This is a genomic window from Tamlana sp. s12, from assembly GCF_016767215.1.
GTDB lineage: Bacteria > Bacteroidota > Bacteroidia > Flavobacteriales > Flavobacteriaceae > Pseudotamlana > Pseudotamlana agarivorans.
The window spans coordinates 3,550,001-3,607,671 of sequence record NZ_CP068547.1; the positions used below are offsets into that span (position 1 = coordinate 3,550,001).

The 57,671-nt window shown below is 35.9% G+C and carries 46 protein-coding genes and 1 rRNA gene (2 of these 47 running past the window's edge); 22 read left to right on the forward strand and 25 right to left on the reverse strand.

Annotated elements, in window-relative coordinates; translation table 11 throughout:
* Positions 1-760: ribosomal RNA gene (locus JJL45_RS15340) — 16S ribosomal RNA — on the reverse strand (it extends 761 nt beyond the left edge of the window).
* 853 nt (positions 761-1,613) lie between these two features.
* Positions 1,614-3,608: a putative porin gene (locus JJL45_RS15345; RefSeq protein WP_068604950.1), complete on the reverse strand. Its 1,995-nt coding sequence runs from the start codon at positions 3,606-3,608 to the stop codon at positions 1,614-1,616.
* Positions 3,609-4,037: 429 nt separating this feature from the next.
* Here JJL45_RS15345 and JJL45_RS15350 point away from each other — a divergent pair, with 429 nt between their 5' ends.
* Genes JJL45_RS15350 through JJL45_RS15360 form a run of 3 tightly spaced genes read left to right on the forward strand, consistent with a single transcriptional unit; the run spans position 4,038 to position 8,196 of the window.
* Complete coding sequence (locus JJL45_RS15350; protein WP_068604786.1) at positions 4,038-4,637, forward strand: ribonuclease HII; 600 nt, start codon at positions 4,038-4,040, stop codon at positions 4,635-4,637.
* 52 nt (positions 4,638-4,689) lie between these two features.
* Positions 4,690-7,119: a ribonuclease HII gene (locus JJL45_RS15355; RefSeq protein WP_068604788.1), complete on the forward strand. Its 2,430-nt coding sequence runs from the start codon at positions 4,690-4,692 to the stop codon at positions 7,117-7,119.
* Positions 7,120-7,146: 27 nt separating this feature from the next.
* Positions 7,147-8,196, forward strand: coding sequence for a nucleoid-associated protein (locus tag JJL45_RS15360; protein ID WP_068604789.1), 1,050 nt, complete (start codon positions 7,147-7,149; stop codon positions 8,194-8,196).
* Positions 8,197-8,285: 89 nt separating this feature from the next.
* Here JJL45_RS15360 and JJL45_RS15365 read toward each other — a convergent pair whose 3' ends face one another.
* Positions 8,286-8,702: a LapA family protein gene (locus JJL45_RS15365; protein ID WP_068604791.1), complete on the reverse strand. Its 417-nt coding sequence runs from the start codon at positions 8,700-8,702 to the stop codon at positions 8,286-8,288.
* 23 nt (positions 8,703-8,725) lie between these two features.
* Positions 8,726-9,493: an OmpA family protein gene (locus tag JJL45_RS15370; RefSeq protein ID WP_068604793.1), complete on the reverse strand. Its 768-nt coding sequence runs from the start codon at positions 9,491-9,493 to the stop codon at positions 8,726-8,728.
* A gap of 211 nt (positions 9,494-9,704) precedes the next feature.
* Between JJL45_RS15370 and JJL45_RS15375 the strand changes: the two genes are divergently transcribed.
* Together JJL45_RS15375 and JJL45_RS15380 are read left to right on the forward strand one after the other, a co-directional pair.
* A complete protein-coding gene (locus JJL45_RS15375; RefSeq protein ID WP_068604795.1) occupies positions 9,705-10,289 on the forward strand; it encodes an acetate uptake transporter in 585 nt (194 codons plus the stop codon).
* Positions 10,290-10,373: 84 nt separating this feature from the next.
* Positions 10,374-11,327, forward strand: coding sequence for a bile acid:sodium symporter family protein (locus JJL45_RS15380; RefSeq protein WP_068604797.1), 954 nt, complete (start codon positions 10,374-10,376; stop codon positions 11,325-11,327).
* A gap of 94 nt (positions 11,328-11,421) precedes the next feature.
* On the opposite strand, the gene lipB is transcribed toward JJL45_RS15380, so the two are convergent.
* Positions 11,422-12,126 carry a lipoyl(octanoyl) transferase LipB gene (gene lipB, locus JJL45_RS15385; RefSeq protein WP_068604798.1) on the reverse strand — a complete coding sequence of 235 codons (705 nt, stop codon included), beginning with the start codon at positions 12,124-12,126 and terminating at the stop codon, positions 11,422-11,424.
* Between the two features lie 243 nt (positions 12,127-12,369).
* Between lipB and JJL45_RS15390 the strand changes: the two genes are divergently transcribed.
* Positions 12,370-13,071 carry a hypothetical protein gene (locus tag JJL45_RS15390; protein ID WP_068604800.1) on the forward strand — a complete coding sequence of 234 codons (702 nt, stop codon included), beginning with the start codon at positions 12,370-12,372 and terminating at the stop codon, positions 13,069-13,071.
* A 67-nt stretch (positions 13,072-13,138) separates the two neighbouring features.
* Here JJL45_RS15390 and JJL45_RS15395 read toward each other — a convergent pair whose 3' ends face one another.
* A complete protein-coding gene (locus tag JJL45_RS15395) occupies positions 13,139-13,303 on the reverse strand; it encodes a YqaE/Pmp3 family membrane protein (protein ID WP_082935990.1) in 165 nt (54 codons plus the stop codon).
* A 270-nt stretch (positions 13,304-13,573) separates the two neighbouring features.
* On the opposite strand from JJL45_RS15395, the gene lysS reads away from it, so the two are divergent.
* Positions 13,574-15,265: a lysine--tRNA ligase gene (lysS, locus tag JJL45_RS15400; protein WP_068604802.1), complete on the forward strand. Its 1,692-nt coding sequence runs from the start codon at positions 13,574-13,576 to the stop codon at positions 15,263-15,265.
* Positions 15,266-15,622: 357 nt separating this feature from the next.
* On the opposite strand, the gene JJL45_RS15405 is transcribed toward lysS, so the two are convergent.
* The 8 genes from JJL45_RS15405 to JJL45_RS15440 form a co-directional block, all read right to left on the reverse strand.
* Complete coding sequence (locus tag JJL45_RS15405) at positions 15,623-17,287, reverse strand: alpha-amylase family glycosyl hydrolase (RefSeq protein ID WP_068604804.1); 1,665 nt, start codon at positions 17,285-17,287, stop codon at positions 15,623-15,625.
* 3 nt (positions 17,288-17,290) lie between these two features.
* Complete coding sequence (locus JJL45_RS15410) at positions 17,291-19,177, reverse strand: alpha-amylase family protein (RefSeq protein ID WP_068604806.1); 1,887 nt, start codon at positions 19,175-19,177, stop codon at positions 17,291-17,293.
* Positions 19,178-19,531: 354 nt separating this feature from the next.
* Entirely contained in the window at positions 19,532-21,376 is a 1,845-nt protein-coding gene (locus JJL45_RS15415) for a glycoside hydrolase family 13 protein (RefSeq protein WP_242521396.1), read from the reverse strand.
* Positions 21,377-21,410: 34 nt separating this feature from the next.
* Complete coding sequence (locus JJL45_RS15420; RefSeq protein WP_068604810.1) at positions 21,411-23,522, reverse strand: glycoside hydrolase family 97 protein; 2,112 nt, start codon at positions 23,520-23,522, stop codon at positions 21,411-21,413.
* A 19-nt stretch (positions 23,523-23,541) separates the two neighbouring features.
* Positions 23,542-25,854, reverse strand: coding sequence for a glycoside hydrolase family 65 protein (locus tag JJL45_RS15425; protein ID WP_068604812.1), 2,313 nt, complete (start codon positions 25,852-25,854; stop codon positions 23,542-23,544).
* Between the two features lie 77 nt (positions 25,855-25,931).
* Complete coding sequence (gene pgmB, locus JJL45_RS15430) at positions 25,932-26,588, reverse strand: beta-phosphoglucomutase (RefSeq protein WP_068604814.1); 657 nt, start codon at positions 26,586-26,588, stop codon at positions 25,932-25,934.
* Complete coding sequence (locus JJL45_RS15435; RefSeq protein ID WP_068604816.1) at positions 26,588-27,967, reverse strand: MFS transporter; 1,380 nt, start codon at positions 27,965-27,967, stop codon at positions 26,588-26,590. The genes pgmB and JJL45_RS15435 overlap by 1 nt, the downstream gene beginning before the upstream one ends.
* A 133-nt stretch (positions 27,968-28,100) precedes the next feature.
* A complete protein-coding gene (locus JJL45_RS15440; RefSeq protein WP_068604818.1) occupies positions 28,101-29,141 on the reverse strand; it encodes a LacI family DNA-binding transcriptional regulator in 1,041 nt (346 codons plus the stop codon).
* A gap of 239 nt (positions 29,142-29,380) precedes the next feature.
* On the opposite strand from JJL45_RS15440, the gene JJL45_RS15445 reads away from it, so the two are divergent.
* From JJL45_RS15445 to JJL45_RS15470, 6 genes are all read left to right on the forward strand, one after another.
* Positions 29,381-32,302 carry a SusC/RagA family TonB-linked outer membrane protein gene (locus tag JJL45_RS15445; RefSeq protein ID WP_068604820.1) on the forward strand — a complete coding sequence of 974 codons (2,922 nt, stop codon included), beginning with the start codon at positions 29,381-29,383 and terminating at the stop codon, positions 32,300-32,302.
* 10 nt (positions 32,303-32,312) lie between these two features.
* Positions 32,313-33,890 carry a RagB/SusD family nutrient uptake outer membrane protein gene (locus JJL45_RS15450; protein ID WP_068604826.1) on the forward strand — a complete coding sequence of 526 codons (1,578 nt, stop codon included), beginning with the start codon at positions 32,313-32,315 and terminating at the stop codon, positions 33,888-33,890.
* A gap of 17 nt (positions 33,891-33,907) precedes the next feature.
* Positions 33,908-35,224, forward strand: coding sequence for a SusE domain-containing protein (locus JJL45_RS15455; protein ID WP_082935991.1), 1,317 nt, complete (start codon positions 33,908-33,910; stop codon positions 35,222-35,224).
* A gap of 59 nt (positions 35,225-35,283) precedes the next feature.
* Positions 35,284-38,139 (forward strand): alpha-amylase family glycosyl hydrolase, encoded by a 2,856-nt coding sequence (locus JJL45_RS15460; RefSeq protein WP_068604828.1) that lies wholly within the window; start codon positions 35,284-35,286, stop codon positions 38,137-38,139.
* A 250-nt stretch (positions 38,140-38,389) separates the two neighbouring features.
* A complete protein-coding gene (locus JJL45_RS15465) occupies positions 38,390-39,505 on the forward strand; it encodes a DUF2914 domain-containing protein (protein WP_068604832.1) in 1,116 nt (371 codons plus the stop codon).
* A gap of 150 nt (positions 39,506-39,655) precedes the next feature.
* Positions 39,656-40,126, forward strand: coding sequence for a Spy/CpxP family protein refolding chaperone (locus JJL45_RS15470; RefSeq protein ID WP_068604833.1), 471 nt, complete (start codon positions 39,656-39,658; stop codon positions 40,124-40,126).
* 94 nt (positions 40,127-40,220) lie between these two features.
* On the opposite strand, the gene JJL45_RS15475 is transcribed toward JJL45_RS15470, so the two are convergent.
* From JJL45_RS15475 to JJL45_RS15500, 6 genes are all read right to left on the reverse strand, one after another.
* Positions 40,221-40,724, reverse strand: coding sequence for a hypothetical protein (locus tag JJL45_RS15475; protein ID WP_068604834.1), 504 nt, complete (start codon positions 40,722-40,724; stop codon positions 40,221-40,223).
* A 172-nt stretch (positions 40,725-40,896) separates the two neighbouring features.
* Positions 40,897-41,697 carry a GIN domain-containing protein gene (locus JJL45_RS15480; RefSeq protein WP_202664193.1) on the reverse strand — a complete coding sequence of 267 codons (801 nt, stop codon included), beginning with the start codon at positions 41,695-41,697 and terminating at the stop codon, positions 40,897-40,899.
* A gap of 184 nt (positions 41,698-41,881) precedes the next feature.
* Positions 41,882-43,168, reverse strand: a complete 1,287-nt coding sequence (hemL, locus tag JJL45_RS15485; protein ID WP_068604840.1) for a glutamate-1-semialdehyde 2,1-aminomutase — start codon at positions 43,166-43,168, stop codon at positions 41,882-41,884.
* A gap of 13 nt (positions 43,169-43,181) precedes the next feature.
* Positions 43,182-43,994 (reverse strand): glucosaminidase domain-containing protein, encoded by an 813-nt coding sequence (locus JJL45_RS15490; RefSeq protein WP_068604842.1) that lies wholly within the window; start codon positions 43,992-43,994, stop codon positions 43,182-43,184.
* 1 nt (position 43,995) lies between these two features.
* Positions 43,996-44,907 (reverse strand): 1-aminocyclopropane-1-carboxylate deaminase/D-cysteine desulfhydrase, encoded by a 912-nt coding sequence (locus JJL45_RS15495; RefSeq protein ID WP_068604844.1) that lies wholly within the window; start codon positions 44,905-44,907, stop codon positions 43,996-43,998.
* Positions 44,897-45,235, reverse strand: a complete 339-nt coding sequence (locus tag JJL45_RS15500) for a hypothetical protein (RefSeq protein WP_068604845.1) — start codon at positions 45,233-45,235, stop codon at positions 44,897-44,899. Before JJL45_RS15500 ends, JJL45_RS15495 begins: the two co-directional genes overlap by 11 nt.
* Positions 45,236-45,314: 79 nt before the next feature.
* Here JJL45_RS15500 and JJL45_RS15505 point away from each other — a divergent pair, with 79 nt between their 5' ends.
* Both JJL45_RS15505 and JJL45_RS15510 read left to right on the forward strand, forming a co-directional pair.
* Complete coding sequence (locus tag JJL45_RS15505; RefSeq protein WP_202664194.1) at positions 45,315-45,479, forward strand: DUF5522 domain-containing protein; 165 nt, start codon at positions 45,315-45,317, stop codon at positions 45,477-45,479.
* A gap of 88 nt (positions 45,480-45,567) precedes the next feature.
* On the forward strand, positions 45,568-46,140 hold the full coding sequence (locus JJL45_RS15510) for a DUF4136 domain-containing protein (protein ID WP_068604847.1): 573 nt from the start codon (positions 45,568-45,570) through the stop codon (positions 46,138-46,140).
* Positions 46,141-46,184: 44 nt separating this feature from the next.
* Here the strand turns inward: JJL45_RS15510 and JJL45_RS15515 are convergent, their stop codons facing one another.
* Positions 46,185-46,934, reverse strand: a complete 750-nt coding sequence (locus tag JJL45_RS15515) for an enoyl-CoA hydratase/isomerase family protein (RefSeq protein ID WP_068604850.1) — start codon at positions 46,932-46,934, stop codon at positions 46,185-46,187.
* A gap of 105 nt (positions 46,935-47,039) precedes the next feature.
* On the opposite strand from JJL45_RS15515, the gene JJL45_RS15520 reads away from it, so the two are divergent.
* On the forward strand, positions 47,040-47,351 hold the full coding sequence (locus JJL45_RS15520) for a rhodanese-like domain-containing protein (protein ID WP_068604852.1): 312 nt from the start codon (positions 47,040-47,042) through the stop codon (positions 47,349-47,351).
* On the opposite strand, the gene JJL45_RS15525 is transcribed toward JJL45_RS15520, so the two are convergent.
* The 3 genes from JJL45_RS15525 to alaS all read right to left on the reverse strand — a co-directional run bounded on the left by JJL45_RS15525 (position 47,340) and on the right by alaS (position 52,049).
* Complete coding sequence (locus JJL45_RS15525; protein ID WP_068604855.1) at positions 47,340-47,954, reverse strand: DUF4230 domain-containing protein; 615 nt, start codon at positions 47,952-47,954, stop codon at positions 47,340-47,342. The two genes, JJL45_RS15520 and JJL45_RS15525, sit on opposite strands and share 12 nt — an antisense overlap.
* Positions 47,955-48,333: 379 nt before the next feature.
* Positions 48,334-49,302 carry a GSCFA domain-containing protein gene (locus tag JJL45_RS15530; RefSeq protein ID WP_068604857.1) on the reverse strand — a complete coding sequence of 323 codons (969 nt, stop codon included), beginning with the start codon at positions 49,300-49,302 and terminating at the stop codon, positions 48,334-48,336.
* 134 nt (positions 49,303-49,436) lie between these two features.
* Entirely contained in the window at positions 49,437-52,049 is a 2,613-nt protein-coding gene (gene alaS / locus JJL45_RS15535; RefSeq protein WP_068604859.1) for an alanine--tRNA ligase, read from the reverse strand.
* Positions 52,050-52,271: 222 nt separating this feature from the next.
* Here alaS and JJL45_RS15540 point away from each other — a divergent pair, with 222 nt between their 5' ends.
* The 6 genes from JJL45_RS15540 (at position 52,272) to JJL45_RS15565 (ending at position 56,912) form a co-directional block, all read left to right on the forward strand.
* Entirely contained in the window at positions 52,272-53,243 is a 972-nt protein-coding gene (locus JJL45_RS15540) for a M23 family metallopeptidase (RefSeq protein WP_068604860.1), read from the forward strand.
* Entirely contained in the window at positions 53,243-53,572 is a 330-nt protein-coding gene (locus JJL45_RS15545) for a MerR family transcriptional regulator (protein ID WP_067151157.1), read from the forward strand. The genes JJL45_RS15540 and JJL45_RS15545 overlap by 1 nt, the downstream gene beginning before the upstream one ends.
* Positions 53,573-53,583: 11 nt before the next feature.
* Positions 53,584-54,171, forward strand: a complete 588-nt coding sequence (locus JJL45_RS15550; RefSeq protein WP_067151160.1) for a LemA family protein — start codon at positions 53,584-53,586, stop codon at positions 54,169-54,171.
* A 3-nt stretch (positions 54,172-54,174) separates the two neighbouring features.
* Positions 54,175-54,612 (forward strand): TPM domain-containing protein, encoded by a 438-nt coding sequence (locus tag JJL45_RS15555; RefSeq protein WP_067151163.1) that lies wholly within the window; start codon positions 54,175-54,177, stop codon positions 54,610-54,612.
* Between the two features lie 6 nt (positions 54,613-54,618).
* Complete coding sequence (locus JJL45_RS15560; RefSeq protein WP_082935992.1) at positions 54,619-55,461, forward strand: TPM domain-containing protein; 843 nt, start codon at positions 54,619-54,621, stop codon at positions 55,459-55,461.
* A gap of 239 nt (positions 55,462-55,700) precedes the next feature.
* The gene (locus JJL45_RS15565; protein ID WP_068604862.1) at positions 55,701-56,912 is read left to right on the forward strand and encodes an outer membrane beta-barrel protein; all 1,212 of its coding nucleotides are present in this window, start codon (positions 55,701-55,703) and stop codon (positions 56,910-56,912) included.
* A 140-nt stretch (positions 56,913-57,052) separates the two neighbouring features.
* Here JJL45_RS15565 and JJL45_RS15570 read toward each other — a convergent pair whose 3' ends face one another.
* A protein-coding gene (locus JJL45_RS15570; protein ID WP_068604863.1) for a family 16 glycosylhydrolase crosses the window boundary here: on the reverse strand, positions 57,053-57,671 show its 3' portion. It continues 1,736 nt past the right edge of the window; 619 of the gene's 2,355 nt are visible here — the last part of the coding sequence; the start codon falls outside the window, past its right edge — the gene reads right to left on this strand; the stop codon is at positions 57,053-57,055.

Genomic DNA, 57,671 nt, shown 5'->3' on the forward strand with positions numbered 1-57,671 from the left:
CGTCCATCAGTGTCAATACATTATTAGTGATCTGCCTTCGCAATTGGTATTCTATGTAATATCTATGCATTTCACCGCTACACTACATATTCTAACCACTTCATAATGATTCAAGATAACCAGTATCAAGGGCAATTTTACAGTTGAGCTGCAAACTTTCACCCCTGACTTAATCATCCACCTACGGACCCTTTAAACCCAATGATTCCGGATAACGCTTGGATCCTCCGTATTACCGCGGCTGCTGGCACGGAGTTAGCCGATCCTTATTCTTACAGTACCGTCAGAGCTCTACACGTAGAGCGGTTTCTTCCTGTATAAAAGCAGTTTACAACCCATAGGGCAGTCATCCTGCACGCGGCATGGCTGGATCAGAGTTGCCTCCATTGTCCAATATTCCTCACTGCTGCCTCCCGTAGGAGTCTGGTCCGTGTCTCAGTACCAGTGTGGGGGATCCCCCTCTCAGGGCCCCTACCTATCGTTGCCTTGGTGTGCCGTTACCACACCAACTAGCTAATAGGACGCATGCTCATCTTCTGCCGTAGCCTTTAATCATAAATACCATGCAGTAATATGATACTATACTGTGTTAATCCAAATTTCTCTGGGCTATCCAGTAGCAAAAGGTAGATTGCATACGCGTTACGCACCCGTGCGCCGGTCGTCATCTGGTTGCAAGCAACCAATGTTACCCCTCGACTTGCATGTGTTAGGCCTGCCGCTAGCGTTCATCCTGAGCCAGGATCAAACTCTTCATCGTTAAATTTTTATGTGCTACCTAAAAGGTAACAACTTTAACAACTAATTAGAATCTCTAGTACTCAAAATGGTCTATTCTCTTTATTGAATTAAATCGTTTCCAATTTAATTCTTACGCTGTCAATTCAATATGTTTATGAACTTATTTCTCTTTTCTTTAGCTCGTTTCCTTGCTAAGCGGGTGCAAATATAAAACCCTTTTTTTTAACTCACAATGTTTTTTGATATTTTTTTTAAAGTTTTTTTCGCTTTAAATCTTAATAACCAATATCACTTTATGAACTTTCAACCTCTAACAGACCTGCTGTTTTTAGCGGCTGCAAACATACAACCTTTTTAGAACCTAGCAACATTTTTTTTTGATTATTTTTTTAAAGTTTTTTTAACCTTATCTTAATACCAAAATCACTCAATGAACTTCCGCTTTATAGGCACATGCCTTTGTTAGCGGGGTGCAAATATACAAACCTTTCCTAATCCTAAACAAACTTTTTATCGCTTTTTTTTCAAGTTTTTTTGATGATGATTTTAACTTTCAGTAAACGTGTGAGTTATGCTTTAAGCCATAGGCAGTACGCTGAAGGCTTTAGACTGCACGTCCTAATCTTTATCGCAGTATTCATAGTGCTAAATACTGAACTACAATTTAAATAATAGCTTTAATAAAGATGATTATTGAGAGCTATTAACTATACGCCGCATGCATATAGCATAAAGCTTATTGCAAATAGCCAAAACGCTTCAGATGTAACACTGACTAAAAGAAAGCTGGATACTTGTTTTGGATATTCCTATTATATAGATACCATTAGATTACTGCGGTGCCTTCCGCCGAAAGGCTAATTAAAAAGAAACTAAAGGAAAAAGTTCCACACTAAACCAAAACGCACGGTGAAATCGCGGTATGGGTTATAAGGTGCCGAATAAAAGTTATTTCCGGTAAATGACGAATTGAAGTGTTCGGCTTTTAAGAATAGGCGGGTTTGACGAATTTTTACATTTACAAAGTAGTCGAATCTCGGAAAATTGCCAAATTCCCTTTCGTTTTGAACATAGAACTCTGCTAAAACTGGATTATAGGCATTCATATAATACTTTGTAAAGTAATTAAAGGTCAATCCTGTTTGTAAAAACATAGCCTTGTTAAACATATGACTAGAAAAATACAGGGTATTTCTTGTATTGAACTCTGGCACGTTTAAAACCGAATTCTCATCATCTACATTTTGGTATTCTATAGTATTGTTAAGTGCAAACTTCCCTACTTTAAACTCTTTTCCCACTCGAAGTCTTAAGTAGCCAATAGTTTTATCATTTTGAAATGGAGACACCTGACCTGAAGTTGGATTCTCTTTAAAATAAACATAATTGCTTATGGTAGAATAATCGACTGAGACATTAAGCCATTTATCTGAGTTTATCTTAAAAGCCAATTGTTGGGTTTCGACATTAGAAAAATCGTTTTCCCAATTGTACCCTAAATAATTACTTTGATATAACAGGGTATTAAAATTTGGCGCCTTAGCACTGTGGTTGATGGAAGCAACTGCCTCAATATCATTATTCAGTTTAAAAGAGGCTACACCTTTTAAATAATTACCGTCGAACTCCCCCGCAACATTCACACCTATATCGCCAACTAAATCAAATCCGCGATAATGTTTATGATACTTCCCTCCTATTGCCGTAGTACTTCCTTTTAATCTATTAATTATGGTTTCACCGTTAACTACCACCAATTGATCGTAACCATAATTATAATAAGTATTACTGGCATTAAACTGAAGATCTCCAATTAAGTTGTTATTATAATTTAACTGCAACTCATTATACAAGGTTTTTAGAGTAACTTTATCGGACAAATTCGTGGAATTGAAAGCGCTACCAAAGTACTCTGTATTTGCTGTGGTTTGTTGATATTCGTAATATTTGCTTTCGGCGGATATCACATGATTCACCCTTAACTCATTTTTGGCAATAGAATCGTTTTGGTTGATAATTTTGTAGTTATGGTCGAAATAATAACGCTTACCTACTACTATATTTTCGGCGTCTTCAAAACCCACTTCTAATATGGAACGGTCGGAATACTCGGGGTTACCACTTTCGAAATTAATAACACTGGCATCGTCTAACCCGCCATTTTCTTGATTCATTAGATCTTGCGTTACCCAATGCCCACGTGCATGGTAACGGTTATTTTTTGTCGCATAATTAAAGGTAAATCTGAAATTACCTGTACTGGTTAATAAATGCTGGTATTTCCCTAGCGAACGCAAACCTTTATAGGCGATAGAAAAATTAAAGCCAGGAGTCATGTTTGCAGTAAAAAACGAATCGACTAACTGCCCTTGCTCGAAAGCTGTTTTCATAAACAATTCTGTAAGCGGCGTAGGCACGCGGTAATAATTGATATCTTCAACTTCCATGTAGTTAAAGTGCCTTGCTCGCGCACCAAATAATGGCATTAACTGGGTGCTTTCAAAATTATAACTTAAGGTATTATAGGTTTGTCCAAGGTTTGAAAAAGGAATCAAACCGAAATTATCTTTTCTAAGGTAATTAAACTTATAATCTTTTTGAATACTTAAAGTGGTATCAACAAATGTGGTATCGTTTTCTCGAGATATGATTTGATATTGATCGATATCTCCTTTTTTCCTCACTTTTTTTTTATTCCCCAACTCTCCATTGGAGCTCACTGTACTAATAGAATCTCGACTCGGTGGCCCAAAAGGTTTCACTTGAGCCACAATAACGTTGGCAAACAAAAGAAATATCGAAACTAAAAATATGGTGGTAAATTGTCGGTTCCTTTTTTTAGTATGCACTCTTAACGTTACAATCATATTAAACTTATAGGTAAACGCCAACGACATCGATGCAGCGCTCAAACATTATTTTCTCGAAGCAAAAGTAATTATTTGAACGTAAAGAGCATGAAATTATTTTAAATATTGAGAAAGACCAAGAGTTGGAGGACTTAGGCTGAATGCTTATAGCTGAAGGAAGGAAGCTTCAGAGTTGCAAAGTCACAAAGTTTCAGAGATGGTATTAGGCTCTATGCTGAAGCAATATGCTAGACAGACCACTATAAAAAACATGGAACTATTGAGGGAAGGTTAATAATCAATAGGCTATAATAAATAATAAATGCTGTATAATGTAGACTGTACGCTATATGCTAGGCTAGCGACTATTGAAAACATATAGTTATAGAGGTAGGATTAATAATAAATAATCAATAGGCAATAATAAATATTCAATATTTTAGCCCCATGTTATTAAATAATCATTCCGGTTTAATTTTAGAATGTGGTACCGATGAAGCGGGGCGTGGCTGTTTAGCAGGACCTGTGACGGCTGCTGCGGTGATATTGCCTGAAAAATTCAATAATGCCATACTAAACGATTCGAAGCAAATTAGCGAAAAAAAACGCATGTTTTTAAAACCTATTATCGAAGAGCAAGCTTTGAATTTCGCCGTTTCACATGTGTTTCAAGAAAAAATAGACGATATCAATATTTTAAATGCCTCTATTCTTGCTATGCATGAATCGATTGCTCAACTAACAACAATTCCAGAATTTATTATTGTAGATGGCAACAAATTTAAAGACTATCCCAATATTCCACATGAAACCATTATTAAAGGTGACGGTAAATATTTAAGCATTGCTGCAGCATCCGTTTTAGCAAAAACTTATAGAGACCTTTATATGGATGCCATCCATGAAGAATACCCCATGTATAATTGGAAAAAAAATAAAGGTTACCCTACCAAAGAACATCGGGAAGCCATAAAAAAATACGGTGTTACTAAATACCACCGAAAATCGTTCAGATTATTACCAGAACAGTTAAAGTTAAAGATATAAGGTTTTAAAGGCACTAAAAAATATATTAGGTTTGTAGAAACATTTGCAACCCATGAGATTTTTTTGCATCCCCCTACTCCTTACCTTACTAATTAGCTGTAATAATGCTAATACTAAACGTTCTGAACTGCTTGATTTTGCTCCTAAAAACACAGCTATTATCATTAAAGCCCAAGAACTAAACAGGGCAAAAAGTGGTATTAGAAACAATGATTTTCTTAATAAAATTTCTAAAACGACTGCTTTTGCGGATTTAGAAAAGAAATTAGAAAATATTTCTTATTTAAAACCTCAGGGTGAAGCATTAATTTGTCTATCTAAAGATGATCATGACAGTTTACAATTTTCGGTTGTAACCAAGTACAATAAAACTTTATTTACTACAGATTCCATTCCTAATTATATTGAAGAGTCTCTTATTTATAAAAAGAAAACCATTATTAAATCGACCATTAATGATGCTACTTTTTATAGCGCCGTGATTGACAGCACCTTTTTCGCATCTTCATCGAAAGCACTTGTTGAAGCTGTTTTTGAAAACGCCCCTAAAGATGAAGCTCTAAAAAAAATATACCGTACAACGGCTAGCGACAAAACATTCTCACTTATAATTAAACCAGAAAACACTTTTCTTAAATCCTTATTTATACAAGACTCAATTCTTTTTAATGATTTTTCAGAATATTTAGCACTGGATGTAGACCTAAATCAGAATAACATTTTATTTAACGGTATTTCTAAAGCCAACGATTCGACTCAAAGTTTAATTAATATTTTCAAAGGAACCGTACCACAGGAAAATCAAATCCAGCATGTGGCACCATCAAATTGTGATGGTTTTCTAAGCATGACTTTTGATAATTTCAAAACTTTTGAAAAGAACATGGCTGCGTATAAACATCAAGACTCTATTACTACATCTGCTTTATTTAATGATGTTATTGAAATAGGCTCTATTTATGAAGACGACAAGCGTGCTATTGTTTTAAACTCTATCGATGTTATTGCCACCAATGATGCGCTTTTAGGAGAACAAACTATTACTGACCAGTATAGAGAAATAAACATTTACGATTTTAGTCAGCCAGAGTTATTCAAACAGATGTTTTCCCCACTAATCACTTTTAGCCAAGCGACGAAATATTGTGTTTTAGATCAGTTTTTTGTGTTTGCTAACGATACCGAGATGCTTCAAAACATCATATCGAATTATCAAAATAAAACCACGCTTGCCGAAAAAGACTTATACCAAAACAGCCATTACGCTATAAGTGATGCCGCTTCTATACTACAGTTTAATAATGGCACGACTTTAAAATCTATTTTAAACCGCAACTTTGAAAACAGCGAAAATTTTGATGTTTCGCAGTACAACGCATCTTTAGTTCAATTTATTTACGACAATAATTTTGCTCATGTTAATGGCGTTATTCAGAAAAACAAAACGAAGGTATCAGACCATTCTATTTCGGAAGAACTTAATATTAAGCTTGATGACCATTTACTAAATCAGCCTCAATTTGTAAAAAACCACATTACGAATCAACAGGAAATTGTTGTTCAAGATGTTAACAACAACTTGTATTTAATATCTAATGGCGGAAGAATACTTTGGAAAAAACAACTTCAAGGTCCTGTTTTAGGTCGTATCGAGCAAATTGATATGTACAAAAACGGCAGACTGCAACTTGCTTTCGCTACACCAAACAGAGTATATGTTTTAGACCGCAACGGAAAAGAAGTTAAACCGTTCGCTTTAAAATTTAACGATAAAATCACGCAACCTTTAGCTGTTTTCGATTATGATAACCGTAAAAACTACCGTTTATTAGTGACGCAAGGTAAAAACCTGATTATGTATGATGGAAAAGGATCGCATGTAAAAGGTTTTACTTATAAATCGACAAATAGCGACATTATTTGCAAACCAGAACACTTTAGAATTTCTGGCAAAGATTATATTGTTTTTAAAACAAAAACCAAGCTGCATATTTTAAACCGAACAGGAAAAACCCGCGTAAAAACACAAGAGTTCCATAGTTTTTCAGATGAACCTGTATTTTTATACAACGGCAATTTCACAAGTACTTCCACCGATGGTCATTTAGTTTCCACAGATCCCAAAGGAGGCATGTCTAAACAAAACTTAAATCTATCGGAAAATCACGGATTACAAACCACAAGCAAAACCCTTGTTGCTCAAAGTGAAAACAAACTTACCATCAAAGACAAAACTATAGAGTTAGATTTCGGACAATACACAAAGCCAAGTTTGTTTTACATAAACAATAAAATATATGTATCGACCACCGACATACAAGCTCATAAAGTATATCTTTTTGACAGCCAGTCGGAACTTTTACCAAATTTCCCTGTTTACGGAAATGGTCCGATAGCACTGGAGCAAATCGACAAAGACAACAAACTGGAATTTGTAACAAAAGGAGATGATAATTCCATCATTATGTATCAAATTAATTAATACTATTGCATTCCTAAAAACGCACTCATGATTTCTAGAAAAAACGCTTCAATTTCTCAATTTATAATTCATAAAGTTGGTAATAAATTCAACGATACTAAAAATGCTTTTTCCGAGAAAACGGTAGATTTCGATGAAGCTAGCTATGAACTCATGCTTCCTTTTTTGTTAAAACCATTTGGTAGCGTGGTGCAGAGTTACCGTTTTAATCATCATTCTAATATTTCATTAAATGAAATTAACAGCTATGCGGCACAATTATTTAATGATGAAGAAGCCTTTGTTGATATTTCAAAACATATTGTGACTCATTTATATGAACAATCAAATTCTTCACAAATAAAAACCGGAGATGTTTTAGTGGTGATGTTTGAAGGCATCGAATTTCAAGATATCACAACCAATGCTGTTGGTATATTTAAAATTGAAAGTAAAGTGAATTTCTTTCAAACTTATTTAGAAGATAATAGTTACGATGTATTGGTACAAAAAGGTATCAGTTCTAGAAAGGTTGATAAAGGTTGCTTGATTTTAAATCAAAGTGATGGTGAAGGCAATATCATACTAAGTGTAGACAATAATAGTTATGATGCTCAGTATTGGATTAACCACTTCCTGAATATTAAATACGCCGATGATGCGAACAACCACACCCAGCAATACATAGAGCTTTGTAAAGAGTTTTCAACAGAAATAATTCAAACCAGTTATGGTGCTCAGGAAAAAAATAGCTTTTTAGCCAAAACCATCGATTTTTTTAAAGAAAATGAAGTGGTTAATGTTGAACGTTTTAAAGAAGAGCTTTTTGAAGAAGACAAGCACAAACAACAGTTTGATGATTACAAAAAGGAGTTTGAAGGTGCCCAAAACCTCATCATTAGAAATCAGTTTGACGTCGCTGAAGCTGTTGTAACCAAAGAAAAGCGCAAAATTAAAACCGATATTAAGTTGGATACTAATATTCAAATAAAACTCGATATTGATGCGCCTGATGCTTCTGCTGAATATTTAGAACGCGGATACGACGAGGAGAAAAAAATGCACTACTACAAAGTATTTTTCAACGCGGAAGATTAATTGATACTCATAGTATAAATCAAAAAGCCATCTAAATAAAATTTAGATGGCTTTTCTCGGTTTAGTTGATAAAGTGTGTGTTATAATGGTTATACACCACCTTTTAACACCGTTTGCCAATTTTTAAGCTCTTCCCACTCACCGTGATCGGCTAGGTTAGCTTGAGCTGGCCAAGTTCTAGTCATACCTCTATGTGTTATAAAAGCAGGTCCTGCTTCTACGAGCATATTTTCAAGAAACTCAATAGTTGTATTTGAAAGTTGTTTATAACTGATAATACCTCTATCATTTAATAAACCTTCAATTTTTGGCCCAATGCCTTCAACTTTCGTTAAATCTTGTTTTATATAAGTTTCTTTTTCTTCTTTTGAACCGCATCCAAAAATCGATTTTAGAAGCCAGCCTAAAAGAAATCCTAATATAAAAGCTCCTAAAAGCCATAAAAACCATGGCCAAAACACATCAGATCCATCGCAAGCGGTCGTACTTATTTGTAATAATCTCATAATTTATTTTTTTTGGTTAATTGTTATTTGGTGATGTGTACTTCTACACGTCGGTTAAGTCTTTTATTTTCTGGAGAATCGTTAGGTTTAAGCGGCATGGTTTCACCTTTAGACTCTACGGTAATTTTATCTTCTGCAACGCCTAAACTCACTAAATGTGATTTATATTCGTTAGCACGTTTAAGTCCAAGATCTTCATTATACTCGGCAGCACCATCACTATCGGTATGCCCAACTAATTTGATATGGTCTCCAGAATCTTTTAAGAAAGTTGCCAATTCTTGGAAATAAGCTAAAACACTTTCGTTTGCTTCTTCTTCGGTAGAATCATATTTGTAAAACACCATGGTAGTACCGAAGTGCTCCATAACATCTTCATTTCGAGTCACCCATTTGTATTTAAGTTCATGAAGCATTTTCACTTTAGTTACTTCACAATCGCTTGCGGCTCGTGCATCTATTTCGATATCCTCTGCAGGTAATTCGGTGAATAAAGCTTTTACTTTATTTGCACGATCAAATCCTGCTTGCTCATCTTCTCCTGTAAAATAAGGTCCTACTAAAAGTAATTTTTTACCTGCTACTTGAGCATCTAAAATTTCTTGTTTTTTAGCTGGCCATTTTTCATTGGTAATTATAGCACCAGTGGCACAATCAAAAATTAACGGCCCATACTCGACAACCGGTTCGGGTTCCGCACAACACACTACGGTATCTTTATACCAACCCCAGCTAAACCAAGCCAAGAGTAGAAAAAGAATACATAGTAAGAAAGCTAATGTTTTTTTCATTTTAATGGTTTTTAGTATTTCGCATCAATGTACGAAAAAAACGATAAGATATAAACATATTCTTCCGCAAAACGATGAGTAACACCTACGATACGGTTCAAAGAAACACTTCAATATTAGTATCACTTTATTAAAATTATTATATCACCTAACAACGCTCATGTTTTTCAATGATATTATACTCTAATTTCGCAGCCTAAAAATATTTCTAATGGAAAACAAAACAACACAAATAATCGATACAACTGCAAATCCCGCACCTTTAGGGTTGTTAGCCTTTGGTATGACTACGGTGCTATTAAATCTACACAATATAGGACTGTTTAAACTAGACGCCATGATATTAGGTATGGGTATTTTTTATGGTGGCCTAGCCCAAGTTATTGCAGGAATTATGGAATGGAAAAAGGGAAATACCTTCGCAACTACCGCTTTTACTTCTTACGGGTTTTTCTGGTTAAGCTTTGCTGCTTTAGTGCTTTTACCTAAAACAGGTTTAACCACAGCTCCAGAAAATGACTCATTAGTTTCCTATTTAGTCATGTGGGGGATTTTTACTGGAGCCTTATTTATAGGTACTTTAAAAATTAGCAGAGCACTACAATTTGTATTTGCCTCTTTAACACTCTTATTATTTTTATTAGCAATAGGCGATTATACACATAACGTAACAATAGCCCTTATTGCCGGTTGTGTTGGTATAATATGTGGGTTTTCGGCCATCTATACAGGAATGGCGCAAGTGATAAATGAATTATATAAAAAGGTGATACTTCCTATTGGAGCGATAGACTAGATAATAAGTATTATTTTAGCCATACTAAAACCATTTTTTAATCTCTTTTAAAAATGGTTTTTTTATGACAAACCTTTGCACTAAATGAAAATTGATCGTTTTGTATTGGCTATAATAGCCACCATTATCACCGCGTATTTTTTTCCGCAATTAGGAAGTTCTTCAAGTCCTGTGCCTTTGGACTTGTTAGGCACTATAGGTGTTTCTTTAATTTTCTTTTTTTACGGATTAAAATTAAGTCCGGATAAGATTAAATCTGGGTTAAAAAACTGGAAGCTTCACTTAGTTGTACAGACTTCTACATTTTTACTATTTCCCTTAATCATTCTCGCGGCAAAACCATTTATTTATTCTGAAGAAGCTGAAAATTTATGGCTTTCGTTTCTGTTTTTAGGCGCTTTACCTTCTACCGTATCATCGTCGGTTGTTATGGTATCCATTGCTAAAGGCAATGTGCCTGCCGCTATTTTTAATGCTAGTATTTCAGGACTTATCGGTATTATGATTACACCGCTTTGGATGGAGCTTTTTATTCCTCCAAGTACGGCGGATTTCGATTTAACAGAAATTTACACCAAATTAATAATAACCATCATTGCCCCCGTTTTTTTAGGGATTCTTCTACAGCGTTTTGGAAGACATTTTGCAGCAAAATACAAGAGTCAATTAACCACATTCGATAAACTTGTTATTCTTTTAATTATTTACAAGAGCTTTGTGCACTCCTTTGAAGACAATATTTTTAGTAGTATAAGTTTAATCGATTTGTTAATCATTGCCGCGCTGCTAATTTTGCTTTTTTACACGATCTATTTCCTTATCGGATTTATTGCTAAAGCATTAAAATTTAACAGGGAAGATCAAATTACAGCGCAATTTTGTGGTACTAAAAAATCCTTGGTTCATGGAACGGTTTTCGCCGAAATATTATTTCCTGCAACATTCCCTATTGGTATGATTTTACTACCGCTTATGCTGTTTCATGCCTTTCAAATTTTTATAATTAGCATAATTGCTTCGCGGTTGGGGAGGAGATAAGGAGTTAATAAGAAGTTGAAGAAGATGAGGAGTTGAAGTAGTTAAGAAGATTAAGGGGATTAAGGGGATGCAGAGAAGTTGAAGGAGTTCGTAGTTAGACCGTTATTAGCTTGGCTTCAAAAAGGGTTTTGAAATGTTTTCGTAATTTTTCTTTTACTTCAGCTTCGTCTACTTTAGATTTTCCTAATTCTACATTTAAAGAGGTTACGGCTTTACCTCGTATTCCACAGGGAATAATATTATCGAAATAGCCTAAATCGGCATTGACGTTTAAAGCGAAGCCATGCATAGTAACCCAGCGACTGGCACGTACTCCCATGGCACAAATTTTACGCGCAAATGGTGTGCCTACATCTAGCCATACTCCTGTTTCACCAGGGCTACGTTCGGATTTTAAACCGTAATCGGCCAGCGTTAGAATAATCATTTCCTCTAACAATCGTAAGTACTTATGGATATCGGTAAAAAAGTTTTCTAAATCTAAAATGGGATAGCCTACAATTTGTCCGGGACCATGATAAGTAATATCGCCTCCTCTATTTATTTTATAAAAAGCAGCACCTTTTTCGGTAAGTTGCGCTTCACTTAAAAGTAAGTTAGACATGTCGCCGCTCTTTCCTAGAGTGTACACATGAGGATGTTCTACAAACAACAAATAATTGGGCGTAGCTAAGGCGGTATCTTCTCTTCTATTTTTAATTTTTAAATCGACAATCTCTTTAAAAATAGCTTCTTGATAATCCCAAGTTTCCTTGTAATCTTTAACACCTAATTCTTGAACTTTAACTTCTTTATTCACTAGCTTATTATGATTATTATTCTGAACCTTCTAAAAAACAACACTATAATTTAAACCTAAATAAGATAACTGTTTGACGATTCTAAAACACCTCTACGCAATGCGTGGTGCAAAGGTAATTATTAAAAACCAATAAAAGCAGATTGACGGGAATCAGGTGCTTTTGAAAGAAAATCTTTCAAACAACCATTAAACGAGGTAATTAAATGACTATCTTTAATTGCAATTATAATTTTAATTAAAATGAAAAGCACATTAAAAACATTAAGTTCTACCCTTTTATTTTTTTGGATACTGACTTCTTCAACCGTTATGAATGCGCAGAGTTGCAGTGATTATTATCCTACAACAAAAGGTACAAAGTATGAAATAGCACACTACGACAAAAAAAATAAAGTAGTTTCTACAGACGCTTATGAAATTATAGAAACCTCTGGAAATACAACGACTATCCACGTGACTATGACCGATGATAAAGGTGAAGAAACTATTAGTGGGAATTATGATATGATCTGTACTGAAGATGCCGTTGAAATTGATATGAATTCCATGATTAGCAAAAAGATGGCTGCTGAACTAGCGGGAAAAGATATCGATTTAGACATTAACGGCACAAAAATGGTTATTCCTAACAACCTAAGTGTTGGTAAAACCCTTCCTGACAATGTATTAGATATGGATATTAAAACTGGGGCCATGAACATGGCCTTTAAAGTAAAAACCTATAATCGTAAAGTGACTGGAAAAAAAAAAGTAACCGTAGCTGCAGGAACTTTTGATTGTTTTATAATAGAGCAAGAAACAGAAATACATATGCTCGTAACAAAAAACTCCAAATCGAAACAATGGATAGCCAAAGGAGTTGGACTTGTAAAACAAGAAACTTATAATAAAAATGGAAAAATTGAAAGCAAGGATGAACTCACTGCGTTCTCAAAATATTAGAACATACCATTTATTTTAATAAAAAAGTCTGAAATGTAATTGACATGTTTCAGACTTTTTTATGCCTTTAATTTGCGTACTTCGGATTGTTTAAAATAACCAAAGCAGCAATAACACCAGGTACCCAACCGCAAAGCCATAATAAAAATACGATTAATACCGAGCCACAACCTTTGCCTATAACGGCTAATGGCGGACATATAATTGACAATAAAACTCTCCAAAAACTCATGTGTTGTTATTCTTTTGATTGACGACTACCTTTATGACGCTTAAAACGTTTAAACGTTACATTAAATTTCCTAAAAACGACAGCGCTGCGTTAGGGATAGCAGCGGAAATCCTTTTTGTGAGGTACGAATAAAAAGATTGCAGCGTATAGCCCGACCTCCCGATTGGGATCGGGAGTGTAACGCCCTTAAAATTCATAAATCATAAAGTGTAAATCGGAAATCAAATGATTATATTTGTGCCTTAAAAATTTTCACATCATATTTAAAGTATGGCACAATTATCTGAACAAGAGCTTGTAAGAAGAGAGAAATTAGCAAAACTGCGTGAGTTAGGAATCAATCCTTATCCAGCAGATTTATATCCTGTAAATCATACTTCTAGAGAAGTTAAAAACGATTTTGAAGAAGGCAAACCTGTTACGATTGCAGGACGTTTAATGATGATAAAGGTGCAAGGAAAGGCTAGTTTTGCACAGTTACAAGATGCTGAAGGTAAAATACAGGTCTATTTTAACCGTGATGAAATTTGCCCTGGTGAAGACAAAGTTAAATACAACGAAGTTTTTAAAAAGCTTTTAGATTTTGGTGATTTTGTTGGTATTGAAGGCGAATTATTTAAAACTAAAGTAGGTGAAAAATCGGTTAGAGTAAAAGATTTCACTCTGTTGAGTAAGGCTTTAAAACCGCTTCCGCTTCCCAAAGAAAAGGATGGTGTTGTTTACGATGCTTTTACCGATCCAGAACAACGTTACAGACAACGTTATGCCGATTTAGTGGTAAATCCTCATGTTAAAGATGTCTTTATGAAACGGACCAAGTTGTTTAATGCGATGCGTTCTTTTTTTAATAACTCTGGTTATTTTGAAGTTGAAACACCGGTATTACAACCTATTCCTGGAGGTGCAGCTGCAAGACCATTTATAACACATCACAATGCTTTAGATGTGCCTTTATACATGCGAATTGCCAATGAATTGTATTTAAAAAGATTGATTGTTGGTGGTTTTGATGGTGTTTACGAATTTTCTAAGAACTTTAGAAATGAAGGTATGGACCGCACGCATAATCCAGAATTTACAGCTATGGAAATTTACGTAGCCTATAAGGATTACAACTGGATGATGGATTTCTGTGAGCGTTTATTAGAGTATTGCGCTATGGTTGTTAACGAGTCGACTACCGTAAAATTTGGTGAACATGAAATAAACTTCAAAGCCCCTTATGCGCGTGTCACTATGGCCGATTCTATTAAAGAATTTACTGGCTTTGACATTACAGGAAAAACAGAAGACGAAATTAGACAAGCCGCAAAAGACCTTGGTGTTGAAGTAGACGAGACTATGGGTAAAGGGAAATTAATTGATGAAATTTTTGGAGAGAAATGTGAGGGCAACTACATTCAACCAACTTTCATTACCGACTACCCTAAAGAAATGAGTCCGCTATGTAAAGAACACCGTGACAACCCTGAGTTAACCGAGCGTTTTGAACTCATGGTTTGTGGTAAAGAAATTGCAAATGCTTACTCGGAGTTAAACGACCCTATTGATCAGCGTGAGCGTTTTGAACACCAATTAAAACTTGCTGAAAAGGGTGATGATGAAGCTACCGAATTTATAGACCACGACTTTTTACGTGCTTTAGAATACGGTATGCCTCCTACTTCTGGAATGGGTATTGGTATGGACCGATTAATTATGTTTTTAACCAATAACCAATCGATTCAAGAAGTTTTATTCTTCCCACAAATGCGACCAGAGAAAAAAGCGGTTGCTTTAAGTGATGAAGGCAAAGCTGTTTTAGATCTTTTAAAGAAGGCTGAAAAATTAGCGTTAACAGATTTAAAAACACAGTCTGGTTTATCGAATAAAAAATGGGATAAAACCATTAAAGAATTAACAAAAAACAAATTGGCTAAAGTTGAAAATACCGATGATGGCTTATTTGTAGAACTACTTTAAGTTCTATAACCATATATAAAATAAAAAAGCCGGGAACCACCCCGGCTTTTTTGTTAACTAACTAACAACTAAACATAATTCTTAAACCAATATATTTTAAATTAAAAAGTCGTTTTAGGAGGAACTTTTTAATATTATTTTGTTTTAAACCAATTACTCTACAAAGAGAAGAAATATCTACGATGTGGTTAAGGAATTTAGAAATGTTTAACAGCATTGTTAGCTAACTTTATACTTTCATTAAGATAGCTAATGTAATTTGTTAATTTTTTTAATAATTATGTAATCAGATATGAGTTTCGACAAGCTCAACTTGCCACATAGCTTAACTATTTAGGCAACCTCACGGTGTCTAACTTAGTTTCCTCTTAAAGATTCTAGCAGAACCATATCAAACTCAGAATTTATATTAACTGTACCATTTATCACTTTTGACGTTGTTCCAGAGTAATAATCACGAATGATGTCACCTTCTAAAAACACCTCTGAAACTGTAATCGTTTTATGACCTTTATCTAGATTTAAACCGATCACAACCTTATCACTAAACCCTTCTTTGGCATACTTTCTAGAAAACACGTAAGGTGATTTAGAGATCATGTGATGCTTACCTGCTCCTACTGCTGGATGCTTTGCCCTAAATTGCCCAAGTTTTTGCCAATGCGCTAAAACAGCTTGTGTTTCTGAATTTGATTTGACAGCCTCCCAATTCATAAACGTTCGCAAATTAGCATCGCCTACTGTCCCTTCGGCATGTAAAACCCTAGCCGATTCGTCGCCGTAATATATTTGAGCCGCCCCTTGTGATAATAATAGTTTTGTAGCCGTTTCAAAGGATTTTTCTCGTTTAAGATCGAATGGCTGTCCGTCGTCATGGGACGTTAAGTAGTTTAATACGCTATATCCTTTTAAGTCGTTATGAAGTAATGTATCGTATTTAGAAAACATGGTCTCATAATCCAATTGCTGCGCATCCCACTTAAATTCAAAATTGATTAACTGATTGAAAGCCTTATCGAAATAATTTACTTTTTTATCACCAAAATCGAATGCTTTCGTGGCGCTTATTCCGTAGTTATAAACTTCGCCAACTAAATAAAAAACGTTAGCATCCAAAACTTTTTCAGGGTTATTGGTTTTAAAATCAGCGAAAGCGGCATCCAAAACTTTTCTGAATTCTTGCCAAACATAAGCTTCGGTATGTTTTACGGTATCTACACGGTAACCGTCAATACCAAATTCTGTAACATAATCGGCCAACCATTTCATGATATAAAATCGGGGTGCTCTGGGGTAACCTGTTTTTTCAAAAAAGGCATCCAATTCGGCAATTTCTTGCTCGTAGCGTCCTTCTGCTTTCCATTTTTCCACCAATTGCTTTGGAAGCTCTACATTTTCGTTGCTTTCTGTTCTTATATCTGGTAAGTTTTCAACCAGCGTACAAGTTACCGTACTTTCGAAATTATGATAATCGCAAGCAGGTCCTGTACGCACCCAATCGTCTGGCCAAACAGAATCATCTTCGGTTACTGGCCCTGTATGATTTATTACGGCATCTAAAACAATACGGATGCCGTTTTTATGCGCAACCTCAACAAGATGTTTTAAATCGGCTTTGGTTCCAAAATTAGGATCTAGGTTGGTCCAATCTTTAGTCCAATAGCCATGATAACCGTAAGTTACCCCAGTCCCTTCATCGGTGCCGCCATGAATTTGTTCTACAATGGGCGTCATCCAAATGGCATTCACCCCCAGTTTTGTAAAATAGCCTGCTTCAATTTTTTCGATAACACCTTTAATATCGCCACCTTCAAAACCACGTAAAACGCCTGTTTCTTTATTGCGGTTAAAATTCACATCGTTTGTATTATCACCATTATTAAACCTATCAGTAAGCATGAAATATATGGTTGCTGCATCCCAATCAAAAGGCACAGCCTCGGATTCCTTTAGCTTTTGTTGTTGATTTTGACATCCTACGAATAGCATTCCTAAAATAAAAAGTGATCCTAATTTAAGCATATCCTATTGTAATTTTAAGATAAAAGACTCTAAAGGTTTCAAAGTTATTTTTGCCACAGCTTCATTTTCTGAAACTTTCAACATGGTCTTATATTTATCATACAACAAATCTTCCAACAGATAATCTCTTGATTCCAACTGCCACGTTTTAATAAGTGCTTCTGGTAATTTCAAATTAATTTCGGCACCATAATCTGCATCAAAATTACTTATAATAATAAGTTTTTCATTAGCACTCCAACGTGCATAAGCCAATTGTTTTGACGTATAAAACTCGGTATGTGCTCTATTGTATTCGTGTAAATCTTGGTAGGAGCCCATTAAGGCTTCGCTAGAAATAGTCACGTTTAACAAACGCTTATAAAAATCGAGCAGATTCAATTCTTCAGCAGTAGATTGACCGCCATCAAATTGTTTATTATTCACCCAACGGTTTATGGTTGGTACACTACCGTAATCGAAAATTGAAGTTCTTGACGGATCTCCAAAACCTAAATCTTCTGCCCCTGGCTCCCCTAATTCTTGTCCGAAATAAATTAAAGTCGGTGATGTACTTATGGTTGCCGAAACCACCATGGCAGGTTTTGCCTTTTGAGCATTTCCTGCAAATTCAGGACTAGCAATACGCTGCTCGTCATGATTCTCCAAAAAGTGCAGCATGTGGTGTTCAATATCTTTTAAATCCTTTTGAATGGGAGGAATATTATCGGTTTTTCCATAACCTTGAATCACATGTTTAAGAGTATCGTACAATTGTACTTTATCGTATAAGTAATCCATTTTTCCTTTACGGATATAATCGCGGTACAAACTCGGGTTATAAACTTCGGCAAGCAAAAATGCGTCTGGGTTTTTCATTTTTATGGCAGAATTCATGTAGCTCCAAAACTCAACAGGAACCATTTCAGCCATATCATAACGGAAACCATCAACACCTTTTTCGGTCCAAAACAAGGCGATATCTTTAAACTTATCCCAAGAATTTGGTATGGTTTTACCTTTCCAAAACTCGAAATGCGCTTTGTAATCCTTCATATCAAAACCTTCGGGCAAAGGGTCAAAATCATGTTTTCCCTCGGGCGATACCCCATAATTAATTTTAACCGTTTCGTACCAATCGTTAGGATCTGGTTGCGATAAACGCGAACCGTTTCCTGTCCATTTCGATGGGACTTCTTCAAACTTACCATCCGACAACGGATGCTTCTCCCCGCCTAAAGGCAAATATCCATTTTGCCAATTAGGTACTTTAAAAGCCTCTCCCGGATTGTAATAAAAATTATTATTTACGTTATAAACGACTGTTTTATCGTCGGTTTCTCCGAAATCGGTAATCCCTTCTGGCCTGGAAATACTTTTATAATTTCGTGCTACGTGATTAGGAACGATATCAATAATCAATTTTAAACCGGCTTTATGCGTACGTTCTATTAAAGCTTCAAACTCTTGTAAACGCGCTGCTGGATTTTCAGCTAAATCTGGATTTACATTGTAATAATCTTTAACCGCATAAGGCGAGCCAGCGCGTCCTTTTACCACATCGGGGTCGTCGTTAGAAATGCCATATTTTGTATAATCGGTAATGACATCATGATGCGGAACGCCTGTATACCAAATGTGCGTTACCCCTAAACCCTTTATTTCTGCTAAAGCTTTATCCGTAAAATCGTTAAACTTACCAACACCATTTTCTTCAATGGTTCCCCAAGGTTTATTGGTCGTGTTTGTGTTACCGAACAAGCGGGTAAACACTTGATAAACGACTTCTTTTCTTGATTTTTTATCGTTCGCCATCAAGTTATTTTCAGACAATACTTCTTTCTGTTTAGTGCCACAACTTACTAATACTACTAAAACCGTTACAATGGATACTACGCGAAGCTTTAACATGTTGTTTTTATTTTATTTCTAACTTAAAATTTATTTTTTCTGAATATTATTTTTCCATCATTCTCGTAATAAGCCTTAGTGTTGTTCATTTTTTCCATTGATGAAAAAACGAACCAAAAAAATCTAGGCTTACGAATCTTTATCTAAATTTATCGCTCGACACCTAAATTTCAGAAACTCGCTTTGAAAATTATTGCTAGCTTCAAAAACTCGTTTAGCTCAAACAGTCTGAAATTTTACGGTGTTTTCACTTCAAATTTTACGATAAATTTTCGATATGCCATACCCTACTTAACTTCAAAACGTTATTGTTCTAATTATCATACCGAATTTATGGTATCCATCAGTAGGATATTATTTAGTTGTTAATAAAAGTGGTCCTTTTTTAGAAAGTCTCAATTTAGCACCCCACTTGACCGCTTCACCTGAAATGATATTTTTAAGTGTTTTTCCTTCCAAGTCCAACTCTTTAAAATGAGATAGATTTAAATCTATGGGACTTTCATTTTTATTCAAAATTAACACCACGGTTTCTGTGCCTTCGGTTCTGCTTAACACATAAACCCCATTTTCTGGAGCAAAATGAATGGTTTTCCCTTTATGAATGGCATCACTTTCCTTTCTGTAATTCAATATTTTTTGAACAAAACCCTGCATATCTGCTTGTTCGTTTGATAAGCCTTTTCCTGAAAAAGCATTAACAGCATCGCCTTCCCAGCCGCCAGGAAAATCGGTTCTAATTAAACCATGATCGTGAGGTTTTGCGGTGTTTTGCAATAATATTTCTGTACCGTAATACACTTGTACAATGCGTGGCATTAGGAATATATAACTCAAAGCCATTTTAGTATTTACTACATTTTCTTTTAACTGTGTAAACACGCGATCCATATCGTGATTGTCTGGAAACACTAAAATCGCTTCAGGGTTTGTATAGGCAAAATCCATCGCTAAGCCCTCGTACATTTTTACGAATCCTGTGCTCCAAGCTTCGTCTTCATTCAGAGCATTTACAATGCTTTCTTGCATCGGGAAATCCATCGTAGATGTTAAATGCGGCTCGTAACCTTCCTTATTTAGCGTACCGGTTTGCCAATAACGAACCAATAACGGATTGGTGCTCCACTCTTCGCCAACAATACTAAAATTAGGATATTCGCTCATAATGGTGCCTGCCCAATCACTCATAAACGCTTTGTCTGGATATGGGTAGGTATCTTGACGAATACCGCCCAAGCCTAAAGTTTCTATCCACCAAATGTTATTTTGAATGATGTATTTCGCCATAAACGGATTCTTTTGGTTTAAATCTGGCATAGACGTCACAAACCACCCTTCAGTCATGTCTTGCTTATCAATTTTTGAAGCATAAACATCCTGATTTGCTGTACGCCTGTGGTTTGAATTTTTCAGTTTGCCGTTAGTTTCAAAAGTTTTTTGCTGATTTACCCAGTCTTCAAAAGGCAAATCGGTCATCCACCAATGGTTACTTCCGCAGTGGTTTGCCACCATATCCATAATTAATTTTAAACCACGCTCGTTCATTTCTTGAGACAATTCGATGTATTCATCCAAAGTTCCAAAACGCGGATCAACCTCATAGAAATCGGTCATTGCATAACCATGATACGACGATGTTGGCATATCGTTAGTTAGCATAGGCGTTGGCCAAATGGCTGTAAATCCCAATCCGTGGATGTAATCTAAATTATTAATTATACCACGAATATCCCCACCATGTCTACCATAATCATCTTTACGGTTAAGCACTTTTTCTTGCATGCTTTTAACCACATCGTTGGATGTATCGCCATTCGCAAAACGATCGGGCGTAATTAAATAAATGGCATCCCTACTGTTAAATCCTATATACGTTTCCGCGGATTTGTCTCTGGCTTTCAATTCATATTTACAAACTGTTTTTTTACCTTTTTTAGGTTTAAAAACAATATCAAAACTTCCGGGTTCAGCTGAAGCTGAAATATTCAAATCGATGAATAAATAATTCGGACTTTTAGCTTGATGTACTTTAGTTATGCTTACGCCTTCATAATTAATTTCGGGAGTAAAAGTGCCTATTTTTGCTCCGTGAACCAACAATTGAAGTTCTGAATTTTGAAAACCTGTCCACCAATTTGATGGTTCAACGCGTAAGTTTTGGGCATTTAGTGAGAGACTCAAAACAAACGAAAGGAGCATGATTAGGCTTTGATAACAACGTTTAAATTCCATATTATAAAGCTTTTATACTTATCGCATAACCACCTCCTGGTACAGATAATTGCGACAATTTGGTTTTGTGAGTCACTTTCTTTTTAGAAATAACATAAGCTTGCGGATTGGTTTTATAGTGCGCATCTCTAGCATCGGCATAAATGGTGGCTTCATACTTTTTATCTTTATCTAAAAAGTCTAAACTTATTTTTGACGTTCTAGCGTCGTTTCCGTTTACATTACCAACAAACCAATTACTGCTCCCTTTTTCTTTACGAGCAACAGTAATATAATGCCCTGGTTCAGCTTCTAAATAAATGCTTTGATCCCAATCAATAGCCACGTCTTTTATAAATTGAAAGGCATCCATAAATTGCTCGTAATGCTCTGGCAAATCGGCCGCCATTTGTAACGGACTATACATGGTAACATACAAGGCCAACTGGTTCGCAATAGTACTGTTTACATGCGAATGGTTTTCTGGATTTAATTTAGAAATGTCCATTTCAAAAATTCCAGGTGTATAATCCATTGGTCCGCCAATTAAACGCGTAAATGGTAACACCGTCACATGATTTGGTTTTGAACCTCCAAAAGATTGATATTCGGTACCTCTAGCCGATTCGTTTCCTATTAAATTCGGGTAGGTTCTTGCGATTCCTGTTGGACGAACAGCTTCGTGCGCGTTCACCATAATTTTATAATCGGCCGCCTTTTCAATAGCGTATTGATAATGGTTTACAATCCATTGATTATAGTGGTTTTCGCCGCGCGGTAAAATATCGCCAACATAACCACTTTTTACAGATTTGTAACCGTGATCGTTCATAAACTGATATGCTGCATCCATGTGGCGTTCGTAATTTCTAACCGATGCCGAGGTTTCGTGATGCATCATCATGTCGACACCTTTAGATTTGGCGTAGGCATGAATTTCTTCAACATCAAAATCTGGATAAGGGGTTACAAAGTCGAATACATAATCTTTAGAATGGCCATACCAATCTTCCCAACCTACATTCCAACCTTCAACTAAAACCGCATCAAAGCCATGTTTTGAAGCAAAATCAATGTAGCGTTTTACTTTTGTGTTATTTGCTGAATGCGTTTTATTTGGTGTCACTTTTGTATAATCGGTTACCCCTAATTGTACCGCTGGTAAATCATCGGTATATTGCCAAGAGCCTTTTCCTGTAATCATTTCCCACCAAACACCAATGTATTTTACAGGCTTAATCCATGACGTATCTTCAATCGCACAAGGCTCGTTTAAGTTTAAAGTCATTTTAGAGGCTAAAATATCACGGGCATCATCGCTCACCATAATGGTTCGCCAAGGCGAGTTTGCAGGTGCTTGCATATAGCCTTTATCGCCATTTGCATCGGGCGTTAACCAAGACTCAAACACCATATTTTTATCATCTAAATTAAGATGCATGCAAGAATAATTAATAAGTGCTGCTTCGTGTAAGTTTAAATACAAACCATCATTCGTTTTCATAATTAACGAGGTTTGTACGCCTGTTGGCGAGAAAGAGGTTTGCGATAAATTCTCGGTTACAGCACCTTCAGAAAAACTACGGATTTCAGATAATTTAGATTCTGTATAATCATATTCTTGAGTATCGTAATCACCTGGAATCCAAAATGCGGTATGATCGCCAGCCATAGCAAACTGTGTACGCTCTTCTTTAATAATGAAATACACTAAGTTTTCTTGCGCTGGAAATTCATATCGAAAACCCAGTCCTTCATTAAACATTCTAAAACGAACCACCATAATACGCTCGGTCTCCTTTTGCGTTAAAGTAACTGCCAATTCGTTATAATGATTTCGAATTTGAGCTTCCTCGCCCCAAACCGGTTTCCAAGTTTCATCGAAAGCTGCAGTTTTTGTATCGCTTAAGCTGAAATTATTTAATAAAGACGTTTTATCATCCTTTAATTCAAGACCTAGTTTACTGGTTTTAATCACCAATTTGTTTTTGTAAAACAACTGATAGGTAGGTGTGCCATCTTTTTTAAGTTCAAAACTCATTTTTAATTGACCATTGGGAGATTTTAACTCCTGAGCTTGAATGGCTTGAATCATTATAAACAAAACGCCTAACAACCTAATTCCTCTTTTCATAATTCCTAATCTTAATAATTTAACTTACAGAAACTTCAGGAGTTTCAACTTTTAAGGTTACAGGTTTTCCGTGGCACAAAATATTTAAGTCCTCTCCCTTTTCTAAAGTGAATGTCGTACCCTTTTGAGTGACATTTACTTTGATGATATGATTTCTAAAATTCACTTTAAACGAATAGCCTTCCCATTGCTTTGGAATTTTAGGTTCGAAAGTGAGGCTGTTATTTTTAACACGCATACCTCCAAAGCCTTCAACAATACTCATCCAAGTACCGGCCATAGATGTGATGTGCAAGCCTTCTTCAACTTCTTTATTGTAATCGTCTAAATCTAAGCGGGAGGTACGTAAATAAAACTCGTAAGCTTGATCCATACGTCCTAGCTTTGCTGCCTGAATACTATGAACACAAGGTGACAAGGAACTTTCATGAACGGTAAAAGGCTCATAAAAATCGAAATGTCGCTCTAACTCATCTAGCGTGAAGTCTTCCTCAAAAAAGTAGAAGCCTTGTAAGGTATCGGCCTGCTTGATGTATGGCGATCTTAAAATGCGATCCCAAGACCACTTTTGATTGATTGGTCGAGAAGCTTGGTCTAAATCGGCCACTGTTATTAATTCTTTATCTAAAAAACCATCTTGTTGTAAATAAACTTGATGTTCTTCAGAATATGGAAAATACATGTTCTCGGCAACGGCCCTCCATTGGTCTAATTCAGCTTCGGTGATTTGAACCTTAGACTCGATTCTCTTATAATCTGATTTATAATCTTCAGAAACAATTTTAATATTTTCTAGAGCATAATCAATACACCATTTAGCGATATAATTGGTGTAAAAGTTATTATTGACATTGTTTTCGTATTCATTTGGCCCCGTTACGCCTAAAATCACGTATTTGTTATGCGCCGAAGAAAGCGTAGCGCGCTGTTGCCAAAAACGGGCAATTCCGATTAACACCTCTAATCCTTTCTCTGGGATATAACTGTAATCATCTGTATAACGATGGTAATTAAAAATAGCAAAAGCTATTGCCCCGTTACGGTGAATTTCTTCAAAAGTAATTTCCCACTCGTTATGACATTCTTCACCATTCATGGTTACCATTGGGTAAAGGGCAGCTCCATTTGTGAAACCTAATTTTTCGGCATTTTCAATAGCACGATCCAAATGATTGTAACGGTATTCCAACAGATTACGCGCTACTTTTTGGTCTTTCGTTGCCATATAGAACGGAATGCAATAAGCTTCGGTATCCCAATAGGTGCTACCACCGTATTTTTCACCTGTAAACCCTTTGGGCCCAATATTTAAGCGGGCATCTTTCCCTAGGTAGGTATGATTTAATTGCATGATATTAAAACGAATACCCTGCTGCGCTTTTACGTCACCAGCGATGGTAATATCGGCCATATCCCAAATTTTAGCCCATGATTCTTTCTGTTGCTTTAATAAATTTTCAAAGCCTAAATCTACAGAAAGTGTGAGCACATTTTTTGCTGCCTTTAACAGTTGTTTTTTATCATGATTTCTATCAACAACATAACCCCCAAATTTATGGATTGAAAAAGTTTCGTTGGCCTTTACTTTCGCACTGTACTCAAAGCCAATACGGGTATCTTGGTGTGAAACCTTATGATTTACTTCCAGAGGTTTTCCATTTAAAGCACATCGAGAATCCATAAAAGTACAGGTATGAAACTGCGTTTTTAGGGTATGTGCTTCAATAAAAGCTTGAGTTCCGTTTTGAGTTACAGCCGTAGTTTCCCAAAATTTATCATCCCAATTGGTATCTTCATTTGTTACTCCAGAATCAATGTAAGGTTCGAAAGTAATATCTACGTCAGCATTTAAAGGCGTGATGTCATAAGCGATGGCACCAACCTCATCCAAATCGACACTTAAAAATCGTTTGGTTTCTACTAAAACTTCGATATCATTTGGCATGGTGGCTTTAAAGGTTCTAGACAACCAGCCTTCTTTCATGTTTAATTCACGCTTAAATTCGCTTACTTTTTTACAAGTGAATAAATCTAATGTATTGGCGTTCACAAACACATTAATCCCAATCCAACTTGGGGCATTAAGCACCTTGGCAAAATATTCAGGATAACCGTTTTTCCACCAACCTACACGGGTTTTATCTGGATAATACACGCCTGCAATATAACTTCCTTGAAATGTTGGTCCGGAGTAATGTTCTTCAAAATTAGCACGTTGCCCCATGGCTCCATTACCAATACTAAATAAACTTTCTGACGATTTAACGCGTTCTACATCAAATCCTTCTTCAATAATCGACCAATGGTCTGGTTTTATATAATCTTGATTCATTTTTTTTCGATAACTATGAATTAGAAAGGTGTTTTAAACTGATTTAGCTATAACACACCTACTTTATTCTGTGTTTTTTATTGATTAATTAACTCCTTAATGAAGTCTTCTGAAATTTCACTGAAGTCGTTAAAAACATAATCGGCTTCATGTAATACCGCTCTGCTTCCTATGCCAATAGAAATCATATTAGCACGGTTTGCGGCTTGTACACCTGCAACAGAGTCTTCAAAAACAACACAATCTTTTGGGTCACATGTTATAGCTGAAGCCGCATTTAAAAACACCTCTGGATCTGGCTTAGCTTTACTCACATCATTACCATCAACAATCGCATCAAATTTTGAAATAAGTTTAACTTTTTCAAGGATGCGTCTAGCATTTTTACTGGCAGAACCTAAGGCAATACCTTGATTGTTTTGTTTTAAAAAGTCTAGAACTTTAGGCACATCGATTAAGATTTCAGAATCGTCCATCTTATCGATATAGCCTAAATATTCGTCATTTTTTAAGGTCATTAAGGCTTGAAATTTGTCTTCGGAAACCGTTGTGTTTCCCCAAGCCAATATTTTGTTTAGTGAGTCTACCCGACTCACGCCTTTAAGTTGTTCATTTTGAGTTTGGGTAAAATCGAATCCCATACTATGGGCAAGGTTTTTCCATGCCAAAAAGTGATATTTTGCAGTGTCTACAATAACACCGTCTAAATCGAAAATAAATCCTTTTCTTTTCATTACTGTTCTAATTCTGGTTGATACGAAATGGCATTTTTATCTGTAATAAATAAATTACAAAGTCCTGCAATAATTAAACTTAGCCCAGCCACTAGCATGGCATTAATAGCTTCTTCTCCTAACAAATTGGAAATAAAATTGATTCCTCCAATAGCTGCAATAATTTGCGGAATCACGATAAACATGTTAAAAATGCCCATTATCACGCCCATTTTATTCGGATCTACCGAACTGGAGAGCATGGCATATGGCATAGACAAAATGCTACCCCAGGCAATACCTACAAGAATAAATGAGTATTTCAAAAAACTTGGTGATGGCACATAATACATCGTTAAAAACCCAATACCACCTAGGATGAGTGAAAACATGTGTACATATTTTCGATTAATGCGTTTTTTAGAGGTGTAAAAAGCTAAAACTAATGCAAAAGCCATTGAAGATAAGCCATAAACGCCCATAGATGAACCTACAAGATTGGATGCTTTTTGAAAGGCTGTATTTTCGGCATCAAAAGCGGCGGCTTGTTCAGGAATTGAAATGTCGTAAGCCGATTCGATTGGAGCAGGTGTATGAAATACATGCTCTGTTAAAGCCGGATTTGCCAAACTCCACATAGTAAAAAAAGCAAACCAGCTGAAAAATTGAATAAGCCCCAATTTTTTCATAGTGGAAGGCATGTAACTAATATTGTTTAAAATGTCTGAAACAAATCTGTTTTTTTGAGCTTTTTCCTTTTCAAAAGCTTCCATATCCTCGGGAGGATATTCTGTAGTTGTAAAAACGGTATACAATATACTAAGCAGAAACACTACGGCTCCAATACCAAAGGCCACTTTAACCGACATAGGCACAACACCCATTGGGGCTGCATCACTAACGCCAAGCTGAGAGACCATCCAAGGTAAATTACTAGCTACCCAGGTTCCAATACCAATAATTAAGGTTTGTACTACAAAGCCATAAGACCGCTGAGAATCGGGTAATTTGTCGGCTACCAATGCCCGAAAAGGCTCCATGGACACATTGATAGAAGCATCTAGAATCCAAAGAAAACCAGCTGCTATCCAAAGTGTAGGTGAATGTGGCACGAGAATTAAAGCAAAGGAACTCAAAACGGCTCCTATAAGGAAATAAGGTCTTCGGCGGCCCCAACGTGTACTCCACGTGCGGTCGCTTAAATAACCAATGATGGGCTGAACCAGTAAACCGGTTAAAGGTGCTGCAATCCACAACAAAGGGATGGCGTCCTTATCGGCTCCAAGGGTTTGGAAAATTCGAGACATAAAGCCTCCTTGTAATGCAAATCCGAATTGTATTCCTAGAAAACCGAAACTCATGTTCCAAATTTCCCAGAAACTAAGGGTGCGCTTTTTCATTAATAGTATATTTAGTTGAATACTATTTGATAAGCGAAAAAAATACTTATCAAAACTTATTAGTGAGAAGTAAAAATATAAGTCTTGATATGCGGCAAATATACAAAAGTTTTTTATCCGACCATGTTAAAATTTATTTTGTTGACTCACGTTCAATCAATTCGGTCTCTATAACTACCGTTCTTACAGGGTCTTCGGAAGATTCACTTTCAATCTTTTCAATAATTAACGAGGCTGCAACTTCACCTATTTTATGTCCGTATTGGGTTACGGTACTTAAACTTGGGGTGGCATGTCTAGATAATACACCATCGGTAAAACCTATAACTTGAAGATCTTCTGGTATGCGTTTTCCTAAATTTCTAGCTACCTTCATAGCGGTAACCGCATACAGTTCATTGACAGCAAAAACGCCATCAATATTAGGATTCATTAAAAACAAGGCTTTGATTTCCTTTTCTAAAACATCGATATAATCTTCGGAAACTAATTTGTCGTCCACTTTTAAAATCAGATCGGCCTCCGTAGTAATTTCATGCTTATTTAAAGCCTCAATATAACCTTGAGTTCTTAACCTTCCGACACTTATATAGTCCATAGTGGTTATCAGAGCTATATGTTTACAGTTATTGGCAATCAGTTTATTCACGGCTTTTTTGGCAGCTTCAACATCATCGATAATCACTTTATCACAACGAATTTCGCTTACTACCCTATCGAACATCACAATGGGCATACCTTGGTTAATCGTCTCATTTAAATGGTGATAATCCTGTTTTAATAGGGTTTCTTTAGAGATGGACATGATAAAACCATCAATACTTCCGCTAGCTAGCATTTCCATATTAATCACTTCTTTATCAAAAGACTCATTAGACAACCCGACAATAACATTATAGCCTCTTTTGTTAGCAAGATGTTCTATGCCTTGAATCACTCTAGTAAAAAAATGATGTACAATTTCGGGAATGATTATTCCAATGGTTTTTGTCTTTCTATTTTTTAAACTTAAAGCAATATTGTTGGGTTTGTAGTTGTAATATTTGGCAAAAGCCTGAATTTTCTCTTTAGTTTCTTCACTAATTTCATGGCTTCCTCTTAAAGCTTTTGACACGGTACCTATAGACACATCCAATTCCTTGGCGATTTGCTTTAACGTTATTTTACGTTTCATGTTACAATTTTTATAGTAGTAAAGATATTAGTTTAAACACAATAAAAGCAACTTTGACACATTCTTAATTTTTAAGCCTAAAATTACAATAATCCAAAAAACTTACTAACACGCAAACGTTTTCGTTAAGAATTTCGTAAACAATAATTCTTTTTTAACATTCTGTTTACATAATTTTAACCTCGAGAAGTAAAAATATAAGCAACCAACTTAACTAAATACACACTTAAATTAATCGTATGAAGACACTTATTAATAGTTTAATACTCACACTGTTTTTTGCTCCCGCATTCGTATGGGCGCAAAATACCGTTAGCGGAATGGTAACGGAGGACGGGACAGATATCCCCATAGCTGGTGTAAACATTATTGTTAAAGGCACCACCACGGGTACAGTAACCGATTTTGATGGAAATTTCTCTGTTTCGGTTAATACAGGAGAAACTCTTATTTTTTCCTTCATTGGATATCAAACCCAAGAATTAAAATACACAGGACAACCTACCTTAAACATTTCACTAACAGAAGACGCCTCACTCCTTGACGAAGTTGTAGTTATTGGTTATGGAGCTGTTAAAAAAGAAGATGTTACTGGCGCTGCCGATTTAGTAACAACAAAAGACTTTAACCAAGGCCCTATTGTTAATGCGCCTCAACTAATTCAAGGTAAAGTTGCAGGGGTATCGGTAACCTCTAGTAGTGGAGCTCCTGGTGACGGACAAGAAATTCGAATTCGTGGAAACAGTTCCCTGTCTCTCAGTAACAACCCTTTAATTGTATTGGATGGTATTCCTTTAGATCAAGGAGGTATTGGCGGTTCTAGAAATCCGTTAAACATGGTGAATCCTAATGATATTGAAAGCATGACCGTTTTAAAAGATGCCTCTGCAACTTCAATTTATGGTTCGCGTGCTGCCAATGGGGTGATTATCGTAACCACTAAAAAAGGAAAATCATCAGATTTTAAATTCAACTTTAACACCTTAACTTCTATAGGAACTCCTATTGAGAAAGTAGATGTTTTAAATGCAGAAGAGTTTAGACAAGTCGTTCCAACCCTTCCTAGAGCAGACGCAACAACTTTAGGTCTTTTAAAAAATTACGACACCGATTGGCAAGATGAAATTTACGGCAATGCGTTTGGGCAAGACCACTCGTTTAGCGCTTTAGGCGCTGCATGGGGCGTTCCAATGAGAGCTTCAGTATCGTATACCGATTATGGAGGTATTTTAAAACGTGATAGTTTCAAAAGAACGACAGGTTCTATTAGCTTGACACCAAAACTATTTGACGATCATTTAAAGATAGAATTAAACGCGAGAGGTAATTATACCGAAAACTTTTTTGCAAATAGAGATGCTATCAGTTCTGCTAATTCCTATGCGCCTACCGAACCCGTTTACGATGCCAATTCTCCTTACGCCGGGTATTCTTCTTGGACTGAAGCCAGCGGACTTAAACCTAGCTTAGCAGGCACAAACCCGGTTGCTTTATTATACTTAAAAGATGACGAATCGGAAGTAAGACGTCTTATCATGAATGCTAAATTAGATTATCAATTGCATTTTTTCGAGGACCTTACAGCAACGGTAAACGTAGGTCTTGACAAATCTAACAGTCATGGCCGCACAAATACTTCAGAATTTATGCCAACCACAGATCCTACTTGGGACGGGGCGAATACTAAATTCGAAAACGAAACAACAAACCAACTTTTTGATGCGTATCTTACCTACAACAACACCTTTAACGAGGTTCATGATTTAACAGCCGTTGCCGGGTATTCTTATCAATCTTTTGAGTACGACAACTATAGCTACGATAGTATAGATGAAGCGAACAACGTAACCTATGAGTTTATCGATAAATCAAAAAACGTATTGCTTTCTTATTTCGGACGATTAAATTACGATTATGACGGGCGCTATTTAGTAACAGCAACTTTAAGAGCTGATGCTTCATCAAAACTAAATCCAGAAGACCGTTGGGGTTATTTTCCATCGGTAGCCTTAGCTTGGAATATTCATAACGAATCCTTTTTAGAAGATTCAAAACTAAATGAATTAAAATTAAGAGTTGGGTATGGCGAAGTTGGTAATGTTAACGGATTAGGAGATTACTTATTTTTAACCCGATATTCTGGAAGTCAATCTAGTGCAAACTACCAATTTGGCAATAGTTTTTATCAAACTTACAGACCAGATCCTATAAACCCAGATTTACGATGGGAGGTTGGTAACACACTAAATGTTGGTTTAGATTATAGTTTCTTAAATCGAAGAATTTCAGGTTCTATAAACGCTTACTTAAAAGAAACCAAAGACTTAATTGCCTCGGCAACCATAGATCCATTTACCAATTTTGGAAGCAGAATTGAAAAAAATATTGGGGATATGGAAAACAAAGGGATTGAATTCGCGATAAACCTTGTCCCTGTAAGAACAGAAGATTTTGAATGGTCTATTAACTATAATATTGCTGTTAATGACAACGAAATTACCAATCTGCCTTTCGACCAGCAAACTGGTGATATAAGTGGAGGAACTGGAAACCAAGTTCAAATTCATACCGAAGGAGAAGCGCCTTATAGTTATTTTGTATTTGAACAAGTGTACGATGCTAGTGGAAAGCCTATTGAAGGCGCCTATGTTGATCGTAATGGCGACAATCAAATTAATGATGAGGACAAGTACATTTACAAAAACCCTTATGCAAATATTTTAATGGGATTAAACACCAATTTGAATTATAAAAAATGGGATCTATCTGTAATTACTAGAGCTAACTTAGGGAATTATGCTTACAATAATATTGCATCGGCTAATTCATATTCCAATAATATCATTCCTACAACAAACAACTATCTAACTAATATTCATTCAAGTTATTTAGATAATGGCTTTGTATTTCCTACCGAAGAAAATTTTAGAAGCGATCATTTTGTAGAAGATGCTTCTTTCTTCAAAATTGACAATATCACTCTAGGATATACTATTGATGAAGCTATTAAAAACAGTAGTTTCAGACTATATGGTTCAGTTCAAAACTTGCTAACAGTAACAGACTACGACGGTTTAGACCCTGAAATTAATGGTGGTATAGATAACAATTTCTACCCAAGACCAAGAACATTCGTATTAGGACTTAACGTTAGCTTTTAAACATTGACTTATGAAAAATATTATAAAAAAATTCATTCCTATTTTAACGATCTCGATTGTACTGGTATCATGCCATGCTGATTTAGATCAAGACCCAATAGATCCAGATAGCTTTACAGAACAAGATGTATTTGCTAATACTACTGAAGCCAAAGGTGCTTTAGCTAAATTATATGCGAGTTTAGCCTTAACGGGCCAAAACGGAGGCGATGATGGCTCTCCAGACATTAGCGACATAAACCAAGGGTTTTCACAATACACTCGTATGCTGTTTAACCTTAACGAAATTACAACAGATCATGCTGTTGTAGGTTGGGGAGATCCAGGATTACCAGATTTACATGGAATGTATTGGACTGCAAATAACGATTTTACTGGCGCTATGTACTTACGTTTAGCCCAAGAAGTTTCATTTTGTAATTCTTTTATCACGAACGCTTCAGCCTTACAAGATGCCGAAGCTCAAACTTTTATCGCCGAAGCTAGATTTTTAAGAGCTTTTGCGTATTACAACTTAATTGATTTCTTTGGCGATGTACCATTATTAACTCAAATTTCAACCGAACTACCAACTCAAAGTAGTAGAACCGAAATTTTTGATTTTGTAGAATCTGAATTATTAGATATTCAAAATCTACTACCTGAAAGTCAAGCCAACGAATATGGTCGCGTAGATCGCGTTGCGGCATGGGCCTTATTATCAAGATTATATTTAAATGCTGAAGTTTGGACTGGAACATCTCGATTCGACGAATGTATTACATTTTCTAATGAAGTGATAAACTCATCATACAGCTTAAACACAAATGATGCTAATGGAAATGGCACGGCGTATGATGAATTATTCTTAGCCGACAACCATTCTAACGGTGCTCAAAACGAATTCATTTTTACAATTAATTTTGATGGTATTTCTTCTACAACCTACGGCGGAACAACATTTTTAATACACGCTGCAGTAGGTGGTTCTATGGATCCTGCAGCCTATGGTATTAATGGTGGTTGGGGTGGAAACCGTATCACATCGGCATTAGTTCAAAAATTCCAAACAAACGATAAACGCGCTATGTGGTATACCGATGGGCAGTCTCTAGAAATTTCTAGCATCCCTACTTTCACAGATGGATACGCTTGTGTGAAATTTAAAAACATCGATTCTAACGGTGTACAAGGAAACGACAAACGTGGCGATTTTACAGATCCAGATTTAGCCATTATGCGTCTTCCTGAAATTTACCTGAATTACGCCGAAGCCACTTTACGTGGAGGTAGCGGTAATTTAACTACAGCAGTAGATTTAATCAATCAACTTAGAACGCGTGCTTTTGGTAATACTTCTGGTAATATTTCTGCAGCCAACTTAGATCTAAATTTTGTTTTAGACGAACGATCTAGAGAATTATATTGGGAAGGCCAAAGACGTACAGATTTAGTTCGATACAACTATTTCACTTCAGATAGTTATGTATGGCCTTTTAAAGGAAATCAACCTGACGGTACAGGAACAGATTCATTTAGAGATCTATTCCCTATTCCTAACAACACCATTTTAATCAACCCGAACTTAACACAAAATCCAGGATACTAACATAAAAACACACTAATATGAAAAATATAATTTCAAAGTTATTTAGTATAATGTTAGTAAGTTTAGCATTATATAGCTGCAGTATGGACGACACAGAAACAGTGTTAAATCCCACTGCAACAACAGAACTCTCCGCTTCCGAAAGTGAACTTGTTCTTCTTAAAGAAAACGAGGGTCGTGATGCCTTATCGCTTAATTGGACGAAACCAGATTATGGCTATAATGCAACGCCTGAGTACATCGTATATTTCGATGTTGCTGGAAATAATTTTCAAAACGCCGTTAAAAGAGAAGTTGGTGACACCCTAGAATATTCGTTATTAACCGAACAGCTTAATACGATATTACAAACGCTGGAAGTTGAACCTGAAACAAAAACAACACTAGATGTAAAAGTTGAAGGTATAATTGGCACTTTTGAAATTGCTGCAGTATCTAACACTAACGCTATAGATGTAACAGGTTATGCCAATATATTAGACTTATCTTCAGACTGGGGGCTTGTTGGTAGCGCAACCGTTAATGGTTGGGATGGACCAGATATGCCATTCTACAAAACAAGTGATCCAGATATTTTTGCGGCCTATGTTACATTAATGGATGGTGAAATTAAAATTAGACAAGATAATAGTTGGGATGTAAACTATGGCGATACGGGTGCCGATGGTACTTTAGAACCAGGTGGAGACAATATTATTGTTACTGCAGGAACTTACAAAGTTACTTTTAATTACGGTACATTAACTTATAGCATAGAACCCTACACTTGGGGCTTAGTTGGCAGTGCAACAACAAACGGCTGGGACGGTCCAGACATGCCGCTTAGCTACGACCCGACTTCAGATCAATGGCGTGCCATTGTTAGCCTGGCGGAAGGTGAAATGAAATTTAGAAGAAATAATGATTGGAACTTTAATTACGGAGACACGGGAGACGATGGATCTTTAGACGATGGTGGCGATAACATTTTAGTTGAAGCTGGTAATTATCTAGTGACATTAAATTTAAACGATTTAACCTATTCATTAGAGCCTATTGAAAAACTTTGGGGGCTTGTTGGCGATGCGACACCTAATGGATGGGATGGTCCAGATACTGTAATGAATTTAAATTATGCTGAAGAAGGTGTTTGGTATTTAAACAATGTAACACTTACAAACGGTGCAATGAAGTTTAGAGCAAACAACGATTGGGGCATTAATTACGGAGACGATGGTGCCGATGGAACACTTGAAGATGGTGGTGCTAATATTGCGATTACAGCAGGTAATTACGATATTGTTTTAAACCTTTCAGACACCAGCAATCCTACGTATTCAATTACAAAAAACTAATCACACGAAAAGGGCTGTAACTAACATTACAGCCCTTTTTGTCTTTAATTTAAACCCACATGAAAAAAATATTACTCAGCATACTACTTATAGTTGTATCTCATTTTAGTTATTCACAATTAACTACAAACCCGAGTACGTTTAAAACTACTGAAGCAGTTACCATAACTATAGATATAAATTCTAATACGGCTTGTAATTCCCTAAACAATCCTTCAAAAGTATATATGCATTCCGGAATTGGAAACGACTCAAACCCATGGGGATATAGTGTTGTTGGAGACTGGGGAACCGATAACGGCGTAGGAGAAATGACTAACCAAGGCAATGGTATTTGGAGCATAACCATAACTCCAAAAACCTATTATAATTTAACCGACTCTCAAGCCAATTCGGCAACTAAAATGGGAATGGTTTTTAGAAATGCCTCTGGCAATCAAGAAATTAAAGCTTCAGGGTGTAAAGATTTCATTGCAAATGTAGGATACTTTCAAGTTACGTTAGGTAACCCTACAGAAAATAGCACAACCATAATTTCGGCAGGTGGAAATTTTACGATTACAGCTTCAAATAGCAACGGCAATGCAAACTATGCTTTGGCTAGTAATGGCACTACCATCAATGTAAAAACAAATGCAACTAGTTATTCTTACACACATTCAAACATTACAAGCAATCAAAATTACACCTTAACAGTGACCCAAGGTGCAGAAACGATTCAAAAATCATTTTCGGTTGTCGTAAACCCTGATACTATAACCCAAACCATGCCTAGCGGATTAGAAAACGGTATTAACTATAACTCAGGAGATGCTTCAAAAGCCACTTTGGTTCTAGATGCCCCTTTAAAAGATTTTGTGTATGTAGCTGGTAGTTTCAATAACTGGACGCCTACTTCGGCTTACGCCATGAAAAAAGACCCGGCTTCTGGGAAACTTTGGTTAGAATTAACTGGCTTAACCGCGCAAAAGATAGAAACCTATCAATATTGGGTGGTCGATGAAACACCTATAGCAAATTCACCTGTTATGGTAAAAACCGCCGATCCGTTTTCAACTTTAGTCTTATCTCCTTTTGATGACCCTGGAATTCCTGCAGGAACTTATCCGAATTTACCAGCTTACCCGGCTGGACAAGAACGTGAAGTTACAGTGCTTCAAACTGGAAAAAGCGCCTACAACTGGACGGTTACAAATTTCAATAAACCTAAAAAAGAAGACTTAATTATTTACGAGGTTTTAATTCGTGATTTTGATGCAGATAGAAATATTCAAGATTTAATTGATCGAATTGATTATTTCAAAAACCTAAATATTAATGCCATTCAATTGATGCCGATCATGGAATATGAAGGTAATGAAAGTTGGGGTTACAATACTTCTTTCCACATGGCTTTAGATAAGTTTTATGGTACGGAAGATAAGGTTAAAGAATTCATCGATTTATGCCACCAAAACGGTATTGCCGTTATTTTAGATATTGCTTTGAATCATGCCTACGGAAGAAACCCGATGGTACGTATGTGGATGAATGATCCTGATGGTGATGACTGGGGAGAGCCAAGTACTGAAAGTCCATATTTCAATACGGAAGCCAAACACAGCTACAGCGTTGGCATGGATTTTAACCACCAACAAGCAAAAACACAATACTATGTAGAGCGTGTTGTTAACCACTGGATTAACGAATTTAAAATTGATGGTTTCCGTTGGGATTTAACCAAAGGCTTCACGCAGCAATGTACAGCAACCGATGAATCTTGCACTAATGGATATAGTTCTGACCGTGTTGCTATTTTAAAACAATACGCCGATTATTCTTGGAGTTTAGATAACACACACTACGTTATTTTTGAACATTTAGGCACTGATACTGAAGAACAACAATGGGCAAACTACCGCATTGGAGAAGGTAAAGGTATTATGATGTGGGGCAAAATGACCAGCCCTTACAACCAACTGACTATGGGTTATGCTTCAAACTCGAACATTGATCGTATGGGGAACAAATCTCGAGGATTTACCGGCAAACGTCTAGTCGGTTATGCCGAAAGTCATGATGAGGAACGCCTAATGTATAAAAACTTACAATTTGGTGCTGTTAATGGTTCTTACAGCGTAAAGGATCTTAACACGGCTTTAAAAAGAATGGAAGCTTTGGGCGCCATTACCTTAACCATTCCGGGACCTAAAATGATTTGGCATTTTGGCGCATTGGGTATGGAAAACTCCATTTTTACATGCTCTGATGGTTCTGTTTCTAGTGATGATTCTTGTAAACTTAGCACAAAACCTCAACCACAGTGGACAAACAACTGGTTAGATGACCCGAATCGAAAATCGGTTTACGACACTTGGGCCCGATTGAACGACTTAAAAATTAACGAAGATGTTTTTGAAGGCGACTACAGCATTACTTCTGGAACTTTAACACCAAGAATTCGTGTTTGGAATACCAGCCTACCTACTTCACAATTAAATGATGTAGTTATCATTTCGAATTTTGATACGGCTGACAAGACAGTAAACCCAAATTTTGCCACTGGCGGCACGTGGTACGACTTAATGGACGAAACTGGAAACACAAGTATTCAAGCTACCGATGCTATTACACTTCAACCAGGAACCTTCAAAATTTATGGCAATCAACCTGCTAAAACATTAAGCGACGATCATGACCCTTTTGAAAACACGTTTATGATCTTCCCAAATCCGACAAGTCATAGTTTTAAAATTAATAAGACCGCTTCAAAAGTTCTTATCTACAATATTACTGGTCAATTGGTAAAACAGTTTAAGGGCAACCATAATAAAAATCAGGAATTTGACATTTCAAATCTCCCTTCAAATATCTACTTAGTTAAGATTATTAGACTTTCGGGTAATAATCAAACAATGAAGTTGATAAAACAATAGTTTTAGTTTAGTTTTTTTGTTTGGAAGAGGGCTTCAAAACTATGGTTTTGAAGTCTTTTTCATTGTAAAGCCTATTTATCGGGAAATGCATTTTTATGACCATACTTCTAATTTTAATGAAAGTGAGTCGATAAATTTCATGATTCATAAGTAATAAACCTTAACAAAACAGTTGAAATTAACCGAATAGCTTCTCCTATTTGAAACCCAAATCTAATATTCTTTTATATTTGTTTATCGACAAGTTATTATGAAACGAAAACTAGTTAGGTTAAAAAATAGCCCTCTGCCACAATTTCTTCAAAAACATAAGAAATACGCGCCACTCCTTTTCTTTATAGGTGGTTTTATTTTTGACACCCTAACTCTTGGTCGCATCGATAGGCTTTATGACCTTACCGTATTATGCTTGCACATGTCTGCCTTAACCCTAACCCTTTACTTATTTAACTTGGCAGACGATGGCAAATGGAAAAACACCTTTTTAGAACGTTTTGAAGCTTATTTCCCTTTGGCTATTCAATTTTTCTTTGGAGGTTTATCTAGTGCTTTTGTTATATACTTTTCTAGAAGTGTTTCCATTTCTAAAACAGCTTCTTTCTTTACTATTTTAGTGGTATTACTTTTAGCAAACGAGCTTTTAAAAAAGCGTATTTCTAATAAATATTTACAGTTTAGCATCTATTATTTTATCAGTTTTACCTTTTTCACTTTTATGATCCCAGTATTTTTAAGACAAATGGGGCATCTTATTTTTATCTGCTCGGGCTTAGTGAGCCTGGGAATTACGCTAACCTTAATTACAGTCATCTATAGAAGGAGTCCGAGTACGCGCTCTGAAATCCATTTAGTCAAGCTTATCACTTTAATCGTTTCTATTTACTTGGCGATAAATCTTTTTTACCATTTTAAGCTTATCCCACCAGTGCCTCTCGCCTTACAAACAGGCATTGTCGCTCATGATATCCAAGTAAAAAACAATGAATACATTGTCACTTACGAAAAGAAGAAGCCCTTCGTTTTTTGGAGAGATCACCGATCTAAATTTGTGCGTTCTAACGACAAACCTGTATATATTTTTTCATCCATTTTTGCTCCTACCGCGTTAAAAAAATCTATTATTCATCGCTGGCAGTGGTTTGATGTTACTAAAGACGACTGGGTAACTTACGATGATATTAGCTTCAATATTACTGGTGGCCGTAATGACGGTTTTCGAGGGTACACCTATAAGAACAATGTAAAACCTGGGCTTTGGCGCGTTGAAGTAATCACTCAAGAAGAACTTGTTCTTGGGATTATAGAATTTGAAATCATTATGGATGCCAACGAAAAACCGAAACGTTTAATTTCCAAAGCATTTTAAGTATTATTCTCAATGTTAATGGTTTTAACCACCCGACTTATTCATAATTTCATTTTACCTGTAAGCGTTAATTTTAGTTAAAAAACTAAAAGTCTTTAAACCTTTTTGAAATGTGGAAGTCCTAAGAGTATAATTTTAAAAACATTAAAGATGAAAAAAATAATATTGATTGCAATAGCACTTATAGGATTACAGGGGATTGCACAAGAACAAGGTAGAGAAGGCAGAAAACACCACAGAGGAGAACATGCAAAAATGGATTTGACGGCAGAGCAAATGGCAACGCTTCAAACCAAAAGAATGACATTAGCTTTAGATTTAAATGCTGCTCAGCAAACCGACATACAAGCCTTAAACTTAGAAAGAGCTACGAAACGCAAAGCTATGATGGCTGAACGCCAAGCGAATAAAGACAAGGAAGCGCCTAAAAAATTAACGAGCGAAGAACGTTATAACAAACAAATCGCCATGTTAGATGCTAAAATTGCTGAAAAAGCAAAATTGCAGAAAATTTTAAACAAAGAGCAGTTCGAAAACTTTGAAAAAATGATGAAACATAAGCAAAGAGTCGCTAAAAAAGGTAAACATGGTGACCGAAAAGGGAAACACCAAAATGGTTAAATCATAGAAGTTCGTTTATATTGGTTAGTTTAATTAAAAAGCCGCTTTTCTCCATGGAGAAAAGCGGCTTTTTGCGTGAATCATATATGCCAAATTACAAGCTTTTAAATTGCTCTATATTTGTAGCTTTCATAACTGCATCTAAATTATTCGTGTCGATACCAGAAATAAAGTCGGCCGGAACTACAACAACTCGAAACAACTGATTATCGGTCCATTCTGGAGTTAAATCTACCAAATTAAAAGTACCATTAGAATCTAGAAAAATCCTAACATCACCCTGAGTAAAATCGAAGTTATAAGTTAAAATAGCATTATTTTGTAAAAATGCCGTTTGCGGTAATAACCGCCAGATTTCAGTCCCGTTATCGGTTTCCCAAGAGATGTATGTTAAAACTACATCGGAAGGCAGTACATCGAAACCATAAGGCTCAATATGTTCAAAATTATTAGCTTGATCAAAATCGATTTCAATTTCAAAAGCCAGACCTACTAAACCATCTTCTCCAGGAGGTCCTACAGGTCCAGCAGGACCTTGATCGCCTTCACAAGAAGTAAATAGTATGGCTAAACAAAATAAGGCTATAATGTGTTTCATCTTTTTTAATTTTATTAATCGGTTTAAACTCTATTTTTATTAAAAATAAGCTTAATAAGTGAAATCAGCAATTTTTATTGCCAATTCGCAGGTTTTAGAAGCCTTGTTTTCATATTGGATATTTACAGGGTTAATCCATTACTCCACTTAAATTTAGCTGTGAATTTATATATTAATTATCCTTTTGTACAATTTCACCACCGTTTAACTCGGTAAAATTTTCTTGGTTAGGAGTTCCTTGGTAATAGATGCGTGTGCCATTATCGGCGGTAGCCTCAAGGTAATTTGAAGCTTGCACCCAACCATTTCCGCCATCGTCTGCTGTGATGGTGCAGTTAACCCCTTGTATAGGATTTGTTGCTTCCCATTCATTATACGGAAAGTCTAAGTTTAAACGACAACCATTAATTAATGATATATATTGATCGGTTGCAAAACCCTCTAAGGTACAACGACTACCATCTTGTAAATCGACATATAATTCATCGGCATCTAAATCCAAAAGCGCCATTTTAGCAGCATTTTCTAAACGCACATCAAGTATACTAACCCGCATGGCGTATTCATTATAAATTTCAGCAGCATCGAAACCTACAATATTTAACTCGTCGAAAGAGGTTTCAAAGGCATTGTCAAAATTTAAAATACCATTATTTTCGACTACAATGCTGTTAATATCTGGACTTTCGACTATCACGACAACATTACTGGCATCGGGACTAAGATCAGACACAAATAACACATCGTTATCTACAAACAAATCAACCTTATTTAAATTACCGTCACCTGTTAACTCAACTTCTTGGTTTGCCCCATAACGCAAAACTAAATTTATATTGTCTCCAACATTTAAAGCTGTAAACGAATCGAGATCAATAATTCCTCCTCCGTTGTTAATCCCGTCATCGTCTGAAGAACAGGACATCAATTGCATAATGAGTAATAAGGCTAATACTGAACTAATTTTTTTCATTCTTTTTTTTATTTTTTCAATTTTCTTTAAAATACCAATTATTCTATGGTTTACCAAAAAAACCAACAATAACAACCTTCTGAAATCCCATTCCATATGGAATAAAACATGCTAAACTAAAAAAGGCCTACCTTATTATTGGTAGACCTTTTAGATATCTTTATTATACTATAATTACAAGTCGTTACAGACTTTTTGAAACTTTATTTACCGCTTCAATAGTAAAATCTAAATCTTCATAACTCAACGCATCAGTAATAAACCAAGTTTCAAAAGCACTTGGTGCGATGTATACCCCTTCGTTTAATAATCCGTGAAAAAACTTTTTAAACGATTCGTTATTTCCCTTTGCTGCAGTTTCAAAATCTATCACTTCAGCTTCATCAAAATGCACCGAAATCATCGAGCCAACTCTATTAATAGTATGAGTTACTTTATTCTCGGCTAACACTTTGGCCATGCCTTCGTGTAAATATTTTGTCTTGGCTTCTAATCTTTCAAATATTTCGGCATCTTCATTTAATGTTTTCAACATGGCTAAACCTGCTGCCATCGCTAAAGGATTTCCACTTAAGGTTCCCGCCTGATACACCGGACCTAATGGTGCCAAATGATTCATAATTTCTGCTCTAGCAGCAAAAGCACCAACAGGTAATCCGCCACCAATCACTTTTCCGAAGCAAGCAATATCGGCATTTACACCATAGAGCTCTTGTGCCCCACCTTTTGCGAGTCTAAATCCAGACATCACCTCATCGAAAATCAGTAATATATTGTGTTCGTCGCAAAGCGTTCTTAAATTTTCAAGAAAATTATTTATAGGAGGAATGCAGCCCATATTTCCAGGAACCGGCTCAACAATAACACAAGCTATTTCATTTTTATTAGCCTCCATTAATGCTTTGACATTCTCAATATCATTGTAGTTTGCTAATAAGGTATCCTTGGCCGTTCCTTGGGTTACCCCAGGACTATTAGGCGTACCAAAAGTACTTAGACCACTCCCCGCTTGTATTAAAAACGAATCGGAATGCCCGTGGTAACAACCAGCAAACTTGATAATTTTATCTTTTCCTGTAAAACCACGAGCCAAACGCACGGCACTCATACAAGCTTCGGTTCCGGAATTTACGAATCTAATTTTATCAATATTAGGCACCATAGAAACGGCCAATTGCGCAATTTCTGTTTCAATTTCTGTAGGCATCCCAAAGGACGTTCCTTTTTTAGCTTTCTCAACAACAGCATCAACAACAGGTTGAAAAGCGTGCCCTAAAATCATAGGCCCCCAAGAATTGATGTAATCTATTAATCGGTTACCATCCTCGTCGTACAAATAAGCACCTTTGGCTTCTTTTACAAAAATTGGTGTTCCTCCAACACCTTTAAAAGCTCTTACTGGTGAATTTACACCACCTGGAATTACCTTTTCTGCTTCAGCAAATAATGCGCTGCTTCTTTTATAAATCATAACTCTTATTTTATTATGGTTCAACGACTAGAACTTGCCCAATACTTAAAGCCGTTCCTCGTAAACCATTTATTTTTTGAAGTTGTTCAACAGTCAAATTAAAGCGCTTAGAAATACCATAAAGGGTATCGCCTTTTTCTACAGTATAGGTATGACCTGACTGAACCGTTGTAGGCATTTCATATTTCACATACTTGTCACCCAAAACGGCCTCATCATACAAATACAGTTTATAGCGTTCTATAAGACTAATTAATTTGTCTGGATATTTTCTATCGGTGGCATAGCCTGCGGCTTTTAATCCTTTTGCCCAGCCTTTATAGTCTTCCTTTTTTAAATCGAATAATTTGGAATATCGTGATCTCTCACTTAAAAATAAGGAGTGGTCTCGAAACGAATATTTTGCATCTTTATATTTTCTAAAACACTCTTGATCGGCATCGTCATCATGATAAATTTTAGCACCTTTCCAACCATGACATTTAATTCCGAAATGATTGTTGGCTTCTACGGAAAGCCTGCCTTTACCCGATCCTGATTCTAAAATTCCTTGAGCTAAGGTAATACTTGCAGGAATGCCATAAAGTGCCATTTCCTGCTGAGCCGTTTCATGATAATTATAAATATATTCCTCTGTACTGCTAGCAAAAACTTTAGGAGCTGGCTTAACTACTTCTGGCTCTTGGTGTTTTTCAACTTCAGCTGGCTTTTGTTTTCTTGCAACATGTTCAGTGCGTTTGTGAGGCTTTTTAGTAACCACATGTTTTTTAGATTTACAACTAAAAACCACAACGGCCAAACAAAACACTAGTACTATTTTTCTCATTTCACAACATAATTAATGGTAAGTTCTTCTTTTTCAATAGGGCGTTCATACCTTCAATACCTTGTAAGCCTCCTGTATGAATGGCTAAAATTTTCGATCCTTTAGGGAAAAAACCTTTTTCTATTAAATCGAAAATCCCAAACAGCATTTTACCAGTATAAACGGGGTCCAAGGGAATTTTATAATCGGTTTTAAACTGATTGATAAACGCAACCAATTCTTCATTTATTTTGGCATAGCCTCCAAAATGATAGTCGGTAATCAATTCCCAATTGGATTGTTTTGCAAATTTACTAATATCTGATTTTAAAAAGTCCCCTTTTAGAGCAGGAAAACCTAAAACTTGTTGACGAGGTTTTGAACAATTTATAAGTCCTGAAATGGTTCCTCCAGTCCCTACAGCCGAGCAAATGTAATCGAACTCATTATCGGATTCAGTTAATATTTCTTCACACCCCTTTACGGCGAATGTATTGGTTCCACCTTCAGGAACATGATAGTAATCGCCAAATTCATCTTTTAAAGCTGCAATAAAATCTGATGAAGATTTTCGTCTATATGCCTCGCGCGTCACAAATTTAAAACGCATACCGCGTTGTTTCGCAAAACTTAAGGTTGGGTTTTTATCTATTTCAGTCCACAATTCTTCACCGCGAATTATGCCAACGGTTTTAAATCCGAATAACTGCCCTGCCGCTGCAACTGCCGCAATATGGTTGGAATAAGCTCCGCCAAAAGTCACAAGCGTTTTAATTCCTTTTTTTTGGGCCTCTAATACGTTATATTTTAATTTTCGGTATTTATTTCCAGATACAAACGGATGAATGGCATCTTCTCGTTTTACGTACAATTCAACGTCTTTATGATGAAGATCAACTTGCTGGTTAACGCTATTTTCAAGCTTAAATATCATAGTTGCGAAGATACTTTAAAAATGCCCAAAACTGGCGTGATTTTAAATATTCTAAATCTGTTTCATGAGCATAAGCTTCGCGTTCAAAAGAAATATTTCGATAAGCCTTTTTCCAATTTGAACACCACAACCAACGCCATAAAAACTCCAATACATAAAACAAATAAAAGGGTAGCACCAGCATTTCGAGCTGTTGTTTAAGGTGAATACGCTCATGATTTAATAGTACCTTATCTTCTAAAAGTTGTTTCTTTTTTAAAATGATAAAAGGGTAAAGAGTTAGTCCCAAATACCCTTTTGGAATCAAATATTTAGAGATAAAAACCATGGATTTCTTAATTTTGGATAAGTTACAAAAGATATAAATCTCTTCCACCATAAACCGTATTACACTATCTTTGTTTATAATGAAAAAAATAATACCTCTTGAAGAAGGCGATTATTACCTCACACCAGAAGGGTATCGCTGTTTTACGGAAAAATACCATTTAAGACGTGGTTATTGTTGCCAAAGTGGTTGTCGCCATTGTCCTTACGGTTACGATAAAAATAGACAAACGACAAACCCCTAAATTGTAGGCGGCAGTTCAAAAAAACACTTAACTGGTACAATTCTTGATGCTTAAGAAAGAAATATGATCATTTTAAATCAACTGTCCTATGAAACATCTTTTTAAAATATTATCCCTAGTACTTATAGCTGTTGTATTGACTTCATGCAACTCGATTAAAGTCGCTACTGATTACGACCAGAACAAAGATTTCAGCAAATACAAAACCTTTGCATTCTTTAAAAACGGTATTGATAAAGCCGAAATTAGCGATTTAGATAAGCGCCGTATTCTTAGAGCCATTGAGGCCGAACTTTTAAGCAAAGGAATGACTAAATCTGAAAATCCAGATATCCTCATTAGTTTATTTACTAAATCCAACCAACGCGTAGACGTTTACAACAACACTTGGGGCTATGGCGCCTGGGGTTGGGGCGGTTGGGGTCCTGGCTGGGGCATGGGACCTGGTTGGGGTTGGGGCTGGGATCAGCCTAGTGTTTCAACAAGCACCGAAGGCCAGTTATACATAGACCTTATTGATGCTCAAAGTCATGAATTGGTATGGCAAGGTTTAGGCACCGGATTCCTCACCCAAAATATGGAGAAAAAAGAAGCCCTAATTAAGGAATTTGTTGCTAAAATTATGGCAGAGTATCCTCCAGGAATGGAACAAAAGAAATAATTATAAAAAAAGACTGTTTAAAATTTTAAACAGTCTTTTTTTATTTAACGGAAACGTTTCAATGTCTTTTTGGTAAACTTACTTAAAACCAATCGGCCACTAATTTCGGCGCGTTCGGCTAAAAGAGCGTCCCAGTGATCGGTTGCTTCCCAAAAAACAGTCTTCATTTCTTTTAACGCTTCAGGGTTGTAGCTTGCCAGTTTTTCTGTGAGACTTAACACAGCCAAATCCAATTCTTCTACGGTATTAAAAACCTCTCCGTATAAACCTTTATCTTTTGCAAACTCGGCTGAGAAAAATTCCTCGGCATTTATTGTCATTTGCGACATGGCCGTATTACCTATTTTTCTAGTAACTGCAGGTTCTATAACAAAGGGACCAATTCCTATACTTAACTCACTTAACTTTACAGAAGCATATTGTGTCGCCAAGCAATAATCGGCAGCCGCAGCAATACCAACACCTCCTCCAACAGCCTTACCTTGTACACGTCCTATAATCAGTTTAGGACAAGTACGCATGGCATTGATAACCTTAGCGAAGCCAGAAAAAAATTGTTGCCCTGTTTCTGCATCTTCAATCTCTATCAACTCATTAAAACTAGCTCCAGCACAAAACGTGCGGTCTCCCCCACTTTTTAAAACAATCACTTTAATGTCTGGATGTTTTCCTGCTGTGGTTATGGTTTCAGAGAGTTTTTGCAAAACATCACTGGGCATAGAATTTCTATTAGGATGAAAAAACTCAATGTGTCCCACTTTATTTTCTATATTTAAGCTTACGTAGGCTTCCATAAATTCAGAATAATTTGGGTTGAATATACATAAAAAAAACAGTAACACTTGTTACCTTCGTTTTAATTAAAGGGAAATATATTTACAGAAAAACAATCATAACTTATGGGCATATTTAGTTTTCTATTCGGTAACAAAAATGAAAAAATCAAGGATTTTAAATCGCGAAATGCTATTGTTTTAGATGTTAGAACCGTTTCAGAATACGAACAGAGCGCTATTCCGGGATCGCAAAATGTACCATTACAAACGCTTAGTTCTAAGATTGAAAGCATCAAGAAACTTCAAAGACCTGTAATTACTTGCTGTGCGAGTGGTGTACGATCGGCAAGTGCTGCTGCTATTTTAAAATCTAATAGTATTGAAGCCATAAATGGAGGTGGCTGGATGTCCTTATATAAAAAACTAGAGCTTTAAACCTTTAAAATCATCGACTTGGTCAATAGTCATTTGGTTGTATTCTAAAGTCCAACCTAAAGAATTGGTTAGAATATAAAATTTAGACAACTCACTAATCAAACGGTTTTTGGCATTGGTTTTTAATTGCGATTGATTTATCTTTTTCTTTAAAGACGCATTAACAATGTTTTTAATCTTATTGTAATCTTGAGCCTCAAAGGGATTTAAAAAATCGGCTTGCACATCGTAGTATTCAAAATCGGGACTAATGGTGATTTCTTCTTCGGGAATCTTTAAAATCGATAGTGTTTTTGTGGCTTCATCAAGTTTAAATTCAATTTTACTTAAATCGTAGGCCACAGTAACGTCGGCATTGACTACCACTAAAGCTTTCTTTTCAAAGGTGAGATAATTCCCTAAAAGGTCTTTTGAATTTTGATAGTTAAAAACCTGACTAAAATGACCTTCGGTAACCACCAGCTTTCCAACATTATTAATTTGCTGTTGAATAAGTGCCGTGTTTTCTACAAGCCTAGTTTTTTCAGCTTTTTGTGTTTCACAAGACTTGGCTGCGTAAAGCACAACCAAAGTAATAACAACACCAATTAAAATTTTTCGCATGTACTAAGTTAGAAAAATTTTCATTCTTAAAACAAAAAAACATCGGTTCCTTCGACAGATGAAGTCTACCAATGTTATTAAGTTGTCTAAACTAAACAGTTCAAAGATACAGGAGATTTAGAGGTTAAGTATTACCGAATCGTTAAACAAATCTTATGTTATGTTAAACCTCACGGATAACAAAATTTGGCACAAAAAAAGCACCAATGGCCCCCTTTTAAACTTGGCTCATGATGCTTTTTGGATAAACTGATTAATAGCAGTTTTAAAGGTACAACTATTCATAGAGGAACAAGCATGTTTTTCGATAAAATGTGATTAAAAGAAGTTAAAACGTTGCTTTAATCCGTTCTTTAACCAAGGATAAAAAACAACATTCCTATTTAAAGGTCATATGCGGAAAACGATCTTGAATCTCGGCTATTTTAGAGTCTAATTGCTGAAGAAACTTTTGATGGGCTTCAGATTTTTCGTTGAAGGGACGGTGCTGTAGCCCTTTTTGAATACCATCCACAACATCCATGGTTTTTAAAGCCTCATTTGAAATCCAAGTACTAGCAAAAGCATTCCAAATGTATTGGACAGCCAAAGCATTTGGATGCACCATATCTTCAGCATAAAAACGATAATCCCTAAGCTCGTCCATCATGATTTCGTAAGCAGGAAAGTAAAATGAGTTAAACTGATTGAGGGATGCCTTTTCTTCTAAAAGTTGATGTATAGCCGATGTTAAATGCGCTTTACTCCTATTGTTTTCTACAAAGCCATCTTTTAAATGCCGAACAGGTGAAACTGTATAAATGATGGATATTTCTTCATTAAGACCTCTTACTTGGGTCTCAATAGACCTTAAAACCTCACAAATCCCCTGAACTGACATTAAGGATTTTGAAAATTGTTTCTGTGGAATTTTATGGCAATTCGCCACAACCTGATTCGTTTCATTATAACGATACACCCAAGCCGTTCCTAGGGTAATAACCAGATGTGAAGCTGATTTTAAATCGTTATAGGTTGCTTGTAAACGGGTATTTAAAGTTTGTAGAATTTGCTCTTTTGAAACGTTACTCAATTTAGAATGAGCATCAAAACCATGCCATTGCTCATTATGGAATACCACATCGGCATCGGTATAATGTTTCTTAGAAATCGCTCGACTAATAAGCGTTTTAATGGCTAGGGGATGAAAAAGTATCCCGAATGGGTTTTGTTCCGTTTGAAATTTAAAATAAGTGAGTTTATTCCCTATATTTTCAGAAAAACAAGAGCCTACTAAAAACACTTTAGAGCTGTAATCTATTAAATGACTAGAGCTTTTTTTTATAGATATTTTAGTTTGAAGGTTCATTTTTCTTTAAATTTCAGAGATACAAAGTTACAAAGTCTCGGTGTTTATAAATTTCAAAGCTGCAAAGCTTCAGAGATACTAATCTACTTTTGAAACTTTGCAGCTTTGTTACTTTACGACTTTTCAACTATGTTTTACCCCACATACTTCTTTGCTTCCGCTAAAGCTTGGGTAATCCCTTCTGGGTTTTTCCCGCCTGCAGTTGCAAAAAATGGTTGTCCGCCGCCGCCGCCTTGAATAAATTTACCCAGTTCACGAACGACCTGTCCTGCATTTAAGCCTTTACTAGCGACTAAATCTTTAGAAATATAACATGATAACAAGGCTTTACCTTCATTTTCGGTAGCGAATAACAAGAATAAATTCTCTACTTCGCCCCCTAATTCAAAAGCCACATCTTTTAATCCTGCCGCATCTAAATCCAATTTCTTAGCTAAAAACTGAATGCCGTTAATCTCTGTAAGTTCACTTTTAAGGTCACCTTTTATATTTTTAGCTTTATCTTTTAACAAAGCTTCAATTTGCTTTTTAAGGCTTGTATTTTCTTCTTGTAAATTTTGAAGTGCTTTTATAGGCTCCTTAGCATTATTAAGCAGTCCTTTCATTTCAAAAAACAAACGGTTATTTTCCGAATAGAAATCTTTTACAGCATCACTGGTAATGGCTTCAATACGTCTGATTCCTGCAGCAACAGCGCCTTCAGAAACAATTTTAAAGTGCCAAATATCGGCAGTATTTTTCACATGCGTTCCACCACAAAGCTCGATAGATTGTCCGAACTGAATAGAGCGAACCGTATCCCCATATTTCTCACCAAACAAACTCATTGCTCCAGCAGCGATGGCTTCTTCTTTAGGAATATTACGTTTTTCAACTAAAGGAATTTTTCCATTAATTCTTGCATTTACGAAACTTTCTACATCACGAATTTCATCTTCAGTTAATTTAGAAAAATGCGAGAAATCGAATCTTAGATATTTTGAATGTACCGCACTACCCTTTTGCTCTACATGAGTTCCTAAGATAGAACGCAAGGCCTGATGTAACAAGTGTGTTGCTGTATGGTTACATTCGGTTCTGTGACGTTGTTTTTCATCAACCACCACTTTAAAGCCCTCGTTTAAATGCTTTGGTAAGGTTTCTGTAAAGTGAATGATGACGTTGTTTTCCTTTTTTGTATTTAAAATGTAAACCACATCGCCATAAGCATCTTCCAAATAACCTTTATCTCCAACTTGTCCACCACCTTCAGGATAAAACGGTGTTAAATTAAAAACCAACTGATACATATCGCCGTCCTTTTTAGAACTCACTTTTCGGTATCGCGTTAGTTTAACATTAGCCTGAAGTGCATCGTAACCAATAAATTCTTCAACATCATCCTCTATTAAAGTGGTCCAATCGCCTGTAGAGCTTTCACTCGCTGCACGCGAACGGTCTTTTTGTTTTTGAAGTTCTTCATTAAAACCAGCTTCATCTAATTTTAAATCTTTTTCAGAAAGAATTAAAGCCGTTAAATCAATTGGGAAACCGTAAGTATCGTATAATTCGAAAGCTTTTGCTCCCGTAACCGTATCACCTTTAGTCTCTTCAACAATTCGATTTAAAAGCACCAAACCTTGATCTAGGGTTCTTAAAAAAGACTGTTCTTCTTCTTTAATAACGTTCTCAACCAATTGTTTTTGGGCTTTTAGCTCAGGGAAGGCTTTACCCATTTTTTTATCTAAAACGTCGACAAGTCTGTAAATAAAAGGTTCTTTTTTATCTAAAAACGTAAATCCGTAACGTACGGCACGACGCAAAATTCTACGAATTACATATCCAGCACCAGTATTACTTGGCAGCTGCCCATCGGCAATTGAAAAGGCTACAGCACGCACGTGATCGGCAATCACTCGAATAGCAACGTCTACTTTTTCGTCTTTTCTATAGGTTTTATTGGTAATGGTTTCAATTTCCTTGATTATAGGTGTGAAAACATCGGTATCGTAATTAGACTGTACGCCTTGTAAAACCATACATAAACGCTCAAAGCCCATTCCGGTATCAATGTGTTTATTCGGTAAGGACTCTAAAGAACCGTTTGCCTTACGGTTATACTGCATGAAAACCAAGTTCCATATTTCAACCACCTGCGGATGATCTTGATTAACAAGGTCTTTTCCTGGCACTTTAGCTTTTTCTTCCGCCGAACGGATATCTACATGTATTTCACTACAAGGTCCACAAGGTCCTTGATCACCCATTTCCCAGAAGTTATCTTTTTTATCACCCGTTAGAATACGATCTTCCGAGATGTATTTTTTCCAAATATCAAAAGCTTCGGTGTCCATCTCAAGACCATCTTCTTTATTCCCTTCAAATACGGAAACGTAAAGCATATCTTTATCGATACCAAAAACTTCGGTTAATAATTCCCAAGCCCAAGCGATGGCTTCTTCTTTAAAGTAATCGCCAAAACTCCAGTTCCCTAACATTTCGAATAAGGTATGGTGATAGGTATCATACCCTACTTCTTCAAGGTCATTATGTTTTCCAGAAACACGTAAACATTTTTGACTATCTGTAATACGTTTATTTTTAGGCTCGGCATTCCCTAAAAAGTATTCTTTAAAAGGTGCCATACCTGCATTAACGAACATTAAAGTTGGATCATCTTTTAGAACCATGGGTGCCGATGGCACGATACTATGTTGTTTTTCTTCAAAAAAACTTAAAAACTTAGCGCGAATGTCTTGTGATTTCATGTAATATTTTTAAACACCTTGTTTCGAAACTATTAGCGATAATGCGAAACAATTTTTATATTTATGCTACAAATTTATTTTAAATTTGGTTCAGCATTAAACTTCAAAGCTACTATTATTAAAATTGTTTATAATAATTTTTTGTAGGTTTGTCCGTTTACTGCATGATTGAAGATGAAAAACACACCTTCAATGCGCTGCAAAAATAGCATAATTTAAGAAATGAGTAAGGTAAAATATTATTACGATCCTGATACGCTTTCCTACAGGAAAATACAGCGTAAAAAACGCACCACTTTTAAGTATGCCTTTTTCTTTATTTTAGGAACTGCTTTTTTCGCTTTTATATTCGTTTTCATTGGCAGTCAGTATGTTGAATCCCCAAAAGAACGCGCCTTAAAAAGAGAGCTTCAAAACACGCAATTACAATTTGAGTTACTAAACAAAAAAATGGAACACGCCGAAACGGTTTTGGCGAATGTTGCCGAGCGTGATAATAATATTTATCGTGTGTATTTTGAGGCCAATCCCATTCCAGAAGAACAACGTCGTGCTGGTTTTGGCGGGATTAATCGCTATAAAAATTTAGAAGGCTTTGATAACTCTAAGTTAATTATAGAAAGTAATAAGCGTATTGACATCCTACAGAAGCAAATTGTAGTGCAATCTAAATCTTTAGATGAAATTACCAAATTGGCAGAAGACAAGGAAAAATTACTTGCTGCCATTCCGGCCATTCAACCGGTAAGCAATAAAGATTTAACTCGTATGGCTTCAGGTTACGGCATGCGTAGTGACCCTTTTACTAAGGTAAGAAAAATGCACCGTGGTATGGATTTCACAGCACCTCGAGGCACACCCGTTTACGCTACAGGCGATGGTGTAGTTACGCGTGCCGATTCAAAATCGACTGGTTACGGCAACCATATTAGAATAGATCATGGCTATGGCTATGTGAGTTTATATGCCCATTTATACAAATATAACGTTAGAAAAAACCAAAAGGTAAAACGAGGAGACCTTATCGGATTTGTAGGTAGTACGGGTCGATCGCAAGGACCGCATTTACACTATGAAATTTTTAAAGACGACGAACGTATTAACCCTATTAACTTCTATTACGGCAGTTTAACCGCAGAAGAATTTAATAAACTATTGGAGCATGCTTCATTAGAAAATCAATCATTAGATTAATGCATATCGACCTCCCAGAAAAACGCTATTATAGTATTGGTGAAGTCGCCAAAGCATTTGATGTAAACACCTCTTTAATACGTTTTTGGGAAAAAGAATTTGATGTTCTTAAACCTAAAAAAAACGCAAAAGGCAATAGAAAGTTTACCCCCGAAGACATTAAAAACTTAAAGTTTATTTATCATTTGGTAAAAGAGCGTGGTTTTACACTTGATGGTGCTAAAACACACTTGAAAGAAGAAAAAAAACAAGCTCTAAACACTTTTGAAATTGTTAGCAAGCTTGAAAGCATAAAAAATCAACTCATTAAAATAAAACAACACCTTTAAACTAGAACATTATGAAGAAATTTTTACCATGGATTATCGTCGCTATTGTTGTCATTGGAATTTATTCTTGGGCTAAAAACTTTAACAACACCGCCGTTGAATATGAAGCTGATGCTAAAACAGCTTGGTCTAATGTTGAAAGCTCGTACCAGCGTCGTGCCGATTTAATTCCGAATTTAGTATCGACAGTAAAAGGTTATGCCGCGCATGAAAGAGAAACTCTAGAAGGCGTTATTAAGGCTCGTTCTGAAGCGACTAAAACAACTATTGATGCCAACAACCTAACTCCAGAAAAAATGGCACAATTCCAACAAGCTCAACAAGGGTTAAGCGGGGCGCTTTCTAAACTTTTAGTAACGGTAGAACGCTACCCAGAATTGAAAGCCGATAAAAACTTCTTGGAACTACAATCGCAGTTAGAAGGTACCGAAAATCGTATCAATGTCACTAGAGATCGCTACAACGAAAAGGTTAATATTTACGACAAATTCATTAAAAAATTCCCTGCTAAATTATTAGCTGGACTTTTTGGTTTTGAAGAAATGGCACGTTTTAAAAGTGCTCCAGGTAGTGAAAACGCACCAACAGTAGAGTTTTAAAACATGTCTAAAACAGAAGATTTTTTAACCGCAAAAGAGGAACAAGAAATTGTTGACGCCATCCAAAGGGCTGAGTTAAACACCTCTGGAGAAATACGTGTTCATATTGAAAAATCGGCAAATGGCGACCCCACAAATCGCGCTTTAGAAGTTTTTCATCATTTAAAAATGGACAACACGAAGCTTCAAAATGCTGTATTAATTTATGTTGCCGTTGGAGATAAATCTTTTGTTATTTATGGCGACGAAGGCATCAATAAAGTGGTGGAACCTGATTTTTGGGATTGCACTAAAGACATTATGCAAGCCCACTTTAAGAAAGGCCATTTTAAACAAGGTTTGGTTGATGGTATTTTAAGGTCTGGTGATAGGCTTCAAAAGTATTTCCCTTATGAAACGGACGACATCAACGAGCTTTCTAACGACATCTCAAAAGGCTAAAACTTTATGACCCATTTAAAACACAAAACAACATCTATATTTAACTTTAAAAGTTTAGGCTTAGGCGTTGTTTTGATGCTTTTCAGCATGAGTATTTCTTTTGCTCAATTTAAAATTCCTGAAAAGCCCAAATTCCAAACTAGTGTTTACGATTATGTGAACTTACTTTCTAGTGGCGAAAAACAAAATTTAGAACAAAAACTGGTTCGGTATTCCGACACGACCTCAACGCAAATTGTTGTCGCTATTATTCATTCTACCGAAGGCGAAAACATCAACTTTTTAGGCGCCCAATGGGGTGAAGCTTGGGGAATTGGTCAAGCCGAAGAAGACAATGGTATATTAATTCTTCTAGCGAATGATGACCGCAGAATTGCTATAAACACAGGCTATGGCGTAGAGCATCTTTTAACCGATGCCATGTCCAGACGCATTATTGAAAACGACATCCTTCCATATTTTAGAAAAGGTGATTTTCCTGGCGGATTAAACAGAGGTGCTGATGCTATCTTTGAGGTCTTACAGGGGGAATACAAAGGTTCTCGCCCTACTTCGGGTAATTCAGAAGATTCTGTAATTCCTTTTCTTGTTTTCGGATTTATTGCTTTAATGTTTATTCTATCCTATATTAAAAACAAACGCGGCGGTGGCGGCGGACGTAATGGAGGCAATAACTCTGGAGGTTTTGATATATGGGACGCTATCATATTAAGTAATATGGGACGCGGCAATTACAGTCGAGGTTCTAGTGGCTGGGGCGGAAGCTCTGGCGGTGGTTTTGGGGGTGGTTTCGGTGGCGGCTTTGGTGGCGGTGGCTTCGGCGGTGGTGGTGCTTCTGGGGGGTGGTAACCCTAGGCTTTTCCATTTAAAATAACCCTCTTAAAGATTTAAGGCCGCTTTAGCAGAAGCGGTTCTTCTATTAATTATCCACCCTTTTTTTATTACCCTTAACCACATTTATTATCCCCTTAACATTTTATTCAATTAACATTTTATTCAATTAACGAAAAAGTATAATCTTAAAATAGCTCCATAAAAGTTAAGAGGGGCTAGATTGTATAATTATTACCAACCCAACTAACCTCAACATGAAAACAAAATTATTAAGTATTCTTATTACCGTTTTAACCACCTATTGCTATTCTCAAATCGCCTATGAACCAGGATATTTTATTGATAACAACAATGAAAAAACTGATTGCCTAATCAAAAATATGGATTGGAAAAACAACCCTACGGAGATCGAATACAAACTTGCAGAAGAAGGAGAATCACAAAAAGCAACAATACATTCCATAAAAGAATTTGGGGTTACTAATATGTCTCAATATGCAAGATTTACTGTAAACATTGATAGATCTAGTGAAACTTTAAGTAAAATTAGTCATTATAAAAGCCCTTCATTTAAAGAGGAAGTTCTTTTTCTAAAAACCATACTTGTTGGGAAAGCTAATTTTTACGAATACAATGATGGTAATTTAAAGCGCTTTTTTTACAACACAGATCATTCCAACACACAACAATTAGTATTTAAAAGCTATATCATCGATAACAATTCTGTTAAAAAAAATAATGCCTTTAGAGAACAATTATGGAATGACTTAAAATGTCCAGATTTTGAAATAACAGACTTCAGCAAACTTAATTATGATAAAAAAGAGTTGACTCGTTTGTTTACAGCCTATAATGAGTGCCATAATGAAACTGTTAAATACCTAGAAGGAAAACAAAAAAAGATCCAGTTTAATTTAAATATTCGCCCTCGATACGTTAATTCTTCTTTAAATATAAGTACTTATTCTGAACTGAGAAATGTCGATTTTGACAACAAAAGTAGCTTTGGCCTTGGGATTGAAGCAGAATTTATATTACCATTCAATAAAAACAAATGGGCAATCATCGTAGAACCTACATTTCAACATCTAAAGAATAAAAAAACCACAGATACTGGTTATTACTTTGGAGGAGAATTAACAACAAACGCAGACTACAACTCTTTAGAAATTCCTTTAGGAGCGAGATATTATATATATTTAAGTAAAGATTCTAAAATTTTTATAAATGCAATATTTATTTTGGATTACGCATTTGATTCGTCAATTAGTTATGAAGATGACAAGCTTGATTCTATGGAAATAAAACCTACTCCCAATTTCGGCATAGGATTGGGATATAAATACAATGATAAATTTAGTATCGAGGTAAGACAGCAAACGAATAGAGATCTTCTAAACCTAAACCCTGTTGGCAGTGCAAACTACAAATCGCTATCCGTAATACTTGGATATACCCTATTCTAATACCTCCTACAAACCAAATAACATAATCGACCGCTATCACTTATAAAACATGTGACTTTTACATATTAAAAGGCCGTCCAAACAAGTTTTTTGGACGGCCTTTTTAATGCTCTTACTTCAATATAGAAATGACTAAAATACTAATTCACAAGCCATTTTTTCACCACGGAATTTCCTTCAATATTTAAGCTTATAAAATACAAGCCACTTGGTAAACGAAGCTCTGAATTACTTATATTAATGTGGTTCTGATTATTCACATGTAATCTTAGTACATTTTGACCATTAATATTTTTGAACTCGATAGATCCTGTATACGCCTTTGCCAATTTAATAGTTAATTCACCATTCGAATAAGGGTTAGGATACACATTAATTTTATCGGCAGCTAAACTTTCATCATTAGATGTTTTTAAGGTTTGTTGCTTATTGGTTACTCCTACAACATCCCAATTAAAAATAGACGCTTGATTTTTAGAAACTGTTGCTGAAATGCCTTTAGCCGAACTGTTTCGATCTAATTTCCAGTACAAACCATTAATTTTTGATTTAATATAAAATCCACCTGAACCATTAGACTCAAAAGTAAACTGCTGTCTGTTAAACACCCCTGAAGCACCACATTTTATGGTATTATCTGATGCCGTGGTTACATATTTATTTGTACTAACAGATTGCAGACCTATAAAATTTCCTTCAGTAACAACAACAAACTGCTCTTTGCTATTAACATTATTTTGTGTAGCCTGTATAGCAGTT

What these genes read in the sequence shown, in the direction of transcription:
- JJL45_RS15520 (WP_068604852.1), top strand. Translation starts at nt 47,040, where the DNA reads ATGGGCATATTTAGTTTTCTATTCGGTAACAAAAATGAAAAAATCAAG.
- JJL45_RS15565 (WP_068604862.1), top strand. Translation starts at nt 55,701, where the DNA reads ATGAAAACAAAATTATTAAGTATTCTTATTACCGTTTTAACCACCTAT.
- JJL45_RS15515 (WP_068604850.1), bottom strand. Translation starts at nt 46,934, where the DNA reads ATGGAAGCCTACGTAAGCTTAAATATAGAAAATAAAGTGGGACACATT.
- JJL45_RS15405 (WP_068604804.1), bottom strand. Translation starts at nt 17,287, where the DNA reads ATGCTTAAATTAGGATCACTTTTTATTTTAGGAATGCTATTCGTAGGA.
- JJL45_RS15425 (WP_068604812.1), bottom strand. Translation starts at nt 25,854, where the DNA reads ATGAATCAAGATTATATAAAACCAGACCATTGGTCGATTATTGAAGAA.
- JJL45_RS15480 (WP_202664193.1), bottom strand. Translation starts at nt 41,697, where the DNA reads ATGAAAAAAATTAGTTCAGTATTAGCCTTATTACTCATTATGCAATTG.
- JJL45_RS15365 (WP_068604791.1), bottom strand. Translation starts at nt 8,702, where the DNA reads ATGAGATTATTACAAATAAGTACGACCGCTTGCGATGGATCTGATGTG.
- JJL45_RS15490 (WP_068604842.1), bottom strand. Translation starts at nt 43,994, where the DNA reads ATGAGAAAAATAGTACTAGTGTTTTGTTTGGCCGTTGTGGTTTTTAGT.
- JJL45_RS15540 (WP_068604860.1), top strand. Translation starts at nt 52,272, where the DNA reads ATGAGTAAGGTAAAATATTATTACGATCCTGATACGCTTTCCTACAGG.
- JJL45_RS15460 (WP_068604828.1), top strand. Translation starts at nt 35,284, where the DNA reads ATGAAAAAAATATTACTCAGCATACTACTTATAGTTGTATCTCATTTT.
- JJL45_RS15435 (WP_068604816.1), bottom strand. Translation starts at nt 27,967, where the DNA reads ATGAAAAAGCGCACCCTTAGTTTCTGGGAAATTTGGAACATGAGTTTC.
- JJL45_RS15530 (WP_068604857.1), bottom strand. Translation starts at nt 49,302, where the DNA reads ATGAACCTTCAAACTAAAATATCTATAAAAAAAAGCTCTAGTCATTTA.
- JJL45_RS15555 (WP_067151163.1), top strand. Translation starts at nt 54,175, where the DNA reads ATGTCTAAAACAGAAGATTTTTTAACCGCAAAAGAGGAACAAGAAATT.
- JJL45_RS15475 (WP_068604834.1), bottom strand. Translation starts at nt 40,724, where the DNA reads ATGAAACACATTATAGCCTTATTTTGTTTAGCCATACTATTTACTTCT.
- JJL45_RS15455 (WP_082935991.1), top strand. Translation starts at nt 33,908, where the DNA reads ATGAAAAATATAATTTCAAAGTTATTTAGTATAATGTTAGTAAGTTTA.
- JJL45_RS15510 (WP_068604847.1), top strand. Translation starts at nt 45,568, where the DNA reads ATGAAACATCTTTTTAAAATATTATCCCTAGTACTTATAGCTGTTGTA.
- JJL45_RS15500 (WP_068604845.1), bottom strand. Translation starts at nt 45,235, where the DNA reads ATGGTTTTTATCTCTAAATATTTGATTCCAAAAGGGTATTTGGGACTA.
- JJL45_RS15465 (WP_068604832.1), top strand. Translation starts at nt 38,390, where the DNA reads ATGAAACGAAAACTAGTTAGGTTAAAAAATAGCCCTCTGCCACAATTT.
- hemL (WP_068604840.1), bottom strand. Translation starts at nt 43,168, where the DNA reads ATGATTTATAAAAGAAGCAGCGCATTATTTGCTGAAGCAGAAAAGGTA.
- JJL45_RS15445 (WP_068604820.1), top strand. Translation starts at nt 29,381, where the DNA reads ATGAAGACACTTATTAATAGTTTAATACTCACACTGTTTTTTGCTCCC.
- JJL45_RS15410 (WP_068604806.1), bottom strand. Translation starts at nt 19,177, where the DNA reads ATGTTAAAGCTTCGCGTAGTATCCATTGTAACGGTTTTAGTAGTATTA.
- lysS (WP_068604802.1), top strand. Translation starts at nt 13,574, where the DNA reads ATGGCACAATTATCTGAACAAGAGCTTGTAAGAAGAGAGAAATTAGCA.
- JJL45_RS15495 (WP_068604844.1), bottom strand. Translation starts at nt 44,907, where the DNA reads ATGATATTTAAGCTTGAAAATAGCGTTAACCAGCAAGTTGATCTTCAT.
- JJL45_RS15350 (WP_068604786.1), top strand. Translation starts at nt 4,038, where the DNA reads ATGTTATTAAATAATCATTCCGGTTTAATTTTAGAATGTGGTACCGAT.
- JJL45_RS15360 (WP_068604789.1), top strand. Translation starts at nt 7,147, where the DNA reads ATGATTTCTAGAAAAAACGCTTCAATTTCTCAATTTATAATTCATAAA.
- JJL45_RS15420 (WP_068604810.1), bottom strand. Translation starts at nt 23,522, where the DNA reads ATGAAAAGAGGAATTAGGTTGTTAGGCGTTTTGTTTATAATGATTCAA.
- JJL45_RS15375 (WP_068604795.1), top strand. Translation starts at nt 9,705, where the DNA reads ATGGAAAACAAAACAACACAAATAATCGATACAACTGCAAATCCCGCA.
- JJL45_RS15545 (WP_067151157.1), top strand. Translation starts at nt 53,243, where the DNA reads ATGCATATCGACCTCCCAGAAAAACGCTATTATAGTATTGGTGAAGTC.
- JJL45_RS15395 (WP_082935990.1), bottom strand. Translation starts at nt 13,303, where the DNA reads ATGAGTTTTTGGAGAGTTTTATTGTCAATTATATGTCCGCCATTAGCC.
- JJL45_RS15505 (WP_202664194.1), top strand. Translation starts at nt 45,315, where the DNA reads ATGAAAAAAATAATACCTCTTGAAGAAGGCGATTATTACCTCACACCA.
- JJL45_RS15415 (WP_242521396.1), bottom strand. Translation starts at nt 21,376, where the DNA reads ATGCTCCTTTCGTTTGTTTTGAGTCTCTCACTAAATGCCCAAAACTTA.
- JJL45_RS15345 (WP_068604950.1), bottom strand. Translation starts at nt 3,608, where the DNA reads ATGATTGTAACGTTAAGAGTGCATACTAAAAAAAGGAACCGACAATTT.
- JJL45_RS15470 (WP_068604833.1), top strand. Translation starts at nt 39,656, where the DNA reads ATGAAAAAAATAATATTGATTGCAATAGCACTTATAGGATTACAGGGG.
- JJL45_RS15440 (WP_068604818.1), bottom strand. Translation starts at nt 29,141, where the DNA reads ATGAAACGTAAAATAACGTTAAAGCAAATCGCCAAGGAATTGGATGTG.
- JJL45_RS15355 (WP_068604788.1), top strand. Translation starts at nt 4,690, where the DNA reads ATGAGATTTTTTTGCATCCCCCTACTCCTTACCTTACTAATTAGCTGT.
- JJL45_RS15390 (WP_068604800.1), top strand. Translation starts at nt 12,370, where the DNA reads ATGAAAAGCACATTAAAAACATTAAGTTCTACCCTTTTATTTTTTTGG.
- JJL45_RS15380 (WP_068604797.1), top strand. Translation starts at nt 10,374, where the DNA reads ATGAAAATTGATCGTTTTGTATTGGCTATAATAGCCACCATTATCACC.
- JJL45_RS15525 (WP_068604855.1), bottom strand. Translation starts at nt 47,954, where the DNA reads ATGCGAAAAATTTTAATTGGTGTTGTTATTACTTTGGTTGTGCTTTAC.
- JJL45_RS15370 (WP_068604793.1), bottom strand. Translation starts at nt 9,493, where the DNA reads ATGAAAAAAACATTAGCTTTCTTACTATGTATTCTTTTTCTACTCTTG.
- alaS (WP_068604859.1), bottom strand. Translation starts at nt 52,049, where the DNA reads ATGAAATCACAAGACATTCGCGCTAAGTTTTTAAGTTTTTTTGAAGAA.
- JJL45_RS15450 (WP_068604826.1), top strand. Translation starts at nt 32,313, where the DNA reads ATGAAAAATATTATAAAAAAATTCATTCCTATTTTAACGATCTCGATT.
- JJL45_RS15550 (WP_067151160.1), top strand. Translation starts at nt 53,584, where the DNA reads ATGAAGAAATTTTTACCATGGATTATCGTCGCTATTGTTGTCATTGGA.
- JJL45_RS15560 (WP_082935992.1), top strand. Translation starts at nt 54,619, where the DNA reads ATGACCCATTTAAAACACAAAACAACATCTATATTTAACTTTAAAAGT.
- pgmB (WP_068604814.1), bottom strand. Translation starts at nt 26,588, where the DNA reads ATGAAAAGAAAAGGATTTATTTTCGATTTAGACGGTGTTATTGTAGAC.